Origin of the sequence: Pseudomonas sp. RIT-562 (assembly GCF_026241895.1) — a bacterium.
Lineage (GTDB): Bacteria > Pseudomonadota > Gammaproteobacteria > Pseudomonadales > Pseudomonadaceae > Aquipseudomonas > Aquipseudomonas mandelii_F.
On record NZ_JAPJIV010000019.1, the window covers coordinates 1 to 57,671 of the forward strand.

Annotated in this window: 47 protein-coding genes (1 of these 47 running past the window's edge); 30 read left to right on the forward strand and 17 right to left on the reverse strand. The window is 61.7% G+C overall.

Features of this window, described 5'->3' with window-relative positions:
- Positions 1–250: 250 nt before the first annotated feature.
- Both rhtA and ORL50_RS20855 read left to right on the forward strand, forming a co-directional pair.
- Positions 251–1,138: a threonine/homoserine exporter RhtA gene (rhtA, locus tag ORL50_RS20850; protein WP_266017663.1), complete on the forward strand. Its 888-nt coding sequence runs from the start codon at positions 251–253 to the stop codon at positions 1,136–1,138.
- Positions 1,139–1,316: 178 nt separating this feature from the next.
- Positions 1,317–1,598: a hypothetical protein gene (locus ORL50_RS20855; protein ID WP_266017665.1), complete on the forward strand. Its 282-nt coding sequence runs from the start codon at positions 1,317–1,319 to the stop codon at positions 1,596–1,598.
- Positions 1,599–1,613: 15 nt separating this feature from the next.
- Here the strand turns inward: ORL50_RS20855 and ORL50_RS20860 are convergent, their stop codons facing one another.
- Complete coding sequence (locus ORL50_RS20860; RefSeq protein WP_266017667.1) at positions 1,614–2,162, reverse strand: TetR/AcrR family transcriptional regulator; 549 nt, start codon at positions 2,160–2,162, stop codon at positions 1,614–1,616.
- Between the two features lie 90 nt (positions 2,163–2,252).
- On the opposite strand from ORL50_RS20860, the gene ORL50_RS20865 reads away from it, so the two are divergent.
- Positions 2,253–2,981: an SDR family oxidoreductase gene (locus ORL50_RS20865; protein ID WP_266017669.1), complete on the forward strand. Its 729-nt coding sequence runs from the start codon at positions 2,253–2,255 to the stop codon at positions 2,979–2,981.
- A 36-nt stretch (positions 2,982–3,017) separates the two neighbouring features.
- Positions 3,018–3,608 (forward strand): 2-hydroxychromene-2-carboxylate isomerase, encoded by a 591-nt coding sequence (locus ORL50_RS20870; protein ID WP_266017671.1) that lies wholly within the window; start codon positions 3,018–3,020, stop codon positions 3,606–3,608.
- 40 nt (positions 3,609–3,648) lie between these two features.
- On the opposite strand, the gene ORL50_RS20875 is transcribed toward ORL50_RS20870, so the two are convergent.
- The 4 genes from ORL50_RS20875 to ORL50_RS20890 all read right to left on the reverse strand — a co-directional run bounded on the left by ORL50_RS20875 (position 3,649) and on the right by ORL50_RS20890 (position 7,868).
- Positions 3,649–5,457: an aminopeptidase P family protein gene (locus ORL50_RS20875; RefSeq protein ID WP_266017673.1), complete on the reverse strand. Its 1,809-nt coding sequence runs from the start codon at positions 5,455–5,457 to the stop codon at positions 3,649–3,651.
- Between the two features lie 67 nt (positions 5,458–5,524).
- Entirely contained in the window at positions 5,525–6,682 is a 1,158-nt protein-coding gene (locus tag ORL50_RS20880; RefSeq protein WP_266017675.1) for a cysteine desulfurase family protein, read from the reverse strand.
- Between the two features lie 204 nt (positions 6,683–6,886).
- Entirely contained in the window at positions 6,887–7,501 is a 615-nt protein-coding gene (locus ORL50_RS20885) for a LysE family translocator (RefSeq protein WP_266017677.1), read from the reverse strand.
- Between the two features lie 97 nt (positions 7,502–7,598).
- A complete protein-coding gene (locus ORL50_RS20890) occupies positions 7,599–7,868 on the reverse strand; it encodes a hypothetical protein (RefSeq protein ID WP_266017678.1) in 270 nt (89 codons plus the stop codon).
- 412 nt (positions 7,869–8,280) lie between these two features.
- Between ORL50_RS20890 and msuE the strand changes: the two genes are divergently transcribed.
- The 4 genes from msuE (at position 8,281) to ORL50_RS20910 (ending at position 12,383) form a co-directional block, all read left to right on the forward strand.
- Positions 8,281–8,844, forward strand: coding sequence for an FMN reductase (gene msuE, locus ORL50_RS20895; RefSeq protein WP_266017680.1), 564 nt, complete (start codon positions 8,281–8,283; stop codon positions 8,842–8,844).
- Positions 8,845–8,854: 10 nt separating this feature from the next.
- Complete coding sequence (gene ssuD, locus ORL50_RS20900; RefSeq protein ID WP_266017681.1) at positions 8,855–10,000, forward strand: FMNH2-dependent alkanesulfonate monooxygenase; 1,146 nt, start codon at positions 8,855–8,857, stop codon at positions 9,998–10,000.
- Between the two features lie 67 nt (positions 10,001–10,067).
- Positions 10,068–11,255, forward strand: a complete 1,188-nt coding sequence (locus ORL50_RS20905; protein ID WP_266017683.1) for an acyl-CoA dehydrogenase family protein — start codon at positions 10,068–10,070, stop codon at positions 11,253–11,255.
- A 24-nt stretch (positions 11,256–11,279) separates the two neighbouring features.
- The gene (locus ORL50_RS20910; RefSeq protein ID WP_266017685.1) at positions 11,280–12,383 is read left to right on the forward strand and encodes a sigma-54 interaction domain-containing protein; all 1,104 of its coding nucleotides are present in this window, start codon (positions 11,280–11,282) and stop codon (positions 12,381–12,383) included.
- On the opposite strand, the gene ORL50_RS20915 is transcribed toward ORL50_RS20910, so the two are convergent.
- The gene (locus ORL50_RS20915; protein WP_266017687.1) at positions 12,380–12,745 is read right to left on the reverse strand and encodes an antibiotic biosynthesis monooxygenase; all 366 of its coding nucleotides are present in this window, start codon (positions 12,743–12,745) and stop codon (positions 12,380–12,382) included. The genes ORL50_RS20910 and ORL50_RS20915 overlap by 4 nt on opposite strands.
- 94 nt (positions 12,746–12,839) lie before the next feature.
- Between ORL50_RS20915 and soxR the strand changes: the two genes are divergently transcribed.
- The 10 genes from soxR to ORL50_RS20965 all read left to right on the forward strand — a co-directional run bounded on the left by soxR (position 12,840) and on the right by ORL50_RS20965 (position 20,228).
- Positions 12,840–13,295 (forward strand): redox-sensitive transcriptional activator SoxR, encoded by a 456-nt coding sequence (soxR, locus tag ORL50_RS20920; protein ID WP_266017689.1) that lies wholly within the window; start codon positions 12,840–12,842, stop codon positions 13,293–13,295.
- A gap of 133 nt (positions 13,296–13,428) precedes the next feature.
- Positions 13,429–13,887 carry a VOC family protein gene (locus ORL50_RS20925; protein ID WP_266017691.1) on the forward strand — a complete coding sequence of 153 codons (459 nt, stop codon included), beginning with the start codon at positions 13,429–13,431 and terminating at the stop codon, positions 13,885–13,887.
- 218 nt (positions 13,888–14,105) lie between these two features.
- Positions 14,106–15,299 carry a PepSY-associated TM helix domain-containing protein gene (locus tag ORL50_RS20930; protein WP_266017693.1) on the forward strand — a complete coding sequence of 398 codons (1,194 nt, stop codon included), beginning with the start codon at positions 14,106–14,108 and terminating at the stop codon, positions 15,297–15,299.
- Entirely contained in the window at positions 15,296–15,838 is a 543-nt protein-coding gene (locus tag ORL50_RS20935) for a thiamine pyrophosphate-binding protein (protein ID WP_122841319.1), read from the forward strand. The genes ORL50_RS20930 and ORL50_RS20935 overlap by 4 nt, the downstream gene beginning before the upstream one ends.
- Complete coding sequence (locus ORL50_RS20940; RefSeq protein ID WP_266017695.1) at positions 15,835–16,158, forward strand: hypothetical protein; 324 nt, start codon at positions 15,835–15,837, stop codon at positions 16,156–16,158. Before ORL50_RS20935 ends, ORL50_RS20940 begins: the two co-directional genes overlap by 4 nt.
- Positions 16,155–16,727, forward strand: a complete 573-nt coding sequence (locus ORL50_RS20945; protein ID WP_266017697.1) for a DUF6162 family protein — start codon at positions 16,155–16,157, stop codon at positions 16,725–16,727. The genes ORL50_RS20940 and ORL50_RS20945 overlap by 4 nt, the downstream gene beginning before the upstream one ends.
- A 35-nt stretch (positions 16,728–16,762) precedes the next feature.
- The gene (locus ORL50_RS20950) at positions 16,763–17,686 is read left to right on the forward strand and encodes a metal ABC transporter substrate-binding protein (RefSeq protein WP_266017699.1); all 924 of its coding nucleotides are present in this window, start codon (positions 16,763–16,765) and stop codon (positions 17,684–17,686) included.
- Complete coding sequence (locus ORL50_RS20955) at positions 17,683–18,426, forward strand: metal ABC transporter ATP-binding protein (RefSeq protein ID WP_266017700.1); 744 nt, start codon at positions 17,683–17,685, stop codon at positions 18,424–18,426. The genes ORL50_RS20950 and ORL50_RS20955 overlap by 4 nt, the downstream gene beginning before the upstream one ends.
- Positions 18,426–19,325, forward strand: coding sequence for a metal ABC transporter permease (locus ORL50_RS20960; protein WP_266017701.1), 900 nt, complete (start codon positions 18,426–18,428; stop codon positions 19,323–19,325). The genes ORL50_RS20955 and ORL50_RS20960 overlap by 1 nt, the downstream gene beginning before the upstream one ends.
- Entirely contained in the window at positions 19,326–20,228 is a 903-nt protein-coding gene (locus ORL50_RS20965; RefSeq protein WP_266017703.1) for a metal ABC transporter substrate-binding protein, read from the forward strand.
- A gap of 125 nt (positions 20,229–20,353) precedes the next feature.
- On the opposite strand, the gene ORL50_RS20970 is transcribed toward ORL50_RS20965, so the two are convergent.
- The 5 genes from ORL50_RS20970 to ORL50_RS20990 all read right to left on the reverse strand — a co-directional run bounded on the left by ORL50_RS20970 (position 20,354) and on the right by ORL50_RS20990 (position 24,747).
- Entirely contained in the window at positions 20,354–20,581 is a 228-nt protein-coding gene (locus tag ORL50_RS20970; protein WP_266017705.1) for an MbtH family protein, read from the reverse strand.
- A gap of 80 nt (positions 20,582–20,661) precedes the next feature.
- Positions 20,662–22,074, reverse strand: a complete 1,413-nt coding sequence (locus tag ORL50_RS20975; RefSeq protein WP_266017707.1) for an aspartate aminotransferase family protein — start codon at positions 22,072–22,074, stop codon at positions 20,662–20,664.
- 41 nt (positions 22,075–22,115) lie between these two features.
- Positions 22,116–22,637 carry a GNAT family N-acetyltransferase gene (locus ORL50_RS20980; protein ID WP_266017709.1) on the reverse strand — a complete coding sequence of 174 codons (522 nt, stop codon included), beginning with the start codon at positions 22,635–22,637 and terminating at the stop codon, positions 22,116–22,118.
- A gap of 107 nt (positions 22,638–22,744) precedes the next feature.
- Entirely contained in the window at positions 22,745–24,070 is a 1,326-nt protein-coding gene (locus ORL50_RS20985) for an ATP-binding protein (RefSeq protein WP_266017710.1), read from the reverse strand.
- Positions 24,067–24,747: a response regulator gene (locus ORL50_RS20990; protein ID WP_266017711.1), complete on the reverse strand. Its 681-nt coding sequence runs from the start codon at positions 24,745–24,747 to the stop codon at positions 24,067–24,069. The genes ORL50_RS20985 and ORL50_RS20990 overlap by 4 nt, the downstream gene beginning before the upstream one ends.
- A 152-nt stretch (positions 24,748–24,899) precedes the next feature.
- Here ORL50_RS20990 and dsbD point away from each other — a divergent pair, with 152 nt between their 5' ends.
- The 3 genes from dsbD to dsbG are packed head-to-tail and all read left to right on the forward strand — an operon-like array spanning position 24,900 to position 28,239.
- Entirely contained in the window at positions 24,900–26,636 is a 1,737-nt protein-coding gene (gene dsbD / locus ORL50_RS20995) for a protein-disulfide reductase DsbD (RefSeq protein ID WP_266017712.1), read from the forward strand.
- The gene (locus ORL50_RS21000) at positions 26,636–27,493 is read left to right on the forward strand and encodes a TlpA disulfide reductase family protein (protein ID WP_266017713.1); all 858 of its coding nucleotides are present in this window, start codon (positions 26,636–26,638) and stop codon (positions 27,491–27,493) included. Before dsbD ends, ORL50_RS21000 begins: the two co-directional genes overlap by 1 nt.
- Positions 27,469–28,239, forward strand: coding sequence for a thiol:disulfide interchange protein DsbG (dsbG, locus tag ORL50_RS21005; RefSeq protein ID WP_266017715.1), 771 nt, complete (start codon positions 27,469–27,471; stop codon positions 28,237–28,239). Before ORL50_RS21000 ends, dsbG begins: the two co-directional genes overlap by 25 nt.
- A 1,559-nt stretch (positions 28,240–29,798) precedes the next feature.
- Here dsbG and ORL50_RS21010 read toward each other — a convergent pair.
- Positions 29,799–42,782 (reverse strand): non-ribosomal peptide synthetase, encoded by a 12,984-nt coding sequence (locus ORL50_RS21010; RefSeq protein ID WP_266017717.1) that lies wholly within the window; start codon positions 42,780–42,782, stop codon positions 29,799–29,801.
- Between the two features lie 269 nt (positions 42,783–43,051).
- On the opposite strand from ORL50_RS21010, the gene ORL50_RS21015 reads away from it, so the two are divergent.
- Positions 43,052–43,600, forward strand: a complete 549-nt coding sequence (locus tag ORL50_RS21015) for an RNA polymerase factor sigma-70 (protein ID WP_054614033.1) — start codon at positions 43,052–43,054, stop codon at positions 43,598–43,600.
- 133 nt (positions 43,601–43,733) lie between these two features.
- Here the strand turns inward: ORL50_RS21015 and ORL50_RS21020 are convergent, their stop codons facing one another.
- The 3 genes from ORL50_RS21020 to ORL50_RS21030 form a co-directional block, all read right to left on the reverse strand.
- The gene (locus ORL50_RS21020; protein ID WP_266017721.1) at positions 43,734–44,747 is read right to left on the reverse strand and encodes a GNAT family N-acetyltransferase; all 1,014 of its coding nucleotides are present in this window, start codon (positions 44,745–44,747) and stop codon (positions 43,734–43,736) included.
- Positions 44,748–44,846: 99 nt separating this feature from the next.
- On the reverse strand, positions 44,847–45,641 hold the full coding sequence (locus ORL50_RS21025; protein WP_266017722.1) for a substrate-binding periplasmic protein: 795 nt from the start codon (positions 45,639–45,641) through the stop codon (positions 44,847–44,849).
- A 90-nt stretch (positions 45,642–45,731) separates the two neighbouring features.
- Positions 45,732–46,358 carry a TetR/AcrR family transcriptional regulator gene (locus tag ORL50_RS21030; protein ID WP_266017725.1) on the reverse strand — a complete coding sequence of 209 codons (627 nt, stop codon included), beginning with the start codon at positions 46,356–46,358 and terminating at the stop codon, positions 45,732–45,734.
- 204 nt (positions 46,359–46,562) lie between these two features.
- Here ORL50_RS21030 and ORL50_RS21035 point away from each other — a divergent pair, with 204 nt between their 5' ends.
- The 8 genes from ORL50_RS21035 to ppnP all read left to right on the forward strand — a co-directional run bounded on the left by ORL50_RS21035 (position 46,563) and on the right by ppnP (position 55,879).
- On the forward strand, positions 46,563–48,353 hold the full coding sequence (locus ORL50_RS21035) for an acyclic terpene utilization AtuA family protein (protein ID WP_266017845.1): 1,791 nt from the start codon (positions 46,563–46,565) through the stop codon (positions 48,351–48,353).
- Positions 48,354–48,365: 12 nt separating this feature from the next.
- On the forward strand, positions 48,366–49,235 hold the full coding sequence (locus tag ORL50_RS21040; protein ID WP_266017727.1) for an SDR family oxidoreductase: 870 nt from the start codon (positions 48,366–48,368) through the stop codon (positions 49,233–49,235).
- A gap of 3 nt (positions 49,236–49,238) precedes the next feature.
- On the forward strand, positions 49,239–50,855 hold the full coding sequence (gene atuC / locus ORL50_RS21045; protein ID WP_266017728.1) for a geranyl-CoA carboxylase subunit beta: 1,617 nt from the start codon (positions 49,239–49,241) through the stop codon (positions 50,853–50,855).
- Positions 50,856–50,879: 24 nt separating this feature from the next.
- Positions 50,880–52,037 (forward strand): citronellyl-CoA dehydrogenase, encoded by a 1,158-nt coding sequence (gene atuD / locus ORL50_RS21050; RefSeq protein ID WP_266017729.1) that lies wholly within the window; start codon positions 50,880–50,882, stop codon positions 52,035–52,037.
- Positions 52,034–52,831: an enoyl-CoA hydratase/isomerase family protein gene (locus ORL50_RS21055; protein WP_266017731.1), complete on the forward strand. Its 798-nt coding sequence runs from the start codon at positions 52,034–52,036 to the stop codon at positions 52,829–52,831. Before atuD ends, ORL50_RS21055 begins: the two co-directional genes overlap by 4 nt.
- 118 nt (positions 52,832–52,949) lie before the next feature.
- The gene (locus ORL50_RS21060; RefSeq protein ID WP_266017733.1) at positions 52,950–54,911 is read left to right on the forward strand and encodes an acetyl/propionyl/methylcrotonyl-CoA carboxylase subunit alpha; all 1,962 of its coding nucleotides are present in this window, start codon (positions 52,950–52,952) and stop codon (positions 54,909–54,911) included.
- A 71-nt stretch (positions 54,912–54,982) separates the two neighbouring features.
- On the forward strand, positions 54,983–55,525 hold the full coding sequence (locus ORL50_RS21065; protein WP_266017735.1) for a 3'-5' exonuclease: 543 nt from the start codon (positions 54,983–54,985) through the stop codon (positions 55,523–55,525).
- A gap of 69 nt (positions 55,526–55,594) precedes the next feature.
- On the forward strand, positions 55,595–55,879 hold the full coding sequence (gene ppnP / locus ORL50_RS21070) for a pyrimidine/purine nucleoside phosphorylase (protein WP_045058110.1): 285 nt from the start codon (positions 55,595–55,597) through the stop codon (positions 55,877–55,879).
- A 68-nt stretch (positions 55,880–55,947) separates the two neighbouring features.
- Here the strand turns inward: ppnP and ORL50_RS21075 are convergent, their stop codons facing one another.
- Both ORL50_RS21075 and ORL50_RS21080 read right to left on the reverse strand, forming a co-directional pair.
- Complete coding sequence (locus ORL50_RS21075) at positions 55,948–56,754, reverse strand: MOSC domain-containing protein (RefSeq protein WP_266017736.1); 807 nt, start codon at positions 56,752–56,754, stop codon at positions 55,948–55,950.
- A gap of 568 nt (positions 56,755–57,322) precedes the next feature.
- Positions 57,323–57,671 carry the 3' end of a chemotaxis protein CheV gene (locus tag ORL50_RS21080; RefSeq protein WP_266017738.1) on the reverse strand. The gene runs 587 nt beyond the window's last position, so 349 of the gene's 936 nt are visible here — the last part of the coding sequence; its start codon lies off the right edge, out of view; the stop codon is at positions 57,323–57,325.

Here is a 57,671-nt window from a genome sequence, read left to right on the forward strand (position 1 = left end):
GCTTCGATGACCTGAAGCAGCTGACCGCCAAAACTGCGTAACTCGTTGTTTACCAAGGAGTTTTCCGTTTCGACTGCGCCGGAAGTGGGGCGAATTATAGACATCTGAGATCTGCCGTCAAGGGCTGATCGCGTTTTTCTATCAGATAGCCGAATTAGCTGCATATAGATAGACGCGGCCGTAGCGAATGCGCAGTATATTGCCCAAACATGGATTTACTCTTGCTTCCTGCCCTGGACGATGCCGCGAAATGAACAACCAGCCCCGCACCCTCTCCTCCACCCTGTTCTCGGTTGGCCTGCTATTAATAGCCATGGCTTCGATCCAGTCTGGCGCGTCCCTGGCCAAGAGCATGTTTCCATTGGTAGGCGCGCAAGGGACTACGACCCTGCGCCTGATCTTCGCCAGCGTGATCATGCTGCTGATCCTGCGACCATGGCGCGCCAAACTCACCGCCAAGTCTCTGCGTACGGTCATCGTCTACGGCATGGCACTAGGCGGCATGAACTTCCTCTTCTATATGTCGCTGCAAACGGTTCCCCTGGGGATCGCGGTCGCACTGGAGTTCACCGGCCCGTTGGCCGTGGCGATCTACGCCTCGCGTCGGGCGATCGACTTCCTGTGGATTGCGCTTGCTGCCATCGGCCTGCTGCTGCTTATCCCTACCGGCGCCACCAGCACCGGCATCGACCTGGTAGGTGCGGGTTATGCACTCGGCGCCGGCGTTTGCTGGGCGCTGTACATTCTGTTCGGACAGAAAGCCGGTGCAGACAACGGCGTGCAGACTGCCGCATTGGGCGTGATGATCGCAGCGCTGTTCGTGGCCCCCATAGGAATTGTGCATGCCGGTGCGGCTTTGCTCACCCCGTCACTGATTCCCGTGGCCCTCGGAGTCGCGATCCTGTCCACCGCCCTGCCCTACACACTGGAAATGGTCGCCCTCACCCGTATGCCTGCCCGAACCTTCGGCACGCTGATGAGTATCGAACCAGCGTTCGGTGCGCTGTCCGGTTTGCTGTTTCTGCATGAATACCTCTCCCTGTCACAGTGGATGGCCATCATGTGCATTATCCTGGCATCCGTCGGCGCCACGCTGACCATGGGCAGTAACGCCAAGCCTGCGGTCGCAGTGGATTGATAAAGGTTTAAGAGGGTCTGGTATTTAGCGGCAGTTTAGGCCATGTTTAACGCCCTGCCGCGCCCCACGACCCGGTGCCAGGCAGGGAATTTTCAGGATCTGGATATCAAAACGCTTCAAACGAGAGCGAATGCAGTCAGACCCGGGCATCAGATCCGGGGACGCTATAAGGACAGTAATGAAACGAATTTTGATACTGATCGCGGTACTCGCAGTTGCGGGTTGTGCGGCAACCTCCAAAACCCAGGTAAAACACGGCAAGAAGGGGCTGCACATCAACTGTTCCGGCCTGTCGTCATCTTGGGACAAGTGCTACACCAAGGCTGCCAACTCGTGCGCCCCCAAAGGTTACAAGGTCATCGCCAAGTCCGGTGACTCGGTTGAAGAACCTGGCGATTACCCTTTTGGCCTTAATCCTGCCGGCTACACCAGCCGCAGCATGATCGTCATCTGCAAGTAAATAACGCTCGTTGGGTCAACTGATCTGCTTGCGGATCTCGTCGTAGCTGGACTTCAGCACAGTGCGCTGGATATCCGGAGTCGCCAGCATCCGCGCCACAACCAATGCCCCTATACACTGCGACAGGATTGCCCAGGCAAGAGCGTCGCTGCCGAGCGTCTGCGCCCAGCTTTGCTGGAGCCGACAGATCCAGTCTTGCGCCTGCTGACGAACTGCCTCGTCCGAACGCGCGATCTCAGCGCCCAAGGCGGGCAAAGCGCAACCCGTCTCTACATTCTCGACGTGCGCCATGCTCAGGTATTGCCGCAGACAGCGGTCCAGGCTATCCAGATCCTGATCCCCACCCAGCCGGGTCATGCTCTGTCCCAACTCGCGCTCGACGATCGACGCGAACAGTTCATCCTTGGATGAAAAGTGGCTGTAGAAAGCCCCTCCGCTCAAACCGACTGCCTTCATCAGGCCATCGACCCCCACGGTTGAAAATCCGCACCTCTTCGCCGAAGCAGCGCTGCTGTGCAACAGCTTTTCTCTGGTTTCCAGCTTGTGGTTGGCCGAGTAACGCATTGCCGTGCCCTCAGAATTGATCAACTTGACGCCCGTCGAATCGTAGCATAACGTTCGTTTAGTTAACGATCGTTTACTAAAGGGTCTGCCATGCATAACAAGAAGGTCGTACTCGTTGTAGGCGCCGGTGATGCTACCGGCGGCGCCATCGCCAAGCGTTTCGCCCAGGAAGGGTTCGTCGCCTGCGTCACTCGACGAAGCGCCGATAAACTTCAGCCTCTGGTAGAGGCCATCCAGGCCACCGGTGCCGAGGCCCACGGTTTTGCCTGCGACGCCCGCAAGGAAGAGGATGTAGTAGCGCTGGTCGAGCAGATTGAAAGCCAGATCGGCCCCATCGAAGCGTTCGTTTTCAATATCGGCGCCAACGTGCCGTGCAGCATTCTGGAAGAGACGGCGCGCAAATATTTCAAGATCTGGGAGATGGCTTGCTTCTCAGGTTTTCTCAACGGTCGGGAAGTGGCCAAGCGCATGGCCAAACGGCAACGCGGCACGATTCTGTTCACTGGCGCCACGGCCGGACTGCGCGGCGCTGCAGGGTTTGCTGCATTTGCCGGGGCTAAACATGGCATCCGCGCCCTGGCCCAGAGCATGGCCCGGGAACTGGGGCCGATGAATATTCACGTGGCTCACGTGGTGGTAGACGGCGCCATCGATACCGATTTCATTCGCGACAACTTCCCCGATAAATACGCGACCAAGGACCAGGACGGCATCCTCGACCCCGAGCACATCGCCGAGAATTACTGGTACCTGCACAGTCAGCCGCGCGATGCCTGGACCTTCGAGCTCGACCTGCGGCCGTGGAACGAACGCTGGTAAGCCCCTCATTACGATAATAAGCAGAGCACATTGATCATGCGTAAAACCGTGGAGTTCTTTTTCGACCTTGGCAGCCCGGCCACTTACCTGGCCTATACCCAACTGCCGCAGATCTGCCAGCAGACCGACAGCCAGTTGATTTACGTTCCGATGCTGCTGGGCGGCGTGTTCAAGGCGACCGGCAACGCGTCACCGGCAACCATTGCCGCCAAGGGTCGCTACATGTTCAAGGATCTGGATCGGTACGCGAAACGCTACGGCGTGCCACTCAAGTTCAACCCGCACTTCCCCATCAATACCCTGATGCTGATGCGCGCAGTGACCGGCATGCAGCTGCGCCATCCGGAACGCTTCGAGGCGTTTCTCGACTGTCTGTTCAAGGCGCTGTGGGTTGAGGGTCGCAGCCTGGATGACCTGGCGATTGTGGCTGCGGTGCTGACGGAACACGGATTTGATCCGGCTGAGACATTGGCGCTGACAGCCGATGAGGAGGTCAAGACCGCGCTCAAGTCCAACACCGAACGGGCGGTTCAAAGAGGCGTGTTTGGTGCGCCGAGCATGTTTGTGGGAGATGAACTGTTTTTCGGCCAGGATAGACTGGAGTTTGTCGTAGAGGCCTTGACCTGAATGGGTGCAGGCGCCACTGCGGCGCCTGCTTTTCCCGCTGTCAGATGGCAGCAGTGCGGGTGTTCAACCACTCCAGCGCAGCCCCATCGAGCAGCGGGGCCAGGCGCTCGCGCACTTCGGCGTGATAGCCGTTGAACCACTGCTTTTCATCCTCCGTCAGCAGCGCTGGCAGCAGGCAGCGAGTATCGATTGGGCACAGGGTCAGGGTTTCGAATTTGAGGAACTCGCCGAACTCGCTTTTGCCTGCCTCGCGATTCAACACCAGGTTCTCGATTCGCACGCCCCAGCGCCCAGGACGATAGGTACCGGGTTCGATGGAAGTGATCATGCCCGGCTGCATGGCGGTTTGCGGTGCGGCAGCAGCCTGATAGGCAATTACCTGCGGACCTTCATGCACGTTCAGGAAGTAACCCACGCCATGCCCGGTACCGTGGCCATAATCGACGCTTTCGGCCCAGATCGGCGCGCGTGCGATGGCGTCCAGCAGTGGCGAAAGAATACCTTTGGGGAACTGCGCCCGGGACAAGGCGATGACCCCCTTGAGCACCCGAGTGCAATCGCGCTTCTGCTCTTCGGTGGGCGTACCGACCGGAACCATCCGCGTGATGTCGGTGGTGCCACCCAAGTACTGGCCACCCGAGTCGATCAACAGCAGGCCGTCGCCCTCGATCACCGCGTGCTCTTCTTCGGTGGCGTGGTAGTGCGGCATCGCGCCGTTGGCGTTGAATGCGGCGATGGTGTTGAAGCTCAACGACACATACCCGGGACGACGGGTACGTGCTGCCGTAAGGTGCTCGTCGATTGTCAGCTCGGTGATGCGTTCACGGCCCCACGCCGACTCCAGCCACGCGAAGAATTCACACAGTGCGGCGCCGTCCTGCTCCATGGCCTGGCGGATGTGTTCGGCGTCAGCCAGGCTTTTTTGCGACTTGGCCAGGGTGGTCGGGTTCAGGCCTTCGACCAGTTTCACGCCACTATCAAGGTTATCCAGCAGCCCGGCGGTGATTCGCGCAGGATCGATTAACAGGCTGGCGCCAGCAGGAACCCCGCGCAATGCTTCAGCCACTTCGCTGTAATCACGCAGCGTCACACCGTCCTGCTGGAGGATTGCACGCAACTCGGCGCTGACTTTGCTCAATGCCACGAACAAGGTCGCCTGGTCCTGCCCGATCAAGGCAAAGGAGACAAACACCGGGTTGAACGACACGTCGCCGCCACGCAGGTTGAACAGCCAGGCGATGTCATCGAGTGTGGCAATGAAATGCCAGTCGGCGCCACGTTCCTTCATCACCTCGCGCAATGCGCCGAGTTTGTCTGTGCGACTGACCGTCGCTTGGGGCGGCAAGTGTTGATAGATCGGCTCGTTCGGCAGAATCGGGCGATCGCTCCAGACTTCGTTCAACAGGTCGATGTCCGTGCGCAGGCGTGCGCCGCGGTTTTCAAGCTTGCCACCGAGAGTGCGCGCCGACGCCACCGCCATCACCGCACCGTCCACTGCCACCACCCCACCCTCAGGGGTCTGCTCAGCCAGCCAATCCAACGGCGAAGGCTGGCCCGGCTGCAGCTTGACCAGCTCGATGCCACTGCCTTCGAGCTCCTTGGTCGCCTGTTCCCAATAACGACTGTCGGCCCAGACTCCGGCGAAATCCGGCGTAACGATCAGCGTGCCGACGGAACCATGAAAGCCCGACAGCCACTGACGTCCCTGCCAGTAACCCGGCAGGTATTCCGACAGGTGCGGGTCCGCTGACGGCACCAGCAGTGCATGAATGCCCTCCCGGCTCATCAGCTTGCGGGTTTGCGCCAGGCGCTGGGGCACTGACCCATTGATCGAAGGCTGCGTACTCATCATGTCTCCTGCTAATCACATATTCATCATTGTTGAAGCGCTGGTGTGCGTCGGCGCTTTGAAGGCCCTATTGCCAGAATGCCGGGGCACTGGCGCAGGCCGCTTTGATCAAGGTTACCGCCTGGTCGATGTCCTGGTCGGTGGTGAAACGTCCGAGACTCAGGCGGATGGTGCGACTTGCCGAGTGGGCGTCATGCCCAAGGGCCAGCAGCACGTGGGAGGGGGAATTACTGGCGGAATTGCACGCCGAGGTCGCGGAAAACGCAATGGAGTGGCTCAATGCTGCGGAGTCGAATTCGCCTTCAGCAAAAGTCAGGCTCAGGGTGTGGGGAATGCGCTGCACGGGACTGCCGTTGAGGCGAACCCCCTGAATGCTTGAGAGTTGTTCGAGCAGGCGTTGGCGCAGGCCGGCGATGGTGGCTTTTTCATCCTCGAACAGTTGCGCCGCCAACTCGAAAGCCACGCCCATGGCCGCGATCTGATGAGTGGCCAGGGTGCCCGAGCGCAACCCACCCTCGTGCCCACCGCCGTGAATCTGCGCGCGCAGGCGTTGTTGTGCACGAGGGCCGACGTACAGCGCACCGATGCCTTTAGGTCCATAGATCTTGTGTGCGGAGAACGACATCAAGTCCACAGGCAACTGGCCCAGGTCGATCACGACCTTGCCGGCGCCCTGCGCAGCGTCGACGTGGAACAAGGCATCACGGGCGCGCACGATCTCACCGATGGCGGCGATATCGTTGACCGTGCCCAACTCGTTGTTGACCAGCATCAGCGAGACCAGAAAGGTGTCTTCGCGCATGGCTTCACTGACGGCCTGCGGGGTGATCAGGCCATCGGCATCTGGCACCAGGTAAGTAACCGCGACCCCGACATCCTGCAACTGCCTGGCAGTGTCGAGTATCGCTTTATGTTCGATCTGACTGGTGATGACATGACCGCCAGCCACGCCCCGAGCCTGGGCTACGCCCTTGAGCGCGAGGTTATTCGATTCGGTGGCGCCGGAAGTCCATACGATCTGACTGGCCTGGGCGCCGACCAGATCGGCGACCTGCTTGCGCGCATGCTCTACGGTTTGCCGGGCCTGTTGACCGAACGCATGGGAGCTGGACGCGGGGTTACCGAAGTTGCCGGCGAAACCCAGGCAGTCGACCATGACCTTAATGACGCGCTCATCCACCGGGGTGGTGGCGGCGTAGTCGAAATACAACGGGCGTTTATTCATAAAAGACTCGCAGAGCGGGTTCCGGGATCAGGAGGCTCGTTACCGGAACGGCAAAGCGCAGCCTCGTGAGCTGCGCCGATATCCCAGAACGTTAGAAATACCTGATCGGAGGCCGTTAAAGAAGAACAACTTCATTTAAAAGTGCGTAGGAACGCTCCTGAAGTCGAGCTTAACAGGCATCGGCCAACCGGTTGAAGCAATGCATCAGCCAATGCTCTCCAGCAGCAACGGATAAAGCGAGATCACCAGCAGTGCGGCCATGCCCCAGTTGAACGCGCGTAGCCAGCGGCGGTCCTTCAGAACGTTGCGCAACAGCGTGCCGCAGGCCGCCCAGACGCCGACGCTGGGCAGGTTGATCAGGGCAAACACCGCGGCAATCACGATGACATTGGTGAAATAGCCCTGCATTGGCGTGTAAGTGCTGATTGCACCAATCGCCATGATCCAGGCCTTGGGGTTTACCCACTGAAACGCCGCTGCACCCAGGTAGCTGATCGGCTTGCCCTTGCCGTCCTCGCTGTCGGACACCGGCCCGGAGTGGGCGATTTTCCATGCCAGATACAGCAGGTAGGCAGCGCCGACGTACCGCAAAACGGTGTAGAGCAATGGATAGGTTTGAAACACCGCACCCAGGCCGAAACCCACCGCCACCACCAGCACAAAAAAGCCGCAGGTAATGCCGAGCATATGCGGGATGGTGCGGTTAAAGCCGAAATTCACGCCGGAAGCCAGCAACATGGTGTTGTTCGGGCCAGGGGTGATCGAGGTGACCAAGGCAAACAAGGCAAAGCCCAGCAGCAGATCGAGAGAGAGCGTCATCGGTGGCATTCCATCAGGTCGGTCAGGTATCGACCCTATCGCACGCCACGCCGCAAGCCCATGGACAGTTGGGTGAAACTTCGAGCAGTACAGTCGTTCAGCTTGGGCGACCGTGCAGTTGCACAGTGCGCTCGGCGTTCATTTCGCCGTGCTTGTCGAAGCTGAAGATCTTTTGTGGCTGGCCGAGCAGTTCGGCTTTTTTCGCGTGGTACTCGTCGAACGACAGGCCACGACGATTAAGGTCTTCCAACGCCAGTTGGCGACTTTCTTGCGGTGTGTAAGGACGTAGTTCCGGGGAAACGTGGCTTGCGCATCCAGCAAGTACGGAGAAGGCGAGCGACAGCAAAATGGCGATAGGAAGTTTCATGGTGTGGCGTCCTGGCATCTGGGTTCGGGTCAATGAACACAGGCTACCCGCGCCCTCGAGCGGGCAGAAATCAACGCTCTCGATAGTGGGTATCAAGCTTTCAGCGCAGCACGCCACCGCGGTTCGTAGGGTCTCCGCAATATTCCATAAAGATCTATAAATATTTTTTAATGGTCTTTTACGGAATAACCCGAGGCCTTTATAACAACTGCATCGAGCTGAACGCACTGTTGCTCCTGCAACTGTTTGCCAGGCAACAGTGAATCAACAATCAGCTCAAGGAATCGACAGCGAGAGCCGGCAGATTTGCCGCAACCCCCATGAAACCGGGCTTCCAGGGGTTGGTACAGCTCTTGCTCAAGTCAGTGACTACTCACTGCTCCCCGAGCAACTGTTTAAAAAGGAACTGATCATGTCGCGCCCGTTGAAAGTCGTTGCCGTCTCCGGTGGTACCTGGCGTCCATCCCGCACCCTGGTACTGACCCAGGCGCTGTTGGCCGAGCTGTCCGAACAGCTGGTAATCGAGAGCAAAGTGATTGAGCTGGGCGACATTGCGCGGCCATTGGGTGGGGCGTTGTCCCGTCAGGAACTGGGACCGGAGATCGAAGCCGAGTTGCAGGCCATCGAGCACGCCGACCTGTTGATCGTCGCCGCCCCGGTCTTTCGCGGCTCCTACCCCGGCCTGCTCAAGCACCTGTTTGACCTTATCGACCTCAATGCGCTGATCGATACCCCGGTGTTGCTGGCAGCCACCGGCGGCAGCGAACGACATGCCCTGGTGCTCGATCACCAGCTGCGACCGCTGTTCAGTTTCTTCCAGGCCCTGACATTGCCGATTGGCGTGTATGCCACCGAAGCCGATTTCTCCAGTTACCAAATAACCAGTGAGCCCTTGAAGGCCCGCATTCGTCTTGCTGCAGAACGCGCCGCTCCGCTGTTCGGCGTGCACCCCAAAAATCTGCTGAAAATCGCTTAAGGATCTCTTCATGGATGTTTTCTGGTTCCTGCCGACCCACGGCGACGGCCACTATCTTGGCACCACCCAAGGCGCTCGCCCGGTGACGCTGAACTATCTCAAGCAAGTGGCCCAGGCCGCTGACAGCCTCGGCTATCACGGAGTGCTGATTCCGACCGGGCGCTCCTGTGAAGATTCATGGGTGATCGCCTCGGCGCTGGTGCCGCTCACCGAACGCCTGCGTTACCTGGTCGCGATCCGGCCGGGCATCATTTCGCCGACGGTGTCTGCTCGCATGGCCGCGACACTCGACCGCCTGTCTGGCGGGCGCCTGCTGATCAACGTGGTGACCGGTGGCGATCCGGATGAAAACCGCGGAGACGGCAGCTTCCTCGATCACAGCGAACGTTATGAAGTGACCGACGAATTCCTGAAGATCTGGCGTCGCGTCCTGCAAGGTGAATCAGTTGATTTTGAAGGCAAGCATCTGCGAGTGCAGAACGCCAAGGCGCTGTATCCACCCGTGCAGAAACCCTATCCACCGCTATATTTCGGCGGCTCCTCCGATGCTGCCCACGATCTCGCGGCAGAACAGGTCGACGTCTACCTGACCTGGGGCGAACCGCCTGCGGCCGTCGCGCAAAAACTCGCCGACGTACGCGAGCGTGCGGCGCGTCATGGGCGCACGGTCAAGTTCGGAATTCGCCTGCATGTCATCGTTCGCGAAACCGCCGAGGACGCCTGGAAAGCTGCCGACAAATTGATCGAGCACATCAGCGACGAGACCATCCAAGCGGCTCAGAAATCCTTCTCGCGCTTTGATTCCGAAGGCCAACGCCGCATGGCCGCCTTGCATGACGGGCGCCGGGACAACCTGGAAATTGCCCCCAACCTGTGGGCAGGCGTCGGCCTGGTTCGCGGCGGTGCAGGCACTGCGCTGGTAGGTGATCCGCAGCAGGTTGCCGCGCGAATCAAGGAGTACGCGGACCTGGGTATCGAGAGCTTCATCTTCTCCGGCTATCCGCACCTCGAGGAGGCCTACCGCTTCGCCGAACTGGTGTTCCCGCTGTTGCCCGAACCCTACGCGAGTTTGGCCGGGCGCGGCGTGACCAATCTGACCGGGCCGTTTGGCGAAATGATCGCCAATGATGTGCTGCCCGGCAAAGCTACGGCCTGAAAGCAATACCTGTGGGAGAGAGCTGCTCCCGCAGGATGACTTGCGTCGAACTTTCTGAGGAACCGCCGTGACTGCCAAGCCACAAAGCGCACTGATATCCCCTTTGCAGACCGCTCGGCAACTGGCCGCGCAGTTTGCCCTGACCGCTGTTGAGCGCGATGAACGCGGGGGCACGCCCAAGGCTGAACGTGATGCGTTGCGTGAAAGCGGCCTGCTGGCCTTGAGCATCCCCACCGAATACGGCGGCCTCGGCGCGCACTGGAGTGAAACCCTGGGGATCGTGCGCGAGTTCGCCAAGGTCGACAGCTCGATCGCCCATGTTTTCGGCTTTCATCACCTGATGCTCGCTACCGTTCGCCTGTTTGCCAGGCCCGAACAATGGCAACCCTGGTTTGAACAGACCGCACGCAAGAACTGGTTCTGGGGCAACGCGCTCAACCCCCTGGACACCCGCACCGTGGTGCGCAAGCTGGATGGCTGGCGCGAATTCTCCGGTAAGAAAAGCTTCTGCTCGGGTGCCAGCGACTCGCAAATGCTGATTGCCTCGGCAGTGGATGAAACCGCCGGTGGCAAATTGTTGATCGCTGCGATCCCCAGCAGTCGCAGCGGCATCACTCTGCACAACGACTGGAACAACATGGGTCAGCGCCAGACCGACAGCGGCAGCGCTACCTTCGAACGGGTGCGAGTGGAGGAATCTGAACTGCTGCTCGATCCGGGCCCCTTGAGTACGCCGTTCGCCTGCCTGCGTCCGCTGATCGCCCAATTGACGTTCACCCACATGTTCCTCGGCATTGCCGAAGGCGCTTTCGAAGAGGCACGGGAGTACACCCTCACGGAAACCCGTCCCTGGCATAAATCCAGCACCCAGGAAGTAAGCCAGGACCCTTACGTGCTGGGTCATTACGGTGAATTCTGGGTGGCGCTCGAAGGCGTCCGATTGCTGGTGGAGCGTGCCGCCGATCTGCTGGACAAGGCCTGGGCGAAGGGCCCGAAACTCACCGCCGAGGAACGTGGACACCTGGCCATCGCCATCGCCACGGCCAAGGTCGCCGCCACCCGCAACGGCCTGGACCTGTGTAGCCGCCTGTTCGAGGTCACCGGCGCGCGCTCCACCCATGCCTCGCTCAGGCTGGATCGGCATTGGCGCAACCTGCGCACGCAAACCCTGCACGATCCGGTGGATTACAAACTCCATGAACTGGGTGACTGGGCGCTGAACCAGCGCCTGCCAATTCCGACTTTCTATTCCTAGCCTGCCATTCATGGAGCGAACCCCATGCAACTCCTGACTTTACCGCCCTCGCCCGCGTTGGCCACCTCGATCCGCGCCACCGCCCAGGTGTTCGAAGACCCGAAATCCCAAGCACTGCTCGCGCATTTGCAGCAAGTGGCGCCGAGTGAGGCCAGCGTGCTGATCATCGGCGAAACCGGCACCGGCAAGGAGCTGGTGGCGCGGCACATTCATAACCTCAGCGCGCGACGCAATCGCCCTTTTGTCGCGGTGAACTGCGGCGCCTTCTCCGAATCCCTGGTCGAGGCGGAACTGTTCGGGCATGAGAAAGGTGCGTTCACCGGCGCCCTCAGCGCCAAAGCCGGCTGGTTCGAGGAAGCGAATGGCGGCACCCTGTTTCTCGATGAAATCGGCGACCTGCCGATGGCTATCCAGGTCAAGTTGCTGCGCGTGTTGCAGGAGCGCGAAGTGGTGCGCCTGGGCTCGCGCAAGAGCATACCGATTGACGTGCGGGTCCTCGCGGCAACCAATGTGCAGCTGGAAAAAGCCATCAACGCCGGGCACTTTCGCGAGGACCTGTACTACCGCCTCGACGTGGTGAGCCTGGAACTGAGCCCACTGCGCGATCGTCCCGGCGACATCCTGCCGCTGACCCGGCACTTCGTCGATGCCTACAGTCAGCGCCTGGGTTACGGCACCATCACGATCAGCAAAGAAGCCGAGCTGAAACTGCGCAGCTACAGCTGGCCGGGCAACATCCGCGAGCTGGAAAACGTCATTCACCACACCTTGCTGATCTGCCGCAACGGCGTGATCGAACGCGATGACCTGCGCCTGTCGAACATGCGCATTGAACGCCAGGATGACCAGGGTGGAAGCATCGATGACTCCCCGGAAGCCCTGCTCGAGCGGGCATTTCAGAAACTATTCGAAGAACAGGCCGGAGCGTTGCACGAAAAGGTCGAGGATGCCTTGCTGCGCGCGGCTTATCGCTTCAGTCACTACAACCAGGTGCACACCGCCGCACTGCTGGGGCTGAGCCGCAACGTCACACGCACCCGGCTGATCAAGATCGGTGAACTGGCGGTGAACAAGCGCCGGCCCACGGAAAATCTCCAGGGTGAGCGCTTGATGCAGCTGTCCATCTAACCCACCAGATGGCAATGCAACGCGTTGTCATGGCTACGTTCCAGACTGTGCAGCACCTGGAACGAGCCAAAGGTCACGGTCCTGGCATGATGAGCACGGATCAACTGCCAGAAATCCTGCTCGCCGCTTTCAAACTGCTGGAACGCCGCCTCTCCCGCTTCACGCGTCTGCCATTGCAGGTAGTTGAGCACCCGCCGACCATCATCGCTGGCCTGGATGCTGGCACTGAGGAATCCCGCATAATCCTGGGCCAGCCGCTCGGTTTGCCGTGACAGCGCCGACACCAGCGCCGGTTGCTGATGAGGCTCGATCTCGAACTCGATAAGTTGGGTGAAGCTGCGATTTTTCTCTGGCGCCTGCATGAAAAAGTCCCCCTGAGTATAAGTCGGACATTGCGATCCGAAGGCTTGCAGGGTAAAACCTCCAGTTAAGTCAAGGTCAAGAGGGATTTATCAATTGATTACCTCGGAACACCTGCATCGGGAACTGACTGTCGGCCAGGTTGCCGCCCGCAGTGGAGTGGCAGTTACCGCGCTGCATTTCTACGAAACCAAGGGCCTGATCAAGAGCAACCGCAACTCGGGCAATCAGCGCCGCTATCCGCGGGAAGTGCTGCGTAGGGTGGCGTTGATCAAGGTGGCCCAACGCCTGGGCATTCCGTTGGCAGAGATTGGTAAAGCGCTGCAATCGCTGCCCGATAACCGCGCACCCACCGCGGCCGACTGGAAGGTGTTGTCGGCGCAGTGGAGCCGGGATCTGGATGAGCGGATCAACCAACTGACGTTGCTGCGCGACCGGTTGAATGGATGTATTGGTTGCGGGTGCCTGTCGATGGAGGCATGCCCTTTGCGTAACTTTGGTGACGTGTTAGGGGATCGCGGGCCCGGGGCGCATTTGTTGGAGGAGGACTAGTCGTCCAACCTGTTTCTACCCAGGACAAGCACGCTAAGCGAAACAGCTCAAAAGATCGCAGCCTACGGCAGCTCCTACTATATTTATGGGTTCGCGACACCCTCATTCCATAACAACACCAGGGAGAACCGCCATGAGCGTCAAACCCATTCCAGAGGGCTATCACAGCATAACGCCATATCTGGGTATTCAAAAAGCTGCCGAAGCTATCGAATTTTATAAAAAGGCCTTTGGTGCCGTCGAAGTCATGCGCCTGGCGATGCCCGACGGAGGCATCGGTCACGCCGAATTGCGCATCGGTGATTGCCCGATCATGTTGGGCACCCCCTGCGACCAAGGGCCGCTGAGTAATCCTGACCAGTCCCCTTCCGTCGGGTTGCACCTGTATGTCAATGATGTGGACGCCTCGTATAAACAGGCGATTGCTGCGGGTGGCATTGTCGTGTCCGAGGTCAAGGATCAGTTTTACGGGGATCGGTCCGGAACGTTGAAGGATCCGTACGGCCATCTGTGGTTCCTGGCCACGCGCAAGGAAGACCTGACTCAGGAGCAAATCGAGCAGCGCGCGCAGGAGATGTTCCAGCAGGGATGACAGCCCGGTCCGCTCCCACACGAACCTCGCTGTGGGGGCGGCCCCGAAGCAGGCGCTGGAAACATTTTCTTTCATATGCAGGTTCGGGATTTTTGATTCTCATTCGTCTTATATAGATGCAGTCAGCTCGCGTAGGCAAAAGCCACGGCCGACTTTTCATGGACCCCACGCTGGGAAGCCCGCAGCTAAGGCCCTCTCATCGATATAAGACTTACATCATGTCGAAGAAATCCCGTTCCAAAATCTGGTTTCTGGTACACAGCTGGCTGGCGCTACCGATCTGGTTTTTTGTCCTGATCGTATGCGTCACCGGCACGCTTGCCGTGGTCAGTCAGGAGATCGTCTGGCTGGCCAACCCGCAAATGCGTGCCAGCCAGCCCTCCGATGATGCCCCGCTGCTCAACTACGACCAGATCGTTGCCGCGATCAAGAAGGCCGAGCCCGATACCCTGGTGGAGGGCATCAGCCGCCCGGACGAGTCGCACTTTGCCCTCGACGTCGAGGTCAGCTATCCAGACGGGCGTTCGGTGACGGTCTATGTCAATCCGTACACCGGGGTCATTCAGGGCACTGCACCGCAGTTCAATTTCCAGGCGTTCACTCGCGCCCTGCATGGCTGGTGGCTGGTGCCGTTCACCAACGGTTACAGCTGGGGCTGGTACCTGGTGTCGTTCCTGAGCCTGCCGATGCTGGCGTCCCTGGTCACCGGGCTGGTGGTGTACAAGAAATTCTGGAAAGGCTTCCTGAAACCGACCCTGCGTATTCGTCACGGCGCGCGAATCTTTTGGGGCGACTTCCATCGACTCAGTGGCATCTGGTCGATCTGGTTCATTGCGGTCATTTCCGTGACCAGCACCTGGTTCCTGATCGAGGCATTCATGTTCGATAACCAGGTGACGATTTCTACGGCCCCGGTGGCGCTGGTGGTGCCCCGCGAGAGCGTGCCGGTGAGTGCCGATGGCTCGCCCGCGCCGATGATCAGCCTGCAAAGCGCGATCACCGAGGCCAAGGAGCGCATTCCCGGGCTGGACGACAGTTTTGTCAGCATGCCCGCCAACGCCTACAGCTATCTGACGGTGGGCGGACGCAGCTGGTACCCGCTGATGTTCCAAACGGCCGATATCAACCCCTATACCGGTGAAATCGCTTCCACTCGCCTGCTTTCGGACCGATCCGGGCTGGAGCTGGTGACTGAATCCATGCGTCCGTTGCACACCGGTGACTTTGGCGGACTATGGATCAAGTTGATCTGGTTCTTCTTCGGCCTACTCCTGAGCATGATGGTCCTTAGTGGCCTGCTGATCTGGACCAAACGCACCGCCCTGGCCACGGCCAATGCCCTGAAGCGAGAAACCAAGCGCACACGGGTGCAAACCGCCCCTCGCCACGAAACCACGGAGGTCAGCCAATGAGCCTGCTCGTTGCGGATAAACCCTCGTCGAAATTGAGCCGTTTCTGGCACAAATGGCGCTTTCACATCAATGTCCTGCTGTTGCTGGTACCGCTGGGTTTCATGCCCAAGTACTTCGCTGATGCCGCGTTGTTCCGTGGCGATACCGGCCTGGGTGAACGGGAAGCCGGAGAAGTGCAGGTTGGCCCCTGGAGCCTGCGCCTGGCTGAGTTGCGTAACGAAGCGCCGCGACTCGATGGGCCCGCCGGCTACATGAAGAGCTTCAATGCCGCGTTGTGCGACAGCTGCCGTGACCAGGTCAAGGCCACCTACCTGCGCATCGGCAAGCCCCGCAGCCTGCGTGCTGCCGGGGTGATTTTCTTCGGCACGCCTTACCGTATGGGCGCCATGTTGCCGATCCCCGAGAAGACCAAGGCCGACGCCGAACTGTGGATCACTATGGAAGGCTGGGACGGTGCGATGCATCAAGCTTCCATGCCGCTGAGCCAGGCATCCCCCGCCACCATTGAGTGGCTGACCAAACAAGGAGGCAAACCATGACTTTCCGTCCTCTGCGCAACCTGGTGCTGGTGCTCTGCGCCGGATTCAGCGCCAGCGCCCTGGCCCACAACCCGATGTGCGAGTGCAAGGCCGTTGACGCCGACCAGATCGAATGCACCGGCGGTTTTTCCGACGGCAGCGGCGCTCCGGGGGTGACCCTGGACGTAATTGGCTACGACGAGACCATCCTGGTGCCCGGCAAGCTCGGCGCCGATTCGAAGATGACGTTCAAGAAACCCGCCGCCGAGTTCTATGTGCTGTTCGATGCAGGCCCTGGCCATGTGGTGGAAATCGACCAGGCGGACATCCAGACCCCATGAGTACGCCCACCAACCAGATAGTCCGCCCAGCTGGCGCCGGCCACGAAACCCTGTACGTGCTGCTCTTGTGCCTGATGATCCTGGCCGTGGCCGGGTCGGTCGTTGCCTGGCGCCATGAATCCCAGGAAGTCAGCACCGTGACCAGCCACCAGCTGGATGCGCGCCGCGACCTTAGCGCTTCCGAACAGGGCATCTACGCCGACCTGCGGGTCACGCTCGACGAGATCCATCTGTTGCGCCAGGAGCAGCAGACGTTACCGACCCCGGCGGTCCTGGCTGATGAAGGCTTCGCGCCGTTCGCCCAGGACGCCAGTTCGGTCAGCCGTGGCAGTCATGCCTGGGTGATGCTGCAAGACCGGGCCTATTTCGGCCAGAGCCAGTCGCCCGAGGTCGCCGGTTCGTTTCTGATGCGCCTGAGTGCCGGCGACGATCAGCCGGACATCTGGCTCCATCGCGGCAAAGCCCTCCAGGCGCCAACCGATCTTGCCGACTCGGCGCTGGAAAGCGCCGGCTGGCAGCAGATCGTTGCGCAATTCGACGCCGGCGTCACTCGCCAGCATCGGCACTGACCCCTCGCCTTTACCCGAGAGAAGACCGCTTTCCCATGCCTATTTCATCTCAACGTTTCACGCGGGTGCTGCTGACTGGCCTGCTCGCCTGCCTGCTGACCCCACTGGCCACTGCTGACGAGGCCAAGCGCCTGCGCATCGGCATTACCCTGCATCCGTACTACAGCTACGTGGCAAACATCGTCGGCGATAAAGCCGAAGTGGTGCCATTGATTCCAGCCGGTTTTAACCCGCACGCCTACGAGCCACGAGCTGAAGACATCAAGCGTATCAGCGGGCTGGACGTGGTGGTGCTCAACGGGGTCGGCCATGACGACTTCGCCGACCGCATGATCGCTGCCAGCGAATCCCCGAACGTGGCCGTGATCGAAGCCAACGAAAACGTGCCGCTGCTGGCCGCTACCGGCGTGGCTGCCCGGGGGGCTGGCAAAGTCGTCAATCCGCACACGTTCCTGTCGATCAGCGCCTCGATCGCCCAGGTCAACAACATTGCCCGAGAACTCGGCAAACTTGATCCGGACAACGCCAAGACCTACACCCAGAACGCCCGCGCCTACGGCAAGCGCCTGCGGCAGATGCGCGCCGACGCCCTGGCGAAATTGACCGAAGCGCCCAATGCCGAGCTGCGAGTCGCCACCGTGCACGCCGCCTATGACTACCTGCTGCGCGAATTTGGCCTGGAGGTCACGGCGGTGGTCGAGCCTGCCCACGGTATCGAACCGAGTCCAAGCCAGTTGAAGAAAACCATCGACCAGTTGCGTGAGCTGGACGTAAAAGTGATTTTCTCCGAGATGGATTTCCCTTCGAGCTACGTCGACACCATCCAGCGCGAATCCGGGGTAAAGCTGTACCCGCTGTCGCACATTTCCTATGGCGAGTACACCGCCGACAAATATGAAAAAGAAATGACCGGCAACCTCAATACCGTGGTCCGGGCTATCCAGGAGTCCGGCGCATGACTGTCCAGGAAACCTTGATTGCCCAAAGCGCCGGCCCGACCCTGGAGTTTGCCGATGTCAGCCTGACCCTCGGCCGCACCACGATCCTTGACCAGGTGACCTTCCAGGTCCAGCCCGGCAGCGTGCATGCATTGGTCGGCCCCAACGGTGGCGGCAAGAGTTCGCTGATCAAGACCCTGCTCGGGCAAATGCCCCACCAGGGTCGCCTGAGCCTGCAATGGCCGGGCACCCCGGGGACTATCGGCTACGTGCCGCAGGCCCTGGAATTTGATCGCGGCCTGCCGATGACCGTCGACGACTTCATGGCCGCGATGTGCCAACGTCGACCGGCCTTCCTGGGCTTGAGCAAGCATTACGCGGCAGCCATCGGCGATGCTCTGGAACGCGTCGGCATGCAGGACAAACGCAAGCGGCGCATGGGCGCCTTGTCCGGCGGCGAACGCCAGCGCGTACTGCTGGCGCAGGGGCTGATCCCGGCGCCGCAGTTGCTGGTGCTTGATGAACCCATGTCGGCACTCGATGAGGCCGGAATCCGGGTGTTCGAACGACTCCTCGGAGACTGGCGCCAAAGTGGCATCACCGTGCTGTGGATCGAGCATGACCTGGAAGCCGTAGGCCGCCTGGCGGACCGGGTCACCGGACTCAACCGCCGGGTGCTGTTCGATGCCACGCCCAAGCAGGCACTGACACCGGAACGCTTGCTCACACTGTTTTCCACCCATCCACGGAGCGCTGCCTGATGAGCTATGAAGCCTTTCGTCTGATGGTTCAGGGCTGGGCCTCGTCGGGCTACCTGCCGGAAGCGCTGGCCTACGGGTTCGTGGTCAACGCGCTGCTGGCCGGCTTGCTGATCGGGCCGGTACTGGGCGGCCTGGGCACCCTGGTGGTGGTCAAGCGCTTTGCGTTTTTCTCCGAAGCGGTCGGTCACGCGGCTCTGACCGGGGTGGCCGTCGGCATTCTGCTGGGTGAACCGTACACCGGGCCGTACGGCAGCCTGTTCGGCTACTGCCTGCTGTTCGGTATCCTGCTCAATTATTTGCGCAACCGCACCGGGCTGTCACCGGATACGCTGATCGGCGTGTTCCTCTCCGTTTCACTGGCCCTGGGTGCCAGCCTGCTGTTGATCCTGGCCGGCAAGATCAACGTGCACATCCTTGAAAACGTCCTGTTCGGCTCGGTACTGACAGTCAACGGCAATGATCTGCTGGTGCTGGCCATTGTCGGTTCGCTGGTGATGGCCCTGGCCTTGCCGCTGTACAACCGGATCATGCTCGCCAGCTTCAACCCGCAGCTGGCAGCGGTACGCGGGGTGGCAGTGAAGACCCTCGATTACCTGTTCGTGATCCTGGTAACCCTGATCACCGTGGCCGCAGTGAAAGTCATCGGCGCCATTCTGGTCGGAGCCCTGCTGGTCATCCCGGCAGCGGCTGCACGTTTGCTCAGCCAGTCGCTCAAGGGCTTTTTCTGGTGCTCGGTGCTGATCGCCACGGTCAGTACCCTGTGCGGCATTCTCGCGCCGATCGTGTTTGACCTGCCTATTCCATCCGGTGCCGCGATCATCCTGGTGGCCGGCATCGCCTTTGCCCTGGCCGCCATTGCCCGTGGCGTCGTGCCTAGCCTGAAAGGGAATATCGGATAAATGACTTTTACCTTGCGTCAACTGACCCTGGCCGTCGCCCTGTGCGCCCTGGCCAACCCTGTATTCGCGGCTGACAGCGCAAAACCGCTGCGAGTCCTGGCCTCGTTGCCGATTACCTATGGCTTGGGCGAAGTGTTGCTCAAAGGCACCAACGTCCAGCTCGAACGAGCCGCGCCGGCGAACCTGCCCGGCAGCCGGCAGACCGCCTACTTCACCGGCCGAGGTGCACCGGCGCTGGCCAAGCTGGCGTCCGATGCCGATGCAGTGATCGGCCTGCGCTCGCTGTGGTCCGACGACCCGCTCTACCCGATGTCCCGGCGCAGCAACATTCGAGTGGTTGAAGTCGACGCCGCCCGGCCGGTGGACGGCGCCCTGCCCGGCATCGCGGTTCAGCCAGGCAACAAGGTGGACGGCCTCAACAGCCAGCCGTGGTTTTCCAGCAACAACATGGGGCGCATGGCGGATGTGATGGCGGCTGACCTGGTGCGCCTGGCACCCACCGCCAAGCCGGTGATCGAGGCCAACCTGGCGACGCTCAAACAGCGTCTGCTGAAATTCAACGCCGACAGCGAAGCGCGCCTGGCCGCTGCTGACAATCTCAGCGTCATGAGTCTGAGCGACCATTTTGGTTACCTGATTGGTGGGCTCAATCTGGAGTTGGTTGGACAGGACGCACGGCCGGATGCCGAGTGGACACCTGAGGCACTGAAGACATTGTCTGCGACGCTCAAGGACAATGACGTGGCGCTGGTGTTGCACCATCGGCAGCCGTCAGAGGCTGTGAAGGCGGCGATTGCCGAGGCCGGCAGTCGGTTGGTGGTTTTAAGCACCGATGCCGTGGACCCGGTCGCTGAGCTGGAAGGAAATGTGGATTTGGTGATCAAGGGGTTGAGCGGGGCTTGACCTTAATGGGACCGCGTCATCGTTCATCGCGAGCAGGCTCGCTCCTACACATGCAACGCCCACCTCACAGGTGAAAAAGCCCGCTGACTGTCACCAGTCCAGCGGGCTTTTTATTACCGGCAGCCTCAGTGAACTGCAGCCGCCTGCTCATCCATCTTCTTGCGCAGGCTCAGCGGGCGCATATCCGTCCAGGTCTCCTCAATATAGGCCAGGCACTCCTTTTTCAGGCCGCTCTTGCCCACGGTACGCCAACCTTCCGGCACGGCCTTGTAGTCGGGCCAGATCGAATACTGTTCTTCGTGGTTGACCACGACTTGAAAAAGGATGTCCTCGCGGTCGAATACTGACGTCATGGTGGTTCTCCATCGATGAAAGATGGGCTGCACATGAGTACAGCCGTTATGTAGAAGGTACGTTCGGGGAGCTGAAAAATTTAGAGACTGTCGGTGGCAGCGGCCATGGCTCGGCCAAAGATTTCGGCCACCTGATCGATCTCGCTGGCAGTAATCACCAGCGGTGGCAGGAAGCGCACCACGGCGCCATGCCGCCCACCCAACTCGAGGATCAGGCCACGCTTGAGACACTCTCGCTGCACCAGCGGAGCGAGCCGGGCAAAGACCGGTGGATGGCCCTGGGCGTCCGGCAGTCCCGAGGGATCGACCAGTTCTACCCCGAGCATCAAGCCTCGGCCACGTATGTCACCCAACTGCGGAAAATCGCGCTGCAGGATGCGCAAGTGTTCGCTCAGGCGCTCGCCCATGGCAGTGGCGTGCTCGCAAACCTTGTGCTCGGTCAGGTAGCGCATCACCGCAGACCCGGCGGCCATCGCCATCTGGTTACCGCGGAAAGTCCCGGCGTGGGCACCCGGCAGCCAGGTGTCGAGCCAGTCCCGGTAGACCACCACGGCCAATGGCAGGCTGCCGCCGATGGCCTTGGACATCACCACCACGTCCGGAATGATCCCGGCATGCTCGAAGGCAAACATCTTGCCAGTGCGCGCAAACCCACTCTGGATCTCGTCGACAATCAACGCCACGCCGGCTTTTTCGGTTATGCGGCGCAAGCCACGCAGCCAGTCGAGATCAGCCGGAATCACCCCGCCCTCGCCCTGCACCGCCTCGACTATCACCGCCGCGGGCAACTGCACGCCAGCTTCCGGATCACTCAACAGGTTTTCCAGATAACTCAGGTTGACCTTGACCCCTTGAGCACCGCCAAGCCCGAACGGGCAACGGTAATCGTAGGGATAGGGCATGAACTGCACCCCGCTGCCGAGCAAGGCAGCCATGGGTTTTTTCGGGGCCAGGCTGCCCATCAGGCTCAGCGCGCCCTGACTCATGCCGTGGTAACCGCCTTGAAACGACAGCACGGTGCTGCGCCCGGTGGCGGTGCGCACCAGTTTCAACGCGGCCTCTACAGCGTCGGTGCCGGTAGGGCCGCAGAACTGGATTTTTGCCTCGCCAGCCAACGCCGGTGGCAGCAGGGCGAACAGGTCCTGGACGAACTGGTCTTTCACCGGGGTCGTCAGGTCGAGGGTATGTAACGGCAATTCATCGGCCAGCACCTGCTGGATCGCCTCAATCACTACCGCATGATTGTGCCCCAGGGCCAGCGTGCCAGCGCCCGCGAGGCAGTCGATGAAACGGCGACCTTCAACATCCTCGACATAAATACCCTTGGCCCGCTTGAGCGCCAGCGGGATGCGCCGTGGATAGCTGCGGGCATTGGACTCCTGCCGGGTCTGTCGCGCCAGCAACGGCGACTCGTTGAACTGATAAAGCGTTTCGGCCGGCGCCGGGGCGACCCGCGTCGACTGATCTTGCACAAGGCTGGTAGCGACTGACATCTCTCGACCCCTCAAAAAGGTTTTCCTGTTGTGGAAACGCTTCACGCGGCCGAGGATTTAGACCCTTGGTCAGCTTTTGCTGCAGGCGACGACAGCCCTTTGCGCATGGGAATGGCCTGCAGGCCGGCGACCTTGAATGCCGGGGCGCAGGGTCGGTAGCCCAGATGCCGGTAAAATCCCTCACCGGTGAGCGTACTGTTGAGTTGTACGTGGCCCAGCCCATGCCCGATCAACCAGCTCTCCAGATCACCTACCAACGCCTGCCCCGCCCCCCGGCGAAACCATTCCGGCTGAACGTAACAGAACGCCAGTTTGCCGTTGATCGCAGCCATGGCGGCCCCCACCGGCTTGTCCTGTAGCAGGGCAATGTTGAGATATAAACGCGGGTCAGTGAGCCAGGCCATCACATGCCTGACGGTTTTGCTGTGGGTCCAGGTGGCGACGGTTTGGGGATCGTTGCGGTGATCGATGGCACAGCCAACGCGGATCGAGCGCTCGACTATCCGGCAGATGATGCCGGCATCGGCGGGGGTTGCCTTGCAGACATGCAGGGATGCTTCCATGGCGCCAGTACCTCAATCCATTGAGTCAAAACCGGCAAGGACGATAGCGCTACGAGGGCTGCATGCCTATCGCATAGACGTTACTTCTGATGTGTAACCGGGTCCGCTCAGGCCGGCTGCAACGGCATCGTCAGCTCGACCCGCAGGCCGTCCGGCTGGCTGTCGAACTTCAGCGTGCACCCGCAGCGCTGGACGATCGCCTGGACAATCGCCAGCCCCAGGCCACAACCGGTGCTTTGGCCATTGCGCCAGAAACGCTGGGTCAGGTGCTGCAGATCATCCTCGGCGATACCCGGGCCGTGATCGCGGACCACGAACTGCACTCGATTTTCGACGGTTTCCACGCTGAGCTCTATCGGGCCATTGTCAGGCGTATGGCGCAGCGCGTTGTCCAGCAGATTACGCAGCGCGGCAATCGACAACACCGCCGGCATTTGCACCGGTGCCACAGAAAGCCGTGTTGGCGCCTTGAGCCTGATCCGCTGGCGATCGCCGCTGGCAGCGTCCTGAATCGCCAGCTTGGCCACCTGTTCGGCATTGCATTGCACGCCGTCATCGAACGACAGGCTGCCTTCGACCCGCGCCAGCAGCAGCAACTGTTCGAGAGTGCGGTGCAGGCGGTCGGCGCCCTCCTCCGCCCGGGCCAGGGACTGGTCTCGAGCCGCGCCGTCGGTCATGCGCGCGACCTGCAGGTGAGTCTTGATTGCCGTCAATGGGCTGCGCAACTCGTGGGCCGCGTCGCCGGTGAGGCGCCGCTCGCGCTCGATGGTCTTGCCGATCCGTTGCAGCAACTGATTCTGGGTGTCCAGCAGTGGCTGCAATTCGCTGGGCAGCGGCTGGATCTGCAACGGTTCCAGGGAGTCGGCGCTGCGCCGCATCAGGGCATCGCGCATGCGATTGAGCGGCGCCAAGCCCTGGCCGATCCCCAGCCACAGCAGGCACAGGCAGCCGAGCAAAGCCACGCCGACCGGTACCGAGGCCGCCAGCAGGATCGACATGTTCAAGGCTTCGCGCTCGATCTGCCGGTCGGCCGTGGTGATGCGCAGATCACCCCGAACCAGGGTAAAACTGCGCCAGGGCGCGCCATCGATCATCTGGTCATGAAAACCCAGCTTCTCGGCTTCCAGGGTCTGCTGTGGATCGGTATGACTGCGGGCCAGGATCTCGCCGCGCAGTGAACTGACCTGGCAGGCCATGCCGCCCGGGATGTTCAATTGTTCTGCACTGAAATGGGTGCCCTCGCCCTTGCTCGGCAGCGCCGGCAGTTGCTCCATCAGGCCCGCGACCATTCGCGCGGAAGCCACCAGGCGCTGGTCGAGGGAAAACATCATCTGGTTGCGCAGATCGCTGAGCATCCAGGCTGCCGCCAGGGCCCAGATCAGCGCGAACGCCGCGCCCAGGGTCAGGCTCAGGCGCAAACGCAGGCTCATCACTTCGATCGATCTCCACTGTCCGCCGGCCCCAGGCGGTAACCCAGGCCCCGCACCGTCTCGACGATGCCGTTACCGAGTTTGCGCCGCAGGTGATGGATGTGCACGTTCAAGGCATTGCTTTCCAGCTCATCGTTGAAGCCATAGACACTGTCTTTAAGCTGTTCGGTGGAGAGTACCCGGCCGCGGTTGTGCAGCAGGGCCTGCAACAGCGACTGCTCACGCCGTGACAAATCTACCGGCTGACCGCCCAGGGTGGTTTCGCGGCTGCTCGGATCGTACGTCAACGCGCCATGCTCGATCAGGTTGACGCTGCGCCCCGCCACTCGGCGCAACAAGGTATGCAGGCGCGCGGCCAATTCACGCAGGTCGAATGGCTTGAGCAGGTAATCGTCGGCGCCCGCCTGAAGGCCGTCGACCCGGTCCGTCACCGAATCACGGGCAGTCAGGATCAGCACCGGAATCTCCAGGCCGTTGTGACGCAACTGCTGCAACAGCTTCAGGCCGTCTTCGTCGGGCAGGCCGAGATCAAGCACCATGACATCGAACTCGGCGACTTTGAGCATTGCCCGGGCAGCAGACGCTGTAGCCACGTGCTCCACCGTCAAGCCCTGCGCGGTGAGGCCGGCGACTATGCCGCTGGCGATCAGCTCATCGTCTTCGCATACCAGTACGTGCATAGTGAGTACCTGAAAAGAAACCGATTAGGCCTGTGGCCGATTAAGCGGACATTATGCCGCAAGCGCCGTCGCGACAAGGCCGTGCCGGTTAATCATCGGTTAATCGCCGTCTCTCATCCTGCCCCCCAATTGCACAGGGATAAGGCTTACCCATGCGTCGAATTTTTCTGTTGTTTGTTCTATTGATCTCAGGCCTGGCCCAGGCCGCCAACGATCCGTTCGCTACCAAACCGGACTTCCTTCCGGTGGGCAAGGCGTTCATTTTCACTTCCGAGCGCCTGGATTCCGGTGAGACGCAACTCTATTGGCAGATCGCCGATGGCTACTATCTGTACCAGCAGCGTCTGAAGTTTGATGGCCTGCCGGTCGAGCACAAACCTGTCTTGCCCCAGGGCGAATCTCATAGCGATGAGTTTTTCGGTGAACAACAGGTGTACCGCCAGGGGCTGGAACTGAAGATACCTGCCGGCGCTACCGGGCAGGTCAAGGTAGGATTTCAGGGCTGTGCCGATGCCGGCCTGTGTTATCCGCCGCAAACCCAGGTCGTCGACCTGGGGGGCACAGCCGTTGTAGCCGCGACCGCCGAGGCGCCGGACCAGGCCCTGGCCAGTGGTTTGCAACAACGGGCGCTGGGCTGGAGCCTCCTGGTGTTCTTTGGCCTCGGCCTGCTATTGGCGTTCACCCCGTGCACCTTGCCCATGCTGCCGATTCTCGCCGGTTTGATCGTCGGCAGCGGCGCCACGCCTCGACGCGGCTTCGCCCTCGCCAGCAGTTATGTGGTCAGCATGGCCCTGGTGTATGCGGCGATGGGTGTTCTGGCGGCGATGCTTGGCGCCAATCTGCAGGCCTTGCTGCAGAACCCGTGGCTGCTGGGCACCTTTGCCGCCGTGTTTGTGTTGCTGGCGTTGCCCATGTTCGGCTTTTTCGAATTGCAGCTGCCGGTGGCCATTCGTGACCGCCTGGAGAATGTATCGCGCAACCAGCGCGGCGGCAGCCTGATTGGCGCCGGCGTGCTGGGGGCCGTGTCCGGCCTGCTGGTCGGCCCTTGCATGACCGCCCCCCTGGCGGGCGCCCTGCTCTACATCGCGCAGAGCGGCAATGCGCTGCATGGCGGGCTGATCCTGTTCGCCATGGGCATCGGAATCGGGGTGCCGCTGCTGTTGCTGGTAACGGTCGGCAACCGCTTCCTGCCCAAGCCGGGCGCCTGGATGAACCTGCTCAAAGGCGTGTTCGGTTTCCTGTTCCTCGCCACCGCGCTGCTGATGCTGCGCCCAGTGCTGGATGAATCCCTGTGGGTTGGGCTATGCGGTGCGTTGCTGTTGATCGCGGCTTACAGCGCCTGGAAACAATCCCAAGGATTTGGCCGGGTAGCCCAGCTGTTCGGCGCCAGTTCGATATTGATGGGCTTGTGGGGCAGCCTGCTGGTGATCGGCGCGGCGGGCGGCGGTGATGACTTGTTCAAACCATTGCAGGTCTACAGCGCCGCGAATTCGAGCAGTGTTGCCCGCCCGGTCGGCCACGATGCCTTCACCACCCTCAAGGATCCCGCCGAGCTGCAGCGGGAACTGGATGCGGCGAAGGCGCAAGGTCAATGGGTGTTGCTCGACTACTACGCCGACTGGTGCGTGTCCTGCAAAATCATGGAAAAACGTGTGTTCGGCCAGCCAGACGTGCTCGCGGCGCTCAGTGACGTACGCTTGCTGCGCCTGGACGTGACTGCCGACAACGACGCCAGTCGCGAACTTCTTGGCCGCTACAAAGTGCCAGGACCACCGAGCCTGCTGTGGATTGGCGCCGACGGCGAGGAGCGACGCAGCCAGCGAATTACTGGCGAAGTCGATGCCGCCACTTTCCTGCAACGCTGGACCCTCACCCGAGAGGCCCGTTAATGCTGACTCTCACGCTCGGCACCTTTGCCATCGCGCTCAATCACCTGCTGTTGATCGGTGCCCTGGCGCTGGCCACCTTCGTCGGTTGGCGAGCAGCCAAGCGCGGCGGCGAGAATCCCGAGTCGGTACTGTTCAGCCTGTTCCTGATCGGCATGCTGGCCGCACGGATCAGCTTCGTGGCGCTCTATTGGACGCACTATCGCAACGATCCCTGGCAAGTCATCGACCTGCGCGACGGCGGCTTCCTCGCCTGGCCCGGGGTGATCGCGCTGCTGCTCGCCGCCGTGTTTCGAGGCTGGCGCCGTCCCGGCCTGCGCCGTCCGCTGGGGTTTGGCGTCGGCAGCGGCCTGGCGTTCTGGCTGCTCGCCACGTTTTCCCTGTCCATCTACGAACAGGGCACGCGCCTGCCGGAAATCACCTTGCGCAACGCGGCCGGGGAAACCGTGCAGCTGGAGGACTACAAGGGTGGCCCGCTGGTCATCAATCTCTGGGCCACCTGGTGCCCGCCCTGTCGCCGGGAAATGCCGGTGCTGGAAAACGCCCAGCAACAGCGTCCGGACCTGACTTTCCTATTCGTCAATCAGGCCGAGAGCATGCAAAGCGTCAGCACCTACCTGGAAACCCAGGGCCTGAGCCTGTCGAACGTACTGTTCGATGGCAGTGGCCGCCTGGGCCAGGCAGTAGGTTCGATGGCCTTGCCGACTACGCTGTTCTATAACAATGAGGGCCGCCTGCTGGGCAGCCATCTGGGAGAACTGTCGGAAGCCAGCCTGGCCCGCGCCCTGGAAAACTTCGACAGCCCCAACTCCACTACTTCTTCAAGGAAACTCCCATGCCCCGCCTCCGCCACCTGCTGACGTTGACCCTGGGCACAGCCCTGTTGCACCTGCCATTTGCCCAGGCTGCCGAGGAGTTACCTGAAGCGATCAAGAAGATCGAAGCCAAGGGCGCAAAAATCGTCGGCCAGTTCGACGCACCGGACGGTCTGCGCGGTTATGCCGCGCAATACCAGAACCGCGGCATGGCGCTGTACCTGACCCCGGATGGCAAACACGTGCTGCTGGGCAATCTGTATGACGCCGAGGGCAACGACCTCAGCAGCGCGCCCCTGCAGAAGCTGGTCTACGCGCCGATGTCCAAGGAAGTCTGGGGCAAGATGGAAGCGAGCAACTGGATTGCCGACGGCAACAAGGACGCTCCACGCGTGGTGTACCTGTTCAGCGATCCGAATTGCCCTTACTGCAACATGTTCTGGGAACAAGCGCGGCCGTGGGTTAAAGCCGGCAAAGTGCAGCTGCGGCACATTATGGTCGGCATCATTCGCGAGGACAGCCCGGGCAAATCCGCAGCGCTGCTGGCCGCCAAGGATCCGCAAAAAGCCTTGGCCGACCACGAAAAATCCGGCAAGGCCAGTACGCTCAAGGCCTTGAAAGATGTCCCACCAGCGATCCAGGCCAAGCTCGCGGCGAACATGCAGCTAATGGAAGAGCTGGAGTTGTCGGCTACTCCGGCGATTTTCTACATGGACGACAAGGGTGAGTTGCAACAACAGCAGGGTGCACCGTCGCCGGATAAGTTGGTGAAGATTTTAGGGCCAAAGTGAGGCTTGGGAGCGTGCATTCAGGGTAGGCGCGTTATCGTTGACGTCCATCGCCGGCAAGCCGGGCTCCTACGTAGGGACCGTGCACAATCAGATAAGCGTAGCGCGCCGGCTTGATGCCTTGGTCGGCCCGAAGGCCGCCACGGCCCGGTTGTTGATCGCGGACGCCCATTAACCACGCTGGCCGAACGCAGGCATTGCGCAGCGGGGAAACCGGCAAGGATGCCGGTTTAGCCGCGCTGGGCCAGGGACGGCCCATCGCGGCGACCCGCGGAGCAATGCCGGAGAGAGGGCACACCGAGCCTAAGCGAGGTGCCGAGTGGTGGGGCAAAAGGCGCTTGGTTACTTGGCGCCTCTCCAAGTGACCCGCCGTAAGGGCGGAACCAATGGCAGCCGTGACCGCAGAAATGGATATGCCCCCCTCAAATGGCCCCATCGCGAGCAAGCTTTGCTCCCACAGTTATTCTGTCCACACAAGTACCCTGTTCCCAGAGTTAATCTGCTCCACAAGTACCCTGTTCCCACAGTGAATCTACTTCCACAAGTATTCTGAGCTCACAAGGTCCCATCCAAATTCAAGGGATGTGCAGGGTCAAACAAGCGCAGCGCGCCGGCTTGATGCCTTGGTCGGCCCGAAGGCCGCCACGGCCAGGTTGTTGATCGCGGACGCCCATTAACCACGCTGGCCGAACGCAGGCATTGCGCAGCGGGGAAACCGGCAAGGATGCCGGTTTAGCCGCGCTGGGCCAGGGACGGCCCATCGCGGCGACCCGCGGAGCAATGCCGGAGAGAGGGCACACCGAGCCTAAGCGAGGTGCCGAGTGGTGGGGCAAAAGGCGCTTGGTTACTTGGCGCCTCTCCAAGTGACCCGCCGTAAGGGCGGAACCAATGATAGCCGTGACCGCAGAAATGGATATGCCCCCCTCAAATGGCCCCATCGCGAGCAAGCTTTGCTCCCACAGTTATTCTGTCCACACAAGTACCCTGTTCCCGCAATGAATCTACTTCCACAAGTACCCTGTTCCCACAGTTAATCTGCTCCACAAGTACCCTGTTCCCACAGTGAATCTACTTCTACAAGTACCCTGTTCCCACAGTGAATCTACTTCCACAAGTATTCTGAGCTCACAGGATCCCATCCAAATTCAAGGGATGTGCAGGGTCAAACAAGCACAGCGCGCCGGCTTGATGCCTTGGTCGGCCCGAAGGCCGCCACGGCCGGGTTGTTGATCGCGGACGCCCATTAACCACGCTGGCCGAACGCAGGTATTGCGCAGCGGGTAAACCGGCAAGGATGCCGGTTTAGCCGCGCTGGGCCAGGGACGGCCCATCGCGGCGACCCGCGGAGCAATGCCGGAGAGAGGGCACACCGAGCCTAAGCGAGGTGCCGAGTGGTGGGGCAAAAGGCGCTTGGTTACTTGGCGCCTCTCCAAGTGACCCGCCGTAAGGGCGGAACCAATGACAGCCGTGACCGCAGAAATGGATATGCCCCCCTCAAATGGCCCCATCGCGAGCAAGCTTTGCTCCCACAGTCATAAATATTCCCAAGCAATCCCAAAGAATCACAACCCCTCAAGCTCCGCCATCAAATCATTCAACCGATCCACCTTCTCCTCAGTGATATCGCCAGTCGCCAGCCCATCAATGTATTCGGCCAACTCCTCAACAGTGCTGCACTCGAACATCGCCCGCAGCGGCACATCACGCTGCAACGCCTTCTGCACCCGCGAAGCAATCTGCGTCGCCAGCAACGAATGGCCGCCCAACTCAAAGAAATTATCGCGAACACCGACCCTGTCGACCTTCAACACCTCAGCCCAGATGTCCGCCAACTTCAGCTCAAGCTCACTGCGCGGCGCCTGATAATCCTGGCCCTGCAACTGACCGATTTCCAAAGCCGGCAAAGCCTTGCGATCAAGCTTGCCGTTGGCATTGAGCGGCATCCGCTCCAGCCACAACCAATGCAGCGGCACCATGTATTCCGGTAACTCCGCACGCAGACGCTGCTTAATGCGCTCCAGGCGTTCGCCGGGATTGAGTGCTGAATCCGCCGCCACCAGATAACCCACCAGGTGCTTGCCATTGGCGCCCTCCTGCACGCCTACGGCGGCGTCCCGAACCTCTGGCTGTTCGTGCAGGCGCGCCTCGATTTCACCCAGCTCGATGCGATAGCCGCGAATTTTTACCTGATGATCGATGCGCCCAACATACTCCAGCACACCATCGCTGCGACGCCGGGCCAGGTCACCGGTGCGATACAGACGATCCCCCGGCGCGCCGAACGGATTGGGCACGAACGCCTGGGCAGTGCGCAGCGGATCGCTCACATAGCCGCGTCCAACCCCGGTCCCGGCAACACACAATTCGCCCACTGCGCCCAACGGCACCAACTCCAGCGCGCCATCCAGCAGGTACAGGCGGTTGTTGTCGGTCGGCGTACCGATCGGCAAATAGGTACTGCGGGTCGAGGCCAGGTCGACCCGATAAAAAGCCACGTCATCGGAACATTCCGCCGGGCCATAGGCATTCACCAGGCCGATCTGCGGGTAACGCAGCAGCCATTGGTGGGCCAGCTCGGGCGGCATGGCTTCACCGGTCGGCAGCATCCAGCGCAGGCCATCGAGGCTCATGCGTTCCAGGGCGAGCATGCCCTGGATCAGCGACGGCACGCTCTCCAATACGGTGACGCCCTGGGCGGCCACGTGTGCCAGCAGTCCCTGCGGATCATGGGCGATGACGTTCGGCACGATGTCCACCCGCGCTCCGAACAGCGGCGCAGCGAGGAATTGCCAGACCGAAATGTCGAAGCTTTGCGAAGCGGTCTGCGCGATCACATCCTGCTCGCTCAGGTCCAGGTACGGCACCTTGCTCAACTGATTGTTGAGCATGCCACGCTGCTCGACCATCACGCCCTTCGGCAAGCCGGTGGAACCCGAGGTGTAGATCACATAAGCGAGGTTGTCCGGGCCACTGTAGAGGCCAGGATTGGTGACCGCCACGGCGCTTGCTTGCACCTCTTCCCAGACCAGCAACTTCGGCCGAGCCGCGCAACTGAATGAGTCCAGCAGAGCAACCGCCTGCTCGCGGCAAGCCTGGGTGCAGACCAGCAATGGCGTGCGGCTCAGATCGACGATGCGGCTCAATCGCTGGCTCGGCAGACCAGGATCCAGCGGCAGATAACCCGCACCCGCCTTGAAGCTGCCGATAATCATCCCGAGCAAATCAAGGTTGCGTTCGGCCAGCAAGGCCACCGGTTGATCCAGCCCGACTCCGGCCGCCTGCAGTGCATGACCGAGGCGGTTACTGCACTCATTCAGTTCGGCATAGGTGTGCTGCTGATCGAGGAAGCTGGCGGCCACTCGCTGCGGATGCCTGGCCACCTGCTCCTCGAACAGCGCAACGTAGCTCTGCGCCAGGGGATATTCATGGGCGCTCTGGTTGCACCCGTGGATCAGGAATTCCTGTTCCTCGACACCCAGCAGCGGCAAGTCCGCCATGTCGCCATGGAAGCCCTGCATCAGCGCCAGCAGCAGGCGCTTGAATTCGGCGAGCATGCGTTCGACCGTGGACTCGTCGAAGAAACGTTGATCGTAAAACAGATGCAGGCCCAGGTCGTCACCCGGATAACACACCGCCGTCAGTGGGAAATTGGTGTGGGTACGGCCTGAATCCGAAGTCGCATTAAGGCTCTGCGCGCGATCGAGTACCGAGACCTCGACCGGGGCGTTTTCAAACACGAACAAGCTGTCGAACAGCGGCTGGCCCTTGGGCAGCTCACTGTGTTCCTGAATGCTCACCAATGGCAGGTACTCGTATTCGCGCAGCTGCATATTGCTGTCGAGCAACTCGCCAAGCCATTGGCGAACGCTGCACCGCTGATCGTCTCCAGGCATTTTCACCCGCAGCGCGATGCTGTTGATGAACAGCCCCACAGTGCGTTGCATCGCCGGTATTTCTACCGGGCGCCCAGCGACCGTGACGCCAAACAACACGTCGCGATCGCCACTGAGGCGCCGCAGGACCAGGGCCCACGCCGCCTGGGCGAAAGTGTTGATGGTCAATTGATGGGCCTGGGCCAGTTCGCGCAGTTGCACGCCATCCCGGGCATCCAGGCGGGTGTAGCAGTTGCCGACGACCATGCCGCCGCTTTCGCCGGCATGTTCGCGCAGGAAGGGTCGGTCGCTGGGGATCGGCGTGGTCCGTTCAAAACCCTGCAGATTGCTTTTCCACCACTGCCGGGCTTCGGCGAGGCTCTGGCCTTGCAACCAGGCGATGTAGTCGCGGTAGCGCGGCGGCAGCGCCAACTGGGCATCGCGCCCTTCACCGAGGGCGGAGTAGATCTCAAAGAAGTCATTCATCAACAGCGATCGGCACCAGGCATCGATCAGGATGTGGTGATTGCTCATCATGAACCAGTAACGCGCCGCGTCGACACGGATCAGGCGCAGGTGGAACGGCGCCTGGTTGAGCAGATCGAATCCGGTCTCTCGCTCGTTTTTGAGCAACGCCTGCAACTTGGGTTCTTGCTCGGCCTGGGCTATGGCCGACCAGTCGTGGTACTCGATCGGCGTGCTGCCCGGCTTGTGGATCACCTGCAGCATGTCCTCGCCGACGTTCCAGCAGAAGGATGCGCGCAGGGCCTCGTGACGGGCGATCACCGCATGCCAGGCTTGGGCAAAACGCTGCGGGTCGAGCTCGCTGTTGATGCGGTAGCGGTCCTGCATGTAGTACAGGCCGGTGCCTGGTTCCAGCAAGGTGTGCAACAGCATGCCTTCCTGCATCGGCGTCAGCGGGTAGACGTCTTCGATGAGCGCGGCCGGCACCGGCAGCGCGTCGAGCTGGGGTTGGCTGAGTTTCGCCAGCGGGAAGTCCGACGGCGTCAGGCCGCCCGCGTCATCGCGCAGGCAGTGCTCGATCAGGCCCTGCAATTGTTCGAGGTAGGCGTTTGCCAACTCAGTGATGGTTTGCCGATCGTGGCGCTCGGTGCTGAAGGTCCAGCGCATCACCAGCTCACCGCCGTAGACCTGGCTGTCGACGCTCAGCTCATTGGGCAGTGCAGCCTGCGGATCGTGGGCTGCGCCGACCGGTTCATCCAGCGGGCGGAACAAGGCGTCGTCAGCAAAGCTCTGGTCGAACTGGCCCAGGTAATTGAAGGTGAGCTGCGGGACTGGCAAGGCCGCCATGGCCTCGCGGCAGGCGTCATCGGCCAGATACCGCAGTACCCCGTAACCCAGGCCCTTGTGCGGCACGGCGCGCAGTTGCTCCTTGATCGCCTTGATCGAGTGCCCCTGGTCGAGCGCTGGAGTCAGGCGCAACGCGAATGCGCTGGTAAACCAGCCGACCGTGCGGCTCAGGTCGACTTCTTCGAACAGGGTCTCGCGGCCGTGGCCTTCGAGCTGGATCAACGCCGACTCATGCCCGCTCCAGCGGCACACAACCCGAGCCAGCGCGGTTAGCAGCAGGTCGTTGACCTGGGTGCGATAGGCGCTGGGAGCCTGTTGCAGCAACTGCCGGGTACGTTCAGCGTCCAGGCGGACGCTAATGGTCTCGGCGTGGCGGTGCTGCCGTCCGCCCTCGGGTCGGGCACACGGCAGCGCGACATCCGGCCCCGCCAGTTGCGCCTGCCACCAGCCCAGTTCCTCGCGCAGGGATTCGCTGCCGGCATAGGCCTGCAAGCGCGCGGCCCAGTCACGCAAGGCACTGGTCTTCGCCGGCAGTTGCACAGGTTTTGCGCCGATCAACTGACGATAAGCCGTCTGTACATCGTCCAGCAGCACTCGCCAGGAGACCCCGTCGACCACCAGGTGGTGAATGGCGATGAACAGGCGTTGCTGCCCCTGCGGACCATCCACCAACAGCGCCCGCAGCAACGGCCCCTGCGCAAGATCGAGGCTGCGCTGGGCGTCGGCGAACAGCGCGATGCACTGCTCCATGGATTTGACCCGCACCTGCCACAGCACCGGGATCTCGCTGGCCGCCTGGTGTTCGGCGCGCCAGGCCCCCGCTGCCCTGGTGAAGCGCAATCGCAGCGCATCATGCTGCGCGATCACCGCCAGCAATGCCTGCTCCAGGCAATGGGGCTCGAGTAACACGGTCGGTTCCAGCAGCAAAGCCTGGTTCCAGTGCTGCGGTTCGGGGAATTTGCTGTCGAAGAACCAGTGCTGGATCGGCGTCATCCGCGACTCGCCGCTGAGCAGTCCTTGTTCGGCCACCACCTGCTCAGTGCGCGTGGCGATGGCGGCAAGTGTCTGCACTGTCTGGTGCTGGAACAGGTCCCGCGGGCTGAAATGAATGCCTTGCTGACGGGCCCGGCTGACCACCTGGATCGACAGGATCGAATCGCCACCGAGTTCGAAAAAGTTGTCGTTCAAACCGACCTGCGAGACGTTCAGCACTTCACACCAGATGCTGGCCAGGGTCAGTTCCAGCTCGTTGCGCGGCGCCACGTAATGCTGACGATTGAGCTCCGGGTCCGGCGCTGGCAGCGCGCGGCGATCGAGCTTGCCGTTGGCCGTCAGCGGCCAGTGGGCCAGCAGGATCAGATGCGTCGGCACCATATAGTCCGGCAGCTGGGTTTTGAGGTGCGCCTTGAGGGATTCGCGCAGGTCTGTCTGGTGCGCTTCATCCTGGTTTGCAACCGCCGTCAGCAGGTAGCCGACCAGCTGTTTGCCGCTTGGCGCATCGAGCGCCAGCACCACCGCTTCGCGCACCGACTCATGCTCCAGCAGGCGGTTTTCGATCTCGCCAAGCTCAATGCGAAAACCGCGGATCTTCACTTGATGATCGATGCGTCCGAGGTATTCCACCAGCCCGTCGTCGCGCTGGCGCACCAGGTCGCCAGTGCGATACAGGCGCCCGCCATCGGTGGCAAAGGGGTCGGCGACGAACCGCTCGGCAGTCATGCCCGGACGCTCGTGGTAACCCTGGGCCATGCCGGCGCCACCGATGAACAGCTCGCCCGTTGCGCCCTGGGGTACCAACGCCAGGTCGGCGTCGAGGATGTAGGCGACCCGAGCGCCGATCACGCTGCCTATCGGTACGCTGCCCATGCCTTCTTCCAGTTTTTCCGGGGCCAGGCTGGCCAGCGGCATGACCACGGTTTCAGTCGGACCATAGGCATTGAAGAACAGGCTCGGCTTGAACGCTGCGCGAATTCGCTGCAGATGTTCACCGGTCAAGGCCTCACCACCGGTAATGCACATGCGCACCGGCAAGGTCTCATTGCGGGTGGCGAGCCATTGTGCCAACTGGCTGCCATAGCTTGGAGTGAAGCCGAGGATGTTGATCGGGTGCCGACGGATCAGCTCGCAGATTTCCTCGGCATCCCACTGACCCTGCGCTCGCAATACCACCTGAGCGCCGCTCAACAGCGGCACCAGCAAGCGCTCGGTGGCGGCGTCGAAATTGATCGAGTAGAAATGCAGTTCGCAATCGTCGGGCCGCATGCCGAAGCGCTCGATGACCGCGCGGCAATGCATGGCGATTTCACCGTGGGACACCACCACGCCCTTGGGTTTGCCGGTGGAGCCCGAGGTGTAGATCAGGTAGGCCTGATGCTGGGGCAAACTGCTGCGCGGCAGCTCATGCGTCGGGTAGTCGGCCAGGGCGGCGCTGTCATCTTCCAGGCACCAGCGCGCCACTTCAGGCGGCAACTCCCCCAGGGCCTTGAACATGGCCGCGTCGCTGAGGAGCAAGCCAATGCCGCTGTCCTCGATCATGTAGTGCAAACGGTCCAGCGGGCATTCCGGGTCCAGCGGCACGTACGCGCCGCCCGCCTTGAGGATCGCCAGCAAGCCGACCACCATCTCCAGCGAGCGCTCCAGCGCCAGGCCGACCCGCACCTGCGGGCCGACCCCACGCTCACGCAGCATCCAGGCCAGGCGATTGGCCCGGTTGTCGAGTTCGCCATAACTCAAGGTCTGTCCGGCGAAGGTCAACGCCTGTGCAGCGCTGCGCAGCCGCGCCTGCTCACTGAACAGATGATGGATGCACTGGTCCAGGTGATGTTCGCCAGGCTCCATGCCCAGGCTGTCGAGCAGGTTTTGCTGCTCGTCGGCCGCCAGCAGCGGCAACTCGCTCAGGCGCTGTTGCGGATCGGCCAGCAACGCTTGCAGCAGGTTGCGCCAATGCCCGGCCATGCGCGCAATGCGCGGTTCATCAAACAGATCGGTGCTGTAGGTCAGGCAGCAACCCAGGCGGTGGTCGAGGTCGGTGACTTCCAGGTTGAGGTCAAACTTGGTGGCGCGGGCATCGTTCGCCAGGTACTCGACGGTCATCCCGGCCAGATTGCGTTTCTGCTGGAACTCCCAGCGCTGCACATTGCACATCACCTGGAACAGCGGGTTATAGGCGGCGCTGCGTGGCGGCTGCAAGGCTTCCACCAGGTGATCGAACGGCAGATCCTGATGGGACTGGCCTTCGATGACGGTGTGCCGGACCTGCTCGAACAACTCGCCGACGGACATCTGCCCGTCCAGCTGGCAGCGCAGGACCTGGGTATTGAGGAACGCCCCGATCAGTCCTTCGCTCTCCGGGCGGATGCGGTTGGCCACCGGCGCACCGATGCGCAGGTCGCTCTGGCCGCTGTAGCGATAGAGCAGGACGGCCAGCGCAGCAGTCATGGTCATAAACAAGGTCAGGCCGTGTTGCGCATTGAAGCTGCGCACCTGCGCGGCCAGCTCGTCGCTCAGGTCAAACCGGTACAGCTCGCCCCGATGGCTCTGCACCGCCGGGCGCGCACGATCGGCGGGCAGCTCCAGCAACGGATGTTCCCGGCCCAGTTGCGCGGTCCAGTAATCCAGTTGCCGCTGACGCTCGCCGGACTCCAGCCACTGGCGCTGCCAGACGCTGTAGTCCAGATACTGCACAGGCAGCGGTGCCAGGGGAGACTGGCGGCCATCGACCAGGGCTTCATACAGTGCGCTGAGCTCCCGGGCAAAAATATCCATGGCCCAGCCTTCGGTGACGATGTGGTGCAGTGTCAGTACCAGGTAGTGCTCCTGCAGGGCCGTCCTGACCAGGCAGGCGCGCAGCAGTGGCCCGGTTTCCAGATCGAAAGGCTGGTGTGCCTCCTCGTCCGCCAGTTGCTGGACCTGGCGCTCGCGATCCGCAGCTGCCAGAGCACTGAAGTCCCTCAACTCCAGGCGCATGCCAGCGTGCGGATGCACCTGCTGGCGAGCCACGCCGTCGATACTCGGGAAGGTCGTGCGCAGGGTTTCATGACGCATGATCAGGGCCTGCAGGGCTGCGTCGAAGCGTTCGACATCCAGCTCGCCGCGCAGGCGCGCCATGCCACCGACGTTGTAGGCCGGGCTGTCGGGTTCCATTTGCCAGAGGAACCACATGCGTTGTTGGGAGTACGACAGCGGCACCGGCTGGTTGCGGTCAACCTGCTCGATCGGCGGTTGCCGATTGGTGTTGCCGCTGACCTGAATCAAGCGCACCTGTTCGGCGAACGCACCCAGCTCACTGTTCTCGAACAGCGCCCGCAGCGGCAGTTCGACGTCACACGCCTGGCGAGTTCGGGAAATGATTTGCGTGGCCAGCAACGAGTGGCCGCCAAGGGCGAAGAAGTCATCTCCCAGGCCGATCTGTGGATGACCCAATATTTGGCGCCAGATGTCGGCGATCTGCTGCTGCAGCGCGGTCACCGGTTCGACATGTTCGCGCACCTGCCACAGCGGCTCCGGCAAGGCCCGGCGATCGAGTTTGCCGCTGGGACTCAGGGGCATCGCATCCAGGCGCATCAGTTGCGCCGGCACCATGTACTCGGGCAGCTCGGCGGCCAGCGCACTGAGCAGCCGGGCGTCTTGCCCGGCCTGTTGTTGGGCGCTGGGCGTGCTGGTGTAATAGCCGATTAGCTGCGGGCCAGCGACCGTATCGCGCACCAGCACTGCGGCCTGGACCACTGCGTCCTGAGCCAGCAGGCGGGCTTCGATTTCCTGCGGCTCGACGCGGAACCCGCGCAACTTGACCTGCTGATCGAGCCGCCCGAGGTATTCAATTACCCCATCCGCCCTCCACCGCGCCCGGTCGCCGGTTCGATACAGGCGCGCCCCGGGTTCGCCCAGGGGGTCGGCGACAAAACGTTCGGCGGTCAACGCCGGACGGCCCAGGTAACCGCGCGCCAGGCCAAGGCCGCCGATGCACAGCTCACCCGGCACGCCAAACGGGAGCGCATTCAGTTCGCTGTCCAGGACCCGGCACAGGACGTTGCCCAGAGGACGGCCGATTGGCGAGCGCTCGCCGTCGGCGCGGGTGCAGTGCCAGTGAGTGACGTTGATCGCGGTCTCAGTCGGGCCATAACGATTGTGCAACTGCACTGCTGGCAACTGCGCCAGGACCCGGTCGCGCAGGTCGGGAGCCAGGGCTTCACCGCCGCTGAATACTCGACGCAAGCTACTGCACCCGGCGCTCAGCGGCTCGTCGACGAACAACGAAAGCAACGGTGGCACGAAGTGCAAGGTGGTGACGCCATACTGTTGCACCAGGCTCGCAATACGGTGCGGATCGCGGTGCTCGCCCGGCGCCGCGATCAGCAAGCGCGCACCGCTGACCAGCGGCCAGAAACACTCCCACACCGAGACGTCGAAACTGATCGGGGCCTTTTGCATCAGCACGTCGGTTTCGTCGAGGCGGTAAGTGTCCTGCATCCACTGCAACCGTTCGGCCAAAGCTGCATGGGTATTGCCGACGCCCTTGGGCTGGCCGGTAGAACCCGAGGTGTAGATCACATACGCCAGGTTGTCGCCTTGCAAGTGCAGGCCGGGCGCATGGCTTGGCCAGCTCTCCAGGTGCAGGGTGTCCATGGCAATCACGCTGACGCCGGCGGTGGCCGGCAAGCGTTCGAGCAACGCGGTCTGGGTCAGCAGCAACTCGACGGCGCTGTCGCCGAGCATGTAGGCCAGGCGCTCGGCCGGATAGTCAGGATCCAGAGGCACGTAGGCACCGCCGGCCTTGATGATTGCCAGCAGGCCGATCAACAGCTGCGGCGAACGGTCCGCAGCGATGGCCACGCGGACGTCAGGGCCGACTCCCTTGTCGCGCAGGTAATGGGCCAGGCGGTTGGCCTGGGTGTGCAGCTGGGCAAAATCGAGGCTGCCGTTTTCCCAGATCAGCGCAGTGCGCTCGGGGGTCAGGCGCGCCTGTTCGTTGAGCTGGTCTGCAAGCCATAGAGTGGCCGGAGCACAGGGGGCACTGCTGCATTGGGCAAGTTGGGCCTGTTCGCTCAACGTCATCAGGCGCAGGTCGCCAATGGCGGTGCCGGGCTGCTCGCAGACTGCGCGCAGCAGGTTGCAATAGTGCTCGGCCAGGCGCTCGATAGTACTGGCGTCAAACAGTTCGCTGGCGTAGTCGAAGGACAGGCTCAGGCGTCCCTTCTGGTCTTCTTCGCTGTGCAATTGCAGGTCGAACTTGGCTTCGCGGCTATGCCACGGCAGCTCCTCGGCCAGCAGGCCCGGCAACCGCCGCAGGGCACTCAGGTCGCGCTGCTGGTGGTTGAACATGACCTGGAACAGCCCTTGTTCGCGGGCCTGGGGAAAGGCTTCCAGCAGCTGTTCGAACGGCAGGTCCTGGTGGGCTTGCGCACCCAGGACGGAGTCCCGGGTCTGCGCCAGCAGCTCGATAAACGACTGGCGCGAATCCACCTCGGCGCGCAGCACCTGGGTGTTGATGAAAAAGCCGATCAGGCCCTGGGTTTCCAGGCGCGGACGGTTGGCGTTGGGCACCCCGATGCGAATGTCCCGTTGACCGCTGTAGCGATGCAACAGGCTCTGGAACGCAGCAAGCAGCAGCATGAATGGAGTGGATTGATGCGCCAGGGCGGTCTGGCGAATGGCGTTGCCCAGGGCCGCATCCAGCTTCACCCCGTGACGCGCGGCGCTGCGCACATGCTGCGCCGAGCGCGGGTGGTCGGTTGCCAGACTGAGGGTCGGATGCTCGTCGCCCAATTGTGCTTTCCAGTAGGCCAGCTGCCGCTCGCCCTCCCCTTGCGCCAGCCATTGGCGCTGCCAGCTGGCGTAGTCGGCGTACTGGGTCGGCAGCGCGTCAAGTGCGACGGTCTGCCCCTGGGACGTGGCGGCGTAAATCCGCGAAAACTCGTCGATCAGTACATTCAACGACCAGCCGTCAGCGATGATGTGGTGCATCGTCATCAGCAGTTGATGATCCTGGTCGTCGAGGCGGACCAGGGTTGCCCACCACAGCGGGCCTTGCTCCAGATCGAACTGGGTGCGCGCCTCGTCCTCACGAATCTGCAGGGCTCGGGCTTCCCGTTCGGCAATGGGCAAGTGGCTGATATCGATCACCTGCAGATTAAACTCAGCGGCGGTATCGACCTGTTGCAGCGCCACCCCGTCGCGCTCGAAAAAGCGTGTGCGCAAGGCCTCATGGCGCCCGATCAACTGCTGGAAACTGGCGCGCAACGCATCCTCATCCAGCTCGCCGCGCAGCCGCAGACCGCCGGGAATGGTGTAGGCGCTGCTCTGCCGATCAAGCTGCCAGGTGATCCACAAGCGGTTTTGCGCCAGGGACTGTGGCAACGCTTCGCGGCGCGACAGGCTGGCGATGGCGCCCTGGGCCTGGCCCCCATCCTGTTGTTGCTGGAGTACCGCCTGGGTGAATGCGCCCAGGGTCGGCGCTTCGAACAGCAGGCGCAGATTCAGCTCCAGGCCGAGCGCCTCGCGCAGGTGGGCGACCACCTGGGTGGCGGCAATGGAGTTGCCACCCAGCAGGAAGAAGTGGTCATCGGCGCTGACCTGCTCGACCTGCAACTGCTCGCCCCAGATCCTGCCAATCAGGCCTTGCAGTTCAGACCCTGTTTCGCTTGCGGCCTTGTTGGCCGGGGTCGCTGACGGAAACTGTGCGTAGCAATCGAGGCTGCCCTCATCCAGGCGAATGCGACAGGCCGAGCGTTGCAGTTTGCCGCTGGAAGTCTTCGGCAGCGCGCCCGGATTGAGCAACACCACCACACCCGGGGCCTCCTGATACGCCTCGGCCACCGCTTGCCGAATGGCTTTGATCAGCGCCTCGGGCGGCAGGATTTTCTGCACGCTGCGGCTGATTTCTGCAGCGATGCCGATGCCTTCGACTCCGTCGACTGTCACGGCAAATGCTGCAACACGGCCCTTGCGCACCACCTCGACTTCGCGCTCGATGGTCTGCTCGATGTCTTGCGGGTACAGGTTGTGGCCGCGCACGATCAGCAGGTCTTTCAGGCGCCCGGTGATGAACAGTTCACCGTCGCGCAGGAACCCCAGGTCGCCTGTGCGCAGCCAGGTGCGGCCGTCGTGCTGGACGAATGTCTGGGCGCTGGCCTGGGGATTGCGCCAGTAGCCATGGGCGATGCTCGGCCCACTGGCCCAGACCTCCCCCACGCAATTGTCGGCGAGCTGCTCGAATTTTACCGGGTCGATCACTCGCACCGCATGGCCCGGCTGGCTGACCCCGCAACTCATGACCGCGCTGCCCGCGCCAGCCTCGACACGATTGCCGGCCAGTGCCAGGTCGTCGACTCGCAGGCTGCCGATACCCTGGCCCCGCTTGCTTCCCGCAACGAACAAAGTCGCCTCGGCCAATCCGTAGGACGCCATGAAGGACTGTGGAGTAAATCCACAGCTGGCGAATTTTTCGGCGAAGCGTTCCAGGGTATCCAGGCGAATCGGTTCGGACCCGGAATAGGCCACTCGCCAGCGGCTGAGATCGAGCCGCTCCAGCGCGGATTCGCTGACCCGCTCGCTGCACAGGCGGTAGGCGAAATCCGGCCCGCCGCTGATGGTGCCGCCGTATTCGCTGAGCGCTTCGAGCCAGCGCAACGGCCGTCCGAGGAAGTACGCGGGCGACATCAAGACACAGGGCACGCCACTGAAAATCGGCTGCAGCAGTCCCCCGATCAGGCCCATGTCGTGGTACAGCGGCAGCCAGCTGACAATGACGTCGTCGGGGTTCAGATCGATGCCGAAGCCCTGGCGGATCAGCAGCTCATTCGCCACCAGATTGCCGTGGCTGACCTGCACGCCTTTAGGTAACGCGGTGGAGCCGGAGGTGTACTGCAGGAAAGCGATGTGCTCGTCCTGCACCGAGGGTTCGAGCCAATGACCGGCCTGCTCGCGGTCGAGGGTGTCGACGCACAGCAGCGGCGGCGCTCCTTCGATTTGCCCCAGGGCATCACGCAGGCCCGAGCTGGTCAGCAGCACGCGCGGCTCGGCATCGCTGATGATCGACAGCAGGCGCTCCTGATGATGACGCCGGGTGGATTCCGGCGGATAGGCCGGTACCGCAATCACGCCCGCATACAGGCAGCCAAAAAAGGCCGCGACATAGTCCGGGCCGCTGGGAAACAACAGCACCGCGCGATCGCCCGATTGAGCTTGCTGCTGCAATGCCCCGGCGATTATCCGCGCCCGCTCATCCAGCTCGCGATAGTTGAGCACCACCGCTTCATCCCGGGATTCGGCAAGAAACCTCAAGGCCACCCGATCCGGCGTCAGGGCCGCGCGGCGCTGGAGGGCTTGGACCAGATTGCTGGGGATTTCGAACGAGTCGGTCATGGGGTTTCCTGCAAAAAATTTGGGCTGTGTGTGCGGTGCCATTCACCAAGAGAACGGATGGAGTGGGACAAGAATTAGTCGTCGACGGCGATCGCCAACGGGGCTGGCGTGCGGCAGCGTGTCGCAGTTCGCAAAACGCACCTTTGCAGCGCATTAATTCTCTTTCTCAATTGACAATCATTATCATTCAACCTAATTTGTCGCTCGATGTGTAGGGCAGCCCAGGTCTTCAGCAGCCCCACTAACCTATTTGCAGCAGGGTGTTTTCCATGACGGAACAAGTATCCACAAGCAGGTGCGATTCACCGCTACTTCAGGCATTCGTCGACAATCGACTGATTCTGGTGAAGATTGCAGCACGCATTACCGGGTGCCGGTCGCGCGCCGAAGACGTGGTACAGGATGCGTTCTTCCGCTTGCAGTCTGCGCCGCAGATCACCTCCTCCTTCAAGGCGCAGCTCAGCTATCTGTTCCAGATCGTGCGCAACCTGGCAATCGACCACTACCGCAAGCAGGCGCTGGAGCAGAAGTATTCCGGGCCTGAAGAGGAAGGCCTGAATGTGGTGATCCAGGGCGCCTCGCCGGAAACCTCGCACATCAATTTCTCGACCCTGGAACACATCGCCGACGCGCTCACGGAGCTGCCCAGCCGCACCCGTTATGCATTCGAGATGTACCGCCTGCATGGCGTACCGCAGAAGGACATCGCCAAGGAACTGGGAGTGTCGCCGACACTGGTGAACTTCATGATTCGCGATGCACTGGTGCATTGCCGCAAGGTGTCGGGGAGTCGGGCGGACACTTTTGCTAGGCGTTGAGATCTGGAATTTGTGGTACCCCCATCGTCGGATTGCCGCCCAGAGCAGGCTCACTCCTACAGGGGTCTATTGTGAAGATCCAATGTAGGAGTGAGCCTGCTCGCGATTGGTGACTCAAGATCGAACAAGATCCTCAAGCCAACCCACACCGCTCGAAAAACCGCTCCCGCCCCAACACCATCAACGCCGCCCGCTTATGCGGGAAGTCGAACTCCTTCTCGCAGTGATACCGCTGCCCCTGCATGTAGCCGATCATCTTCGCGTTATCCGCTCGCGGCTCGGCCACCACCCGCTGGGTGCGCGGATCATCGAGAAACAGGTAGTGCGTCAGCGCCGCTAACCAGCTCGCCACTTTGTGTGGGCCGCGGTGCTGTTCTTCACCCACCAGCATATGAATTCCTCGATCGTAATCGCCCGCCTCGTAGAACGGTGCGATGCGATCCTCCTTGGCCCAGTAGGCCTCGAAATAGGCAAACGGCTGATCATCGAAGCAGCCAATCAACGGCAGCGTGTGCGGGTCGGCCTGCAGCTTGGTCAGATACTCGCGGTGTTGCTCGAGGCTGCCCTCCTCCTGCCAGAAACTCGCAACCCGAGCACTGTTCTGCCAGCGATTGAAGCGCGTCAGGTCCTGCTCGATATCGACGGTGCGCAGGGATATCCATGACCCCAACCGAGCATCGAAGCGTCGGTAAACTTCGCCCCGGGGTTTGATCGGGCGCAACGGGTGGCGCTTGCCACCGCTGATCACTGGGTATTGCGGGTAACTGCCGGTACTGGCCTGGCGCAACCAGGGTTGAGGCAACTGCCAGAATAGCGCGCGCTCGCAACGGTACTGGCCGCTGCTTTCGCCGGTCACCAGCAAACCGCCGCTCAGGGCGTCGGTCGGGGTTTTTTCGAGCTGCCAGGTGAGGTACTGACAGGCTGGGTCACTGGCGAAGAACCAGTAACAGGCCAAGTGCAAGATTTCACTGTCGGGACGTTCGAAACGTTGCTCGATCGCCACGTGCAGCGCAGGTTCGCGGTTCAGGCTCAAGGCGACCAGCGGCTGCCCGTCGAGGCCGAGGCTCAAGCGGTGGCTGGTTTCATCCGCAACCAGACAGCGGCCATCCGGCAATGTCAGGGTATTCAGAGCGTTCACATCGGACATGGTTCGGGCTCACGTTAATCATCAACTGTTAAACGTGGTGACGTGAGCCGATCAGGAAAATTTAACTAAAGATAGGAATTACTCGAACCGCTGTCTCCATCAATCGCCGGGAACAGGCACCACGGCAATTCGGTACGGCGCAAAAATTTTCAGCATTTCGCCGTTCTCCCGCAACCCCTGCAGCAACTTGCCAAAGGCTTCACTGCTGATGGGGGCCGCAGGACGCAGGATTGCATAATGGTGATAGACCTGGTCCACCCGCTGGGATACCAGCAGTTGATTGGCCACCTTGCCGTTACGCAGCAGGTAATCGCTCAGGTAGGAACGCGTGACTAGTGCAATGTCCGCACGCCCACGCAGCACCATGAGCAAGTTACTGTCATGGGAATAGGTCAGCGAAGCGTTGAAACGTTGCGCAAGGAATTTGGGGTCGGCATTGAAGTTGGCGAACTCGTAGTGATAGCCACTGAACAGCGCCAAACGTTTGCCGGCAAGGTCGGCAAAATAGTCCTGTTGCCGATCCGGCAGCTGTTGCGCGACGAAAATCTCGGCATCCTCCAGGCCCATGTCGACCGTGGTATGGGGAATGTCCTTCCAGCCCCAATCAGGGTTCTCGAAGATCGCCATGTCCACCCGACCCTGCTTGAAGTCACCAAAGCGCCGGGGAATCGAAGTCGGCACCAGCACAAACTCGTAGTCATGCTGCGCAACATTCAACGCTTCGACCAATTGCGGCAGCAAGCCGGTGTCGGCGCCCATTTCCGGGCGCACGGTATAGGGTGGAAAATGCGCGGCGCCGACTCGAACCAGCTGTGCGGCCGGGGACGGCAGTATGCATAAGGCGGGAAGCGCCGCCAGTAAAAACCGGAAGGCCGTCCGTGTTGGCGAGGACATCAAAACCACCTACTCCCGAAAATTACGCTGCTATGCATTCAAGCTAGGCGGTTTCGCCTGGTTAGCCAGTTTCTTGCTGGCAAATCACCACTATCGTGGCTCTTTCAATACCATGATCAAGGCTTCATCCGCCAGTTGATCCAGGCTCATGCTGCCACCGGCGCGAAACCAGGTGGTGGTCCAGGACAGCGCACCCGTCAGGAACCGCCGCGTGATGAACACATCGCCGCCAATCAAGCCGGCGTCCTTGGCCTCCCCCAGCACCTGCAGCCACAGCTGTTCGTAGATATCGCGCAGGGCCAGCACCTGTGCCTGGCCTTCCTCGGACAACGAACGCCATTCGTAGACCAGCACCGCCATGGCCTCACCGCTGCCGCCCATGATCGATTGCAGCTCGCATCGAATCAGCGCCAGCACCCGCTCGCGCACGCTCCCAGCCTCGGCCAGCGCGGCACGCATCAACGCCGTGTTGTAGCGGATGGTCTCCTCCATGACTGCACGCAGGATGTCATCCTTGCTTTTGAAGTGATGAAAAATACTGCCCGACTGAATGCCCACGGCGCCGGCGAGGTCGCGCACTGTGGTGCGCTCATAACCTTTGTTACGGAACAGGTGGGCGGCGACCTGCAGCAGTTTGCCGCGGGCGCTGTCGGGGTCAGTCAACTGGCCGTTGTCGACCAGTTCACGCATGACGCCCAGGGCTTTTTGCTCGTCCACCCATTCTCTCCTACAGTCGATCAGTCAGATACGCCGCTCGCCACTAAAACAGCGGGCTTGCGCGGGCAATTTAAGCTGGCGATGACAACCAAGCAAGCGCTTGGGCAGAAGATATTCCAGGCATTTACAAACCAAGCGCTTGCTTGGTAGTCTCGGAACGGTAATCTCCCTACACCGTCGACGGAGGTGAGCATGAAGCCAACTGTGCCTGAAACCATTCGCATCGGTTGCGCCAGCGCGTTCTGGGGCGATACCTCGACGGCCGCGGCGCAGCTGGTGGAAGGGGGACGCCTGGATTACCTGGTATTCGACTACCTGGCGGAGATCACTATGTCGATCATGGCCGGGGCGCGGATGAAAGATCCCCAGGCCGGTTACGCCAGTGACTTCATTGAAGTCCTCGGCCCGCTGCTCACGCAAATCGCCGATCAAGGCATCCGGGTTATCAGCAACGCCGGCGGGATCAACCCGCAAGCCTGTGCCGCAGCCCTGCAAGCCGCTTGCAACAAGGCCGGGGTGGAACTGAAGATCGCCGTGCTGCAGGGCGATGACTTGCAACCACAGTTCAAGCAGCTCAAAACCCTGGGTATCCAGGAAATGTTCAGTGGTGCGCCTTTGCCGGCGATGTGTGTCTCGACCAACGCCTACCTCGGCGCCCCGGGCATCGTCGAAGCTTTGCGCCTGGGGGCGGACATCGTCATCACCGGGCGGGTGGTCGACAGTGCAGTGGTCAGTGCTGCCCTGGTGCATGAGTTCGGCTGGTCGTGGCAGGACTACGACAAGCTCGCCCAGGCCGCCCTCGCCGGCCACATCATCGAATGCGGAGCGCAATGCACCGGCGGCAACTTCACCGACTGGCGTGAGGTGCCGGACTACGAACACATCGGCTTTCCGATCGTCGAAGTGAGCCGCGACAGCCAGTTCATCGTCAGCAAACCCGAAGGCTCAGGCGGCCTGGTCACGCCACTGACCGTGGGCGAGCAGATGCTGTATGAAATCGGCGACCCACAGGCCTATCTGTTGCCTGACGTTGTGTGTGATTTCACCCAGGTCAGGCTGGTGCAACAGGGCAAAAACAGAGTGCAGGTGCACGGCGCCAAGGGCTTGCCACCCACCGACCAGTACAAAGTCAGCGCGACCTATATGGACGGCTTTCGCTGCACCGCCAGTTGCCTGATCGCCGGCATCGATGCAGTCGACAAGGCCCGGCGCGTCAGCGCCGCGATCATCAGCAAAACTGCAGAAATCTTCAGCCAACGCGGGTGGGCGCCCTACAGCGAAGTGAACATCGAATTGCTTGGCAGCGAGGCTACCTACGGCCCTCGCGGTCAGCGCCAGGACAGCCGCGAGGTGGTGATCAAACTTGCCGTGCGGCATCCGGACAAGCAGGCGCTGATCCTGTTCTCCCGCGAGATCGCCCAGGCGGCCACCGGCATGGCACCGGGATTGACCGGGATCGTCGGCGGACGACCGACCGTGTACCCGCTGATCCGCCTGTTCTCCTTCCTGATCGATAAATCCGCGTGCACCCTGGGCATTCACTTCGAAGGCCAGCTGCATCCCTGCGCCTTGCCCGCCATCGCGGTGCTCGACACTCAGAACCTGCCAGTGCCGCTCGATCCGCCCAAGCCCGCCGGCCTGGCCGACGCCAGCGTCGAGCTGGTCAAGCTGGCGGTTGCGCGCTCCGGGGACAAGGGCAATCACAGCAACATCGGCGTCATGGCCCGCGAACCGGAGTACCTGCCGTGGATCGCCGAAGCCTTGACCCCGGAAGTGCTGGTGGACTGGATGAGCCATGTCCTCGACCCGGTGCACGGCCGAGTCGAGCGCTGGTACCTGCCAGCCACTCATAGCCTGAATTTCCTCCTGGAAAATGCCCTCGGCGGCGGTGGCGTGGCCAGTCTGCGCATCGACCCGCAAGGCAAGGCGTTCGCCCAGCAGTTGCTGGAAATCCAGATTCCGGTGCCGAAAAGCATCGCCGACCAGGTCAATTAGAGGACTGCCACCGTGGCCTACGATTCGATTTTCAAAGCCGGTTTATTTGCCGGGCAAAACATCATCGTGACCGGTGGCGGCAGCGGTATCGGCCGCTGCACCGCCCACGAACTGGCGGCGCTTGGCGCTCATGTGCTGCTGGTGGGGCGCAACGCGGCCAAGCTGAAGAACGTCGCCCACGAGATTAGCGAAGATGGCGGCCAGGCCGATTGGGTGGTGTGCGATATCCGCGAGGAGGAAACGGTGCGCCACATCGTCAGCGAACTGATCCGCCAGCACGGCCCCATCCATGGCCTGGTCAACAATGCCGGCGGGCAGTTCCCCTCTGCGCTGGCCTCGATCAACCAGAAGGGCTTCGAAACCGTGATGCGGACCAACCTGGTGGGCGGCTTCCTGATGGCCCGGGAAGTGTTCAATCAGTCCATGAGCAAGCACGGCGGCGCGATCGTCAACATGCTCGCCGACATGTGGGGCGGGATGCCAGGCATGGGGCATTCCGGCGCCGCGCGCTCGGGCATGGATAACCTGACAAAAACGGCGGCTTTCGAGTGGGGTTACGCCGGCGTGCGAGTCAACGCCGTGGCACCCGGCTGGATCGCCTCAAGCGGCATGGACACTTACGAGGGTGCGTTCAAGGCGGTGATTCCGACCTTGCGCGAGCATGTTCCGCTCAAGCGTATCGGCACTGAATCGGAAGTCAGCGCGGCAATCGTTTTCCTGCTCAGCCCGGCTGCGGCCTTTATCAGCGGCAGCACCTTGCGCATCGATGGCGCGGCGAGCCTGGGCGGGCGCGCATGGCCAATGCACAAGGCGCAGAACAGCGAGTCGTACAACGGTTTTCACCGGGCGTACCTGCCCGAAGTACTTCAGGACAAGGACTAAACCATGCCGGTCATACAGTCCCAGGTCGACCCCGCGAGCCAACAATTTGCGCAGAATCGCGCCGCGATGCTGGCGGGCGTCGAGCAGGTTCGGCAGCTCGAACAGAATCTTCTGAACAAAGCGGCCGAGGCCAAATCCAGGTTCGACCAGCGCGGGCAATTGTTGCCCCGGGAACGCCTCAACCTGTTGTTGGATCCCGGCGCACCTTTCCTCGAACTGGCGAGTCTGGCGGGTTACAAGCTGCACGATGACAAGGACGGCAATTCAGCCGGTGGCGGCCTGATTGCCGGCATCGGTTACGTGTCCGGAGTGCGGGTACTGGTGGTGGCGAATAACAGCGCGATCAAGGGCGGGACGATTTCCCCCAGCGGCCTGAAAAAATCCTTGCGCCTGCAGCAGATCGCCATGGAGAACAAACTGCCGGTTATCACCCTGGCCGAGAGTGGTGGCGCCAACCTCAATTACGCTGCGGAGATTTTTGTCGAAGGCGCTCGCAGCTTTGCCAATCAGGCGCGGATGTCGGCCATGGGCCTGCCGCAGATCACTGTGGTCCACGGCTCGGCCACGGCGGGCGGGGCGTATCAGCCGGGGCTGTCGGATTACGTGGTGGTGGTGCGCGGCAAGGCCAAGCTGTTCCTCGCAGGCCCGCCACTGCTCAAGGCCGCCACCGGTGAGATCGCCACCGATGAGCAACTTGGTGGCGCCGAGATGCACGCACAAGTGGCCGGCACGGCGGAGTACCTGGCGGAAAACGATGCCGATGGCGTGCGCCAGGTGCGTGAGATTCTGCGTCTGCTGCCCTGGAACGCGCGGCTCGCGCAGCCTCCTCGGCCAAGCTTTGAAGAACCGCTGTACCCCATCGACGAGTTACTCGGGCTGATTCCCGATGACCCGAAAAAGCCCTATGACGCGCGGGAAATCGTCGCGCGAATCGCCGACGGTTCGAACTTCCTCGAGTTCAAGGGCGAGTACGATCAGCAGACCCTTTGTGGGCATTTGCAGATTCAGGGTCGCGCCTGCGGCTTCATCGGCAACAACGGCCCGATCACCCCCAGGGGCGCGAGCAAGGCAGCGCAGTTCATTCAGCTGTGTGACCAGAGTCAGACTCCGCTGCTGTTTTTTCACAACACCACCGGGTTCATGGTGGGCACCGAATCGGAACAGCAGGGCGTGATCAAACATGGTGCCAAGATGATCCAGGCGGTGGCCAACGCCCGCGTGCCGAAACTGACGATCGTGGTCGGCGGCTCCTACGGCGCCGGCAATTATGCAATGTGCGGTCGCGGCCTCGACCCACGGTTTATCTTCGCCTGGCCTAACAGCCGCACCGCGGTGATGGGTGGTGCCCAGGCGGGCAAGGTGCTGCGCATCGTTACCGAGGCTAAACAACTCAAGGACGGCCTGGTGCCCGACCCGAAAATGCTCGACATGCTGGAACAGGTCACCGCGCAGAAACTGGACGGTCAATCCACGGCGCTGTACGGCAGCGCCAGCTTGTGGGACGACGGCCTGATCGACCCGCGCGACACCCGTACCTTGCTCGGTTACCTGCTGGACATCTGTCACGAGGCCGAAGTGCGGCCACTGCATGCAAACAGTTTTGGTGTAGCCCGCTTCTAAGCGGCGATGAGGAGAACAATAAAAATGATCTTCACCCAGGAACACGAAGCACTGCGCCGCACGGTCCGCCAGTTTGTCGATAACCAGATCAATCCCCACGTCGACGAATGGGAAAAAGCCGGGCGGTTTCCCATCCACGAGATCTTTCGCCAGGCCGGCGAGCTGGGCCTGCTGGGCATTTCCAAGCCGGAAAAATTTGGCGGCATGGGCCTCGACTACAGCTACTCGATCGTCGCGGCCGAAGAGTTCGGCACCATTCATTGCGGCGGTATTCCGATGTCCATCGGCGTGCAGACCGACATGTGCACGCCGGCACTGGCACGTTTTGGTTCTGATGAACTGCGCGATGAGTTCCTGCGCCCGGCGATCACTGGCGAGCAGGTCGGTTGCATTGGAGTCTCTGAAGTTGGTGCCGGGTCCGACGTCGCCGGCTTGAAAACCAGCGCCCGCAAGGACGGCGACGACTACGTGATCAACGGCAGCAAAATGTGGATCACCAACTCGCCGAGTGCCGATTTCATTTGTTTGCTGGCCAACACCTCGGACGATAAACCGCACATCAACAAATCGCTGATCATGGTACCGATGAAGACTGCGGGCATCAGCCTCAGCTCGCACCTGGACAAGCTCGGCATGCGCAGCTCGGAAACTGCCCAGGTGTTTTTTGACAACGTGCGGGTGCCCCAGCGCAACCGCATCGGCCACGAAGGCGCGGGCTTCATGATGCAGATGTTGCAGTTCCAGGAAGAACGCCTGTTCGGCGCGGCCAACATGATCAAGGGCCTGGAGTACTGCGTCGACAGCACCATCGAGTACTGCAAGGAGCGCAAGACTTTTGGCAATGCGCTGATCGACAACCAGGTCATTCACTTTCGCCTGGCCGAACTGCAAACCGAGATCGAGTGCCTGCGGGCGCTGGTCTATCAGGCCACTGAGCAATACATCAAGGGTCAGGACGTCACCCGCCTGGCGTCCATGGCCAAGCTCAAGGCCGGGCGCCTGGGGCGCGAAGTCAGCGACAGCTGCCTGCAATACTGGGGCGGTATGGGCTTCATGTGGGACAACCCGGTGGCACGCGCCTATCGCGATGTGCGCCTGGTATCGATCGGCGGTGGCGCCGACGAGATCATGCTGGGGATCATCTGCAAGCTGATGGGCATCCTGCCGGGGAAGAAAAAATGAGCCGCTTGCCCGAGTGCCAGACGTTGCTGCTCGAACTGCATAACGGCGTGTTGCACGTCACCCTCAATCGCCCGGAAAGTCGCAATGCCATGAGCTTGCAAATGGTCGCCGAACTGCGGGCATTGCTGGCGAGCGTGCGTGAGGACCAGGCCGTCCGGGCGCTGGTGATTGGCGGCGCCGGTGGGCATTTCTGCGCCGGTGGCGACATCAAGGATATGGCCAGCGCCCGGTCCCAGGGTGCCGACGGCTTTCGTCAGCTGAACCGAGCCTTTGGTGCGCTGCTGCAGGAAGTGCAGCACGCGCCGCAAGTGGTGATCACCGTGCTGCAGGGTGCCGTGCTGGGCGGTGGCCTGGGCTTGGCGTGTGTGAGCGATGTCGCGTTGGCCGATCACCAGGCGCAGTTCGGCTTACCCGAGACCAGCCTCGGCGTCCTGCCCGCGCAGATTGCGCCGTTCGTGGTGCAGCGCATTGGCCTGACGCAAGCCCGGCGCCTGGCACTGACGGCCGCGCGATTCGATGGCACCCAGGCGCGGCGGATCGGCCTGGTGCATTTCGTCGAGCATGATGCCCAGGCCCTGGCCGAGCGATTGGATGAAGTGCTGGCCCATGTGCTGTGTTGCGCGCCGGGGGCGAATGCCACGACCAAAAAGCTCTTGTTGGCAAGTGCGGGACAACCCTCGGATGCCTTGCTGGATGAAGCGGCGCAGTGGTTCAGCGAAGCGGTGACGGGGGCAGAGGGGGTCGAGGGGACGCTGGCTTTTGTGCAAAAACGTAAACCGGGGTGGGCGCCTTGAAGAGCATCGCGAGCAGGCTCACTCCCACAGGGTTGGTGAACACCATAGATCCCGTGTAGGAGCGAGCCGGCTCGCGATGAGGCCCTGTCACTCACTGCAAAACTCAAGGAAAGCATCCATGCCCTCCTTCAACAAAATCCTGGTCGCCAACCGCGGTGAAATTGCCTGTCGCATCCAGCGCACTGCCCAGGCCCTGGGCTATCGCACCGTCGCCGTGTTCAGCGATGCCGACGCCCAAGCCCTGCACGTGCGCATGGCCGATGAGGCGGTGAATATCGGCCCGGCGCCGGTGCAACAATCCTACCTGAACATCCCGGCGATCATCGAAGCCGCCCGCCGCACGGGTGCCGACGCCATTCACCCGGGCTACGGTTTCTTATCGGAAAACGCCGGCTTCGCCCGCGCCTGCCAGGAAGCTGATCTCACCTTTATCGGCCCAAGCCCCGAAGCCATCGAACTAATGGGCAGCAAACGCCTGTCGAAAATCGCCATGCTCGCCGCTGGCGTGCCCTGTATCGACGGCTATCAAGGCGCCGAACAGGATGACGCGAGCCTGAGCCGCGAAGCCGCCCGTATTGGTTATCCGCTGATGATCAAGGCCAGCGCCGGGGGCGGCGGTCGCGGCATGCGCCTGGTGCATGACGCCAACGAGTTGCTGCAACAGATCCACACCGCACGTTCCGAAGCACTGAACGGGTTTGGCAGCGATGAACTGATTCTGGAACAGGCGTTGATCGACCCACGGCATGTCGAGGTGCAGCTGTTCGGCGACCAGCACGGCAATCTGATTTACCTCGGCGAGCGCGACTGTTCGATTCAGCGCCGCCATCAGAAAATCATCGAGGAAGCGCCCTGCCCGGTCATGACCGATGCCTTGCGCCAGGCCATGGGTGAGGCTGCGCTGCAGGCTGGCCGCGCGGTCAATTACGTCGGCGCCGGTACCGTGGAGTTCCTGCTGGACAGCCAGGGACAGTTCTACTTCCTGGAAATGAACACGCGCCTGCAAGTCGAGCACCCGGTGACTGAAATGATCACCGGCCTTGATCTGGTGGAGTGGCAGTTGCGGGTCGCGCAAGGACTGCCGCTGCCGCTGCGCCAGGAGCAAGTGCAGCTCACCGGCCATGCCATGGAAGTTCGTCTGTACGCCGAAGACCCGACCCAGGGCTTTTTACCGCAAACCGGACTCGTCGCGGCGTGGGAACCGGCGTTGCACGGTGATGTGCGGATCGACCACGGCCTGCTCGCCGGCCAGCGAATCAGCCCGTTCTACGACCCGATGCTGGGCAAAATCATCGCCCACGGCGCCACCCGCGAAGAGGCTCGGCGCAAGCTGGTGCGCGCAGTGCAGGACTGTGTGTTACTGGGGGTGCAGACCAATCAGGTATTGCTCGCTCGATTGCTGGAGCATCCGCAGTTCGTCAGTGGCGAATTCAGTACCGGGTTCATCGCCAGGCATTTCGCCGATCACGATTGTTTGCAGCCAAGGGTTGTAAGCGCTGCAGAACTGGCGAGCGCTGCCGTGTTGTTTCATTACCATTCGGCCCAGATGCATGCAGTGCCACTGGCCAGCTGGCGCAACAATGCCAGCGTTCCCCTGCACTATCGTCTGGGGCTGGAAGAACAGGACTGGGCCGTTGAACTGAATGCCGATGCAGGCCAACCCTATCGGATTCAGATCGCCGGCCAGACCCTGAGCCTGAAGGTCGTTGACTGCGACGGCTGTTGGGCCACCCTGGAAATCGATGGCATCCGCCGGCGCCACGCCTACCGTCTGGAAGGTGCACGCCTGTGGCTGTTCACCCGTCCTGGCAGCCTGTGCCTGGAAGACCGCACGCAAGTGCCGGTCAGCAGCCAGGCCAGCCTCGGTTCTGGCACCCTCAAGGCGCCGATGGATGGCGCGATCGTCGACGTGTTGGTCAGCGAGGGCAGTGCCGTCACCAAGGGTCAGCTGCTGGTGGTGCTGGAGGCGATGAAAATGGAGCATCCGCTGAAATCCGGCATCGATGGCGTGCTCAAGCGCCTGCAGGTCAGCGTCGGCGACCAGGTGAAGAACCGGCAGATTTTGCTCGAGGTCGAATAAGCCGCTAGGCGGAACCGCAGGGTTTGGCTACGCTCAAAGCCTATCAGGACGCGGATACCAGGAAACCTGCGATGCCCCATTGGCTGGTCATTGATCTTGAAGCCACCACCGATGACGGTGGTTGGCCAGTAACGGAAATGGAAATCATCGAAATCGGCGCCACCCTGGTGGATCGCAAAGGTCGCGAGCTCGACCATTTCCAGCGTTTCGTGCGGCCGCTACGCCGTCCATTGCTGACGCCGTTCTGTCGCGAACTGACGCACATCACCCAGGCCAATATCGACGCTGCGCAGCCCCTGGAGGAAGTCTGGGGTGCGTTCGAGCGCTGGCTCGGCCAACATCAATCACGCCTGGAGGGCTGGGCCAGCTGGGGCGACTACGATCGCCAGCAACTGGTCCAGGAGTGGCAGCGCCTGCACCTGGACAGCCTGCTAAGCCGGGTGCCGCACATGAATCTCAAGCAACGCTTCGCCAAGGTCCGCAGGCTGGAACGCCCACTGGGCCTGAACGGTGCCCTGCAGTTGGCGGGCATGCAGTTCACCGGGCAGCAACATCGGGCACTTGAAGATGCACGCAATACAGCGCGCCTGCTGCCGCTGATTCTCCCCGCCTAGAGTGGTGACGGCGCCCAGGGGCTTGTGCATACTGGCCGGCCCTTTTAAGCCCTTTTCGAGGAATCGCCCATGTTTAAAGTCAACGAGTACTTCGACGGCACCGTCAAGTCCATCGCCTTCGGCACTGCAGAAGGTCCGGCGACCATCGGCGTCATGGCACCGGGCGAATATGAATTCGGCACCAGCCAGCGTGAAATCATGCACGTGGTCAGCGGGGCATTGACCGTCAAGCTGCCAGACAGCACCGACTGGGAAACCTTCGCCGCAGGCAGCCAGTTTAATGTGCCAGCCAACAGCAAGTTCCAGCTGAAAGTGGCTGTCGACACGGCTTACCTGTGCGAATACCGCGGCTAAACCTGCGGTTTTTCACGGCAAAAAAATGCCCGGGCCTTTGGACCCGGGCATTTTTCATTGCGCCGTAGTTATTCGAGGACAGTCACTGGCATGCCGACTTCAAGCCGGCCATTGCCGTCGTTCACCAGGTTCTGGCCGAACATGGCGCCGTCAGCCTGGGCCCGGTATTTCTGCAAAGTGGCCAAGGGCTCACGGTCTTCGCTGCGTTGGCCGGTCTGCGGATCGATCGTGGTCAGGATGCAGCGTGAACACGACTTGACCACGCGGAACTCGACTTCACCGATACGAATGCGCTTCCAGCTATCTTCGGCGTAGGCGTCGCTGCCCTGGATCACCAGGTTGGGGCGAAAGCGCAGCATTTCCAGCGGGCGCCCGACCCGTTGCGACAGGTCCTCAAGCGACGCCTGGCCAATCAGCAACAACGGGAAGCCGTCGGCAAATGCCACTTGATCGTCGTCCTTGCCGTAGCCGGCCTGGGTGGTTCGCGCGCGATCGAGGGGGATCTGTACCAGGCGCGTTGGTTTGCCGATGAATTCACTGACCCATGCACCCGCCTCGTCTCCGGCATCGGGCACGCGCAGGCTGTCGCGAAAGATGGTCACTCCGCGCAGTTCGGCATTGTTGTCCGGCAAGGCTATTTCCAGGGCCGAGTGTCCGGGAGCGCTGAGTGTCAGGCCGCCGTTGGCATTCCACAATGCGGACAACTGGCTCATCGTTGCCACCGCCCGCTGAGTGAGGAAGCGGCCGCTGGCCTCGTCCACGAGCATCCAGCGTCGATCGCCGTCCAGGCCCAGTTTGTCCAGGCTGACCTGTTGCAGGGTCTCGCCTTTGCCGGATTTCAGGGGATAACGATAGAGCGCGCTCAGATGCAGCATGGCCAGCTTCCTGGGGGGAAAAGTGCCACCCTATACGAGCTTGGGGTTTGAATCCATCTTGCCTTGGGTACGCCCTCACGGCAGGTACACCGACTTTCCTGTAGGAGCTGTCGAGTGAAACGAGGCTGCGATCTTTTGATCTTGCTTTGTGTACATATCCTTTGCTGCGGTCAAGGCTGCTTATGGTTCCGCCCTTACGGCGGGTCACTTTCGAAAAGCGCGAAAGTAACCAAAGCGCTTTTGCCCCACCACTCGGCACCTCGCCTAGGCTCGGTGTGCCCTCACTCCGGCATTACGCAGCGGGTCGCCGCGATGGGCCATCCCTGGCCCAGCGCGGCTAAACCGGCATCCTTGCCGGTTTACCCGCTGCGCAAAGCCTGCGTTCGGCCAGCGTGGTTAACGGGGCGTCCGTGATCAACAACCGGGCCGTGGCGGCCTTCGGGCCGACCAAGGCATCAAGCCGGCGCGCTGCGCTTGTCTGGTCGTGCACACCCTTCGGACTGACGCGTTTTTTGCTTCTTCATGCGATATTGCTTGGGTGGGCACTACCGCTGTCAGAATCCAAAACTCACGCCGGCACTTCATCCAGCATCAACCGCTGGCGCACCACATCAACCAGTTTGTCCGGCTGGAATTTGGACAGGAAGTTGTCACAGCCCACCTTCTTCACCATCGACTCGTTGAAACTACCGGACAACGATGTGTGCAGCACCACGTAAAGCCCCCGCAGGCGTGGATCGTTACGGATCTCGGTGGTCAGGCGATAGCCGTCCATTTCCGGCATCTCGGCGTCGGTGAACACCATCAGTAGCTTGTCGGTCATGTTTTCGCCCGTGTCTGCCCAGGCCTTGAGCATCCTCAAGGCCTTGAGGCCATCGCTGGCGATGTGCATCTTCACGCCCAGTTGACCCAGGGTG

Bases quoted from the DNA above. Each gene is read 5' to 3' on its own strand.
- ORL50_RS21000 (WP_266017713.1), top strand. From the start codon at position 26,636: ATGCTGACTCTCACGCTCGGCACCTTTGCCATCGCGCTCAATCACCTG.
- ORL50_RS20960 (WP_266017701.1), top strand. From the start codon at position 18,426: ATGAGCTATGAAGCCTTTCGTCTGATGGTTCAGGGCTGGGCCTCGTCG.
- ORL50_RS20860 (WP_266017667.1), bottom strand. From the start codon at position 2,162: ATGCGTTACTCGGCCAACCACAAGCTGGAAACCAGAGAAAAGCTGTTG.
- ORL50_RS20890 (WP_266017678.1), bottom strand. From the start codon at position 7,868: ATGAAACTTCCTATCGCCATTTTGCTGTCGCTCGCCTTCTCCGTACTT.
- ORL50_RS20975 (WP_266017707.1), bottom strand. From the start codon at position 22,074: ATGTCAGTCGCTACCAGCCTTGTGCAAGATCAGTCGACGCGGGTCGCC.
- ORL50_RS20855 (WP_266017665.1), top strand. From the start codon at position 1,317: ATGAAACGAATTTTGATACTGATCGCGGTACTCGCAGTTGCGGGTTGT.
- ORL50_RS20980 (WP_266017709.1), bottom strand. From the start codon at position 22,637: ATGGAAGCATCCCTGCATGTCTGCAAGGCAACCCCCGCCGATGCCGGC.
- ORL50_RS20865 (WP_266017669.1), top strand. From the start codon at position 2,253: ATGCATAACAAGAAGGTCGTACTCGTTGTAGGCGCCGGTGATGCTACC.
- ORL50_RS20955 (WP_266017700.1), top strand. From the start codon at position 17,683: ATGACTGTCCAGGAAACCTTGATTGCCCAAAGCGCCGGCCCGACCCTG.
- dsbG (WP_266017715.1), top strand. From the start codon at position 27,469: ATGCCCCGCCTCCGCCACCTGCTGACGTTGACCCTGGGCACAGCCCTG.
- ssuD (WP_266017681.1), top strand. From the start codon at position 8,855: ATGGATGTTTTCTGGTTCCTGCCGACCCACGGCGACGGCCACTATCTT.
- ORL50_RS21015 (WP_054614033.1), top strand. From the start codon at position 43,052: ATGACGGAACAAGTATCCACAAGCAGGTGCGATTCACCGCTACTTCAG.
- msuE (WP_266017680.1), top strand. From the start codon at position 8,281: ATGTCGCGCCCGTTGAAAGTCGTTGCCGTCTCCGGTGGTACCTGGCGT.
- ORL50_RS20945 (WP_266017697.1), top strand. From the start codon at position 16,155: ATGAGTACGCCCACCAACCAGATAGTCCGCCCAGCTGGCGCCGGCCAC.
- atuD (WP_266017729.1), top strand. From the start codon at position 50,880: ATGATCTTCACCCAGGAACACGAAGCACTGCGCCGCACGGTCCGCCAG.
- dsbD (WP_266017712.1), top strand. From the start codon at position 24,900: ATGCGTCGAATTTTTCTGTTGTTTGTTCTATTGATCTCAGGCCTGGCC.
- ORL50_RS21075 (WP_266017736.1), bottom strand. From the start codon at position 56,754: ATGCTGCATCTGAGCGCGCTCTATCGTTATCCCCTGAAATCCGGCAAA.
- ORL50_RS20870 (WP_266017671.1), top strand. From the start codon at position 3,018: ATGCGTAAAACCGTGGAGTTCTTTTTCGACCTTGGCAGCCCGGCCACT.
- ORL50_RS20965 (WP_266017703.1), top strand. From the start codon at position 19,326: ATGACTTTTACCTTGCGTCAACTGACCCTGGCCGTCGCCCTGTGCGCC.
- ORL50_RS20880 (WP_266017675.1), bottom strand. From the start codon at position 6,682: ATGAATAAACGCCCGTTGTATTTCGACTACGCCGCCACCACCCCGGTG.
- ORL50_RS20915 (WP_266017687.1), bottom strand. From the start codon at position 12,745: ATGCAGGCGCCAGAGAAAAATCGCAGCTTCACCCAACTTATCGAGTTC.
- ORL50_RS21055 (WP_266017731.1), top strand. From the start codon at position 52,034: ATGAGCCGCTTGCCCGAGTGCCAGACGTTGCTGCTCGAACTGCATAAC.
- ORL50_RS20930 (WP_266017693.1), top strand. From the start codon at position 14,106: ATGTCGAAGAAATCCCGTTCCAAAATCTGGTTTCTGGTACACAGCTGG.
- ORL50_RS20970 (WP_266017705.1), bottom strand. From the start codon at position 20,581: ATGACGTCAGTATTCGACCGCGAGGACATCCTTTTTCAAGTCGTGGTC.
- ORL50_RS20950 (WP_266017699.1), top strand. From the start codon at position 16,763: ATGCCTATTTCATCTCAACGTTTCACGCGGGTGCTGCTGACTGGCCTG.
- ORL50_RS20910 (WP_266017685.1), top strand. From the start codon at position 11,280: ATGCAACTCCTGACTTTACCGCCCTCGCCCGCGTTGGCCACCTCGATC.
- ORL50_RS20925 (WP_266017691.1), top strand. From the start codon at position 13,429: ATGAGCGTCAAACCCATTCCAGAGGGCTATCACAGCATAACGCCATAT.
- ORL50_RS20940 (WP_266017695.1), top strand. From the start codon at position 15,835: ATGACTTTCCGTCCTCTGCGCAACCTGGTGCTGGTGCTCTGCGCCGGA.
- ORL50_RS20885 (WP_266017677.1), bottom strand. From the start codon at position 7,501: ATGACGCTCTCTCTCGATCTGCTGCTGGGCTTTGCCTTGTTTGCCTTG.
- ORL50_RS20990 (WP_266017711.1), bottom strand. From the start codon at position 24,747: ATGCACGTACTGGTATGCGAAGACGATGAGCTGATCGCCAGCGGCATA.
- ppnP (WP_045058110.1), top strand. From the start codon at position 55,595: ATGTTTAAAGTCAACGAGTACTTCGACGGCACCGTCAAGTCCATCGCC.
- ORL50_RS20935 (WP_122841319.1), top strand. From the start codon at position 15,296: ATGAGCCTGCTCGTTGCGGATAAACCCTCGTCGAAATTGAGCCGTTTC.
- ORL50_RS21060 (WP_266017733.1), top strand. From the start codon at position 52,950: ATGCCCTCCTTCAACAAAATCCTGGTCGCCAACCGCGGTGAAATTGCC.
- ORL50_RS21025 (WP_266017722.1), bottom strand. From the start codon at position 45,641: ATGTCCTCGCCAACACGGACGGCCTTCCGGTTTTTACTGGCGGCGCTT.
- ORL50_RS21020 (WP_266017721.1), bottom strand. From the start codon at position 44,747: ATGTCCGATGTGAACGCTCTGAATACCCTGACATTGCCGGATGGCCGC.
- rhtA (WP_266017663.1), top strand. From the start codon at position 251: ATGAACAACCAGCCCCGCACCCTCTCCTCCACCCTGTTCTCGGTTGGC.
- ORL50_RS21065 (WP_266017735.1), top strand. From the start codon at position 54,983: ATGCCCCATTGGCTGGTCATTGATCTTGAAGCCACCACCGATGACGGT.
- ORL50_RS21010 (WP_266017717.1), bottom strand. From the start codon at position 42,782: ATGACCGACTCGTTCGAAATCCCCAGCAATCTGGTCCAAGCCCTCCAG.
- atuC (WP_266017728.1), top strand. From the start codon at position 49,239: ATGCCGGTCATACAGTCCCAGGTCGACCCCGCGAGCCAACAATTTGCG.
- ORL50_RS20875 (WP_266017673.1), bottom strand. From the start codon at position 5,457: ATGAGTACGCAGCCTTCGATCAATGGGTCAGTGCCCCAGCGCCTGGCG.